Annotated in this window: 53 protein-coding genes and 8 tRNA genes (2 of these 61 running past the window's edge); 51 read left to right on the top strand and 10 right to left on the bottom strand. The window is 63.4% G+C overall.

Going from position 1 to position 55,618, the window contains the following annotated elements; genetic code table 11:
• The 18 genes from ECTHA_RS0104345 to ECTHA_RS0104260 all read left to right on the top strand — a co-directional run.
• Positions 1 to 248, top strand: partial view of an acetolactate synthase 3 large subunit gene (locus ECTHA_RS0104345; RefSeq protein WP_025280893.1) — the final stretch only. Its footprint begins 1,447 nt before the window's first position; only the last 248 of its 1,695 coding nucleotides appear in the window; its start codon lies beyond the left edge, outside the window; its stop codon occupies positions 246 to 248.
• A gap of 2 nt (positions 249 to 250) precedes the next feature.
• Positions 251 to 745: an acetolactate synthase small subunit gene (ilvN, locus tag ECTHA_RS0104340; protein WP_025280894.1), complete on the top strand. Its 495-nt coding sequence runs from the start codon at positions 251 to 253 to the stop codon at positions 743 to 745.
• Between the two features lie 47 nt (positions 746 to 792).
• Positions 793 to 1,809: a ketol-acid reductoisomerase gene (ilvC, locus tag ECTHA_RS0104335; RefSeq protein ID WP_025280895.1), complete on the top strand. Its 1,017-nt coding sequence runs from the start codon at positions 793 to 795 to the stop codon at positions 1,807 to 1,809.
• Positions 1,810 to 1,857: 48 nt separating this feature from the next.
• Positions 1,858 to 2,487 (top strand): phosphatidylserine decarboxylase, encoded by a 630-nt coding sequence (locus ECTHA_RS0104330; protein ID WP_025280896.1) that lies wholly within the window; start codon positions 1,858 to 1,860, stop codon positions 2,485 to 2,487.
• Positions 2,484 to 3,239, top strand: coding sequence for a CDP-diacylglycerol--serine O-phosphatidyltransferase (pssA, locus tag ECTHA_RS0104325; protein ID WP_025280897.1), 756 nt, complete (start codon positions 2,484 to 2,486; stop codon positions 3,237 to 3,239). The genes ECTHA_RS0104330 and pssA overlap by 4 nt, the downstream gene beginning before the upstream one ends.
• 87 nt (positions 3,240 to 3,326) lie before the next feature.
• Positions 3,327 to 3,403, top strand: a tRNA-Pro gene (locus tag ECTHA_RS0104320).
• A gap of 27 nt (positions 3,404 to 3,430) precedes the next feature.
• Positions 3,431 to 3,507, top strand: a tRNA-Arg gene (locus ECTHA_RS0104315).
• A gap of 36 nt (positions 3,508 to 3,543) precedes the next feature.
• A tRNA-His gene (locus ECTHA_RS0104310) sits at positions 3,544 to 3,619 on the top strand.
• Positions 3,620 to 3,678: 59 nt separating this feature from the next.
• Positions 3,679 to 3,754 (top strand) — tRNA-Lys (locus ECTHA_RS0104305).
• A gap of 131 nt (positions 3,755 to 3,885) precedes the next feature.
• Positions 3,886 to 3,971: transfer RNA gene (locus tag ECTHA_RS0104300), tRNA-Leu, on the top strand.
• A 111-nt stretch (positions 3,972 to 4,082) separates the two neighbouring features.
• A complete protein-coding gene (gene tig, locus ECTHA_RS0104295; RefSeq protein WP_025280898.1) occupies positions 4,083 to 5,393 on the top strand; it encodes a trigger factor in 1,311 nt (436 codons plus the stop codon).
• The gene (gene clpP, locus ECTHA_RS0104290; protein WP_025280899.1) at positions 5,393 to 6,040 is read left to right on the top strand and encodes an ATP-dependent Clp endopeptidase proteolytic subunit ClpP; all 648 of its coding nucleotides are present in this window, start codon (positions 5,393 to 5,395) and stop codon (positions 6,038 to 6,040) included. Before tig ends, clpP begins: the two co-directional genes overlap by 1 nt.
• A 111-nt stretch (positions 6,041 to 6,151) precedes the next feature.
• Positions 6,152 to 7,426 (top strand): ATP-dependent Clp protease ATP-binding subunit ClpX, encoded by a 1,275-nt coding sequence (gene clpX / locus ECTHA_RS0104285; protein WP_025280900.1) that lies wholly within the window; start codon positions 6,152 to 6,154, stop codon positions 7,424 to 7,426.
• A 252-nt stretch (positions 7,427 to 7,678) separates the two neighbouring features.
• Entirely contained in the window at positions 7,679 to 10,117 is a 2,439-nt protein-coding gene (gene lon, locus ECTHA_RS0104280; protein ID WP_025280901.1) for an endopeptidase La, read from the top strand.
• 339 nt (positions 10,118 to 10,456) lie between these two features.
• Entirely contained in the window at positions 10,457 to 10,729 is a 273-nt protein-coding gene (locus ECTHA_RS0104275; protein ID WP_025280902.1) for an HU family DNA-binding protein, read from the top strand.
• A gap of 12 nt (positions 10,730 to 10,741) precedes the next feature.
• A tRNA-Val gene (locus ECTHA_RS0104270) sits at positions 10,742 to 10,817 on the top strand.
• A 45-nt stretch (positions 10,818 to 10,862) separates the two neighbouring features.
• Positions 10,863 to 10,939: transfer RNA gene (locus ECTHA_RS0104265), tRNA-Asp, on the top strand.
• Positions 10,940 to 11,078: 139 nt separating this feature from the next.
• Entirely contained in the window at positions 11,079 to 12,980 is a 1,902-nt protein-coding gene (locus ECTHA_RS0104260; RefSeq protein WP_025280903.1) for a SurA N-terminal domain-containing protein, read from the top strand.
• 99 nt (positions 12,981 to 13,079) lie between these two features.
• On the opposite strand, the gene fabI is transcribed toward ECTHA_RS0104260, so the two are convergent.
• A complete protein-coding gene (gene fabI / locus ECTHA_RS0104255) occupies positions 13,080 to 13,868 on the bottom strand; it encodes an enoyl-ACP reductase FabI (RefSeq protein ID WP_025280904.1) in 789 nt (262 codons plus the stop codon).
• 148 nt (positions 13,869 to 14,016) lie between these two features.
• On the opposite strand from fabI, the gene ECTHA_RS0104250 reads away from it, so the two are divergent.
• The 4 genes from ECTHA_RS0104250 to ECTHA_RS0104235 are packed head-to-tail and all read left to right on the top strand — an operon-like array spanning position 14,017 to position 20,122.
• A complete protein-coding gene (locus ECTHA_RS0104250) occupies positions 14,017 to 15,891 on the top strand; it encodes a peptide-binding protein (RefSeq protein WP_025280905.1) in 1,875 nt (624 codons plus the stop codon).
• A 4-nt stretch (positions 15,892 to 15,895) separates the two neighbouring features.
• Positions 15,896 to 17,278, top strand: coding sequence for an ABC transporter permease (locus ECTHA_RS0104245; protein ID WP_025280906.1), 1,383 nt, complete (start codon positions 15,896 to 15,898; stop codon positions 17,276 to 17,278).
• The gene (locus ECTHA_RS0104240) at positions 17,271 to 18,464 is read left to right on the top strand and encodes an ABC transporter permease (RefSeq protein ID WP_025280907.1); all 1,194 of its coding nucleotides are present in this window, start codon (positions 17,271 to 17,273) and stop codon (positions 18,462 to 18,464) included. The genes ECTHA_RS0104245 and ECTHA_RS0104240 overlap by 8 nt, the downstream gene beginning before the upstream one ends.
• 2 nt (positions 18,465 to 18,466) lie before the next feature.
• Entirely contained in the window at positions 18,467 to 20,122 is a 1,656-nt protein-coding gene (locus ECTHA_RS0104235; protein ID WP_025280908.1) for an ABC transporter ATP-binding protein, read from the top strand.
• On the opposite strand, the gene ECTHA_RS0104230 is transcribed toward ECTHA_RS0104235, so the two are convergent.
• The 4 genes from ECTHA_RS0104230 to ECTHA_RS17060 form a co-directional block, all read right to left on the bottom strand.
• Positions 20,112 to 20,825, bottom strand: a complete 714-nt coding sequence (locus ECTHA_RS0104230; RefSeq protein WP_025280909.1) for an FHA domain-containing protein — start codon at positions 20,823 to 20,825, stop codon at positions 20,112 to 20,114. The two genes, ECTHA_RS0104235 and ECTHA_RS0104230, sit on opposite strands and share 11 nt — an antisense overlap.
• A gap of 15 nt (positions 20,826 to 20,840) precedes the next feature.
• On the bottom strand, positions 20,841 to 21,563 hold the full coding sequence (locus ECTHA_RS0104225; RefSeq protein ID WP_029762272.1) for an FHA domain-containing protein: 723 nt from the start codon (positions 21,561 to 21,563) through the stop codon (positions 20,841 to 20,843).
• A 10-nt stretch (positions 21,564 to 21,573) separates the two neighbouring features.
• Positions 21,574 to 22,389 carry a Stp1/IreP family PP2C-type Ser/Thr phosphatase gene (locus tag ECTHA_RS17065; RefSeq protein WP_035369121.1) on the bottom strand — a complete coding sequence of 272 codons (816 nt, stop codon included), beginning with the start codon at positions 22,387 to 22,389 and terminating at the stop codon, positions 21,574 to 21,576.
• Between the two features lie 140 nt (positions 22,390 to 22,529).
• Positions 22,530 to 23,939: a LysM peptidoglycan-binding domain-containing protein gene (locus ECTHA_RS17060; protein WP_029762274.1), complete on the bottom strand. Its 1,410-nt coding sequence runs from the start codon at positions 23,937 to 23,939 to the stop codon at positions 22,530 to 22,532.
• Between the two features lie 81 nt (positions 23,940 to 24,020).
• Here ECTHA_RS17060 and ECTHA_RS17055 point away from each other — a divergent pair, with 81 nt between their 5' ends.
• From ECTHA_RS17055 to dnaQ, 3 genes are read left to right on the top strand one after another with little or no spacing between them, the layout of a single operon-like run.
• Complete coding sequence (locus tag ECTHA_RS17055) at positions 24,021 to 24,779, top strand: class I SAM-dependent methyltransferase (RefSeq protein WP_025280912.1); 759 nt, start codon at positions 24,021 to 24,023, stop codon at positions 24,777 to 24,779.
• On the top strand, positions 24,772 to 25,227 hold the full coding sequence (gene rnhA / locus ECTHA_RS0104205; RefSeq protein WP_025280913.1) for a ribonuclease HI: 456 nt from the start codon (positions 24,772 to 24,774) through the stop codon (positions 25,225 to 25,227). Before ECTHA_RS17055 ends, rnhA begins: the two co-directional genes overlap by 8 nt.
• 50 nt (positions 25,228 to 25,277) lie before the next feature.
• Positions 25,278 to 25,991 carry a DNA polymerase III subunit epsilon gene (gene dnaQ / locus ECTHA_RS0104200; RefSeq protein ID WP_025280914.1) on the top strand — a complete coding sequence of 238 codons (714 nt, stop codon included), beginning with the start codon at positions 25,278 to 25,280 and terminating at the stop codon, positions 25,989 to 25,991.
• 4 nt (positions 25,992 to 25,995) lie between these two features.
• On the opposite strand, the gene smpB is transcribed toward dnaQ, so the two are convergent.
• A complete protein-coding gene (gene smpB, locus ECTHA_RS0104195) occupies positions 25,996 to 26,472 on the bottom strand; it encodes an SsrA-binding protein SmpB (protein WP_025280915.1) in 477 nt (158 codons plus the stop codon).
• A gap of 96 nt (positions 26,473 to 26,568) precedes the next feature.
• Here smpB and ECTHA_RS0104190 point away from each other — a divergent pair, with 96 nt between their 5' ends.
• From ECTHA_RS0104190 to ECTHA_RS0104180, 3 genes are read left to right on the top strand one after another with little or no spacing between them, the layout of a single operon-like run.
• Entirely contained in the window at positions 26,569 to 27,960 is a 1,392-nt protein-coding gene (locus tag ECTHA_RS0104190; RefSeq protein WP_026623526.1) for a sodium-dependent transporter, read from the top strand.
• A 15-nt stretch (positions 27,961 to 27,975) separates the two neighbouring features.
• Positions 27,976 to 28,413 carry a type II toxin-antitoxin system RatA family toxin gene (locus ECTHA_RS0104185; RefSeq protein ID WP_025280917.1) on the top strand — a complete coding sequence of 146 codons (438 nt, stop codon included), beginning with the start codon at positions 27,976 to 27,978 and terminating at the stop codon, positions 28,411 to 28,413.
• The gene (locus tag ECTHA_RS0104180) at positions 28,400 to 28,693 is read left to right on the top strand and encodes an RnfH family protein (RefSeq protein ID WP_026623525.1); all 294 of its coding nucleotides are present in this window, start codon (positions 28,400 to 28,402) and stop codon (positions 28,691 to 28,693) included. Before ECTHA_RS0104185 ends, ECTHA_RS0104180 begins: the two co-directional genes overlap by 14 nt.
• Before the next feature lie 15 nt (positions 28,694 to 28,708).
• Here ECTHA_RS0104180 and ECTHA_RS0104175 read toward each other — a convergent pair whose 3' ends face one another.
• Positions 28,709 to 29,038 carry an outer membrane protein assembly factor BamE gene (locus ECTHA_RS0104175; RefSeq protein WP_026623524.1) on the bottom strand — a complete coding sequence of 110 codons (330 nt, stop codon included), beginning with the start codon at positions 29,036 to 29,038 and terminating at the stop codon, positions 28,709 to 28,711.
• Between the two features lie 109 nt (positions 29,039 to 29,147).
• On the opposite strand from ECTHA_RS0104175, the gene fur reads away from it, so the two are divergent.
• The gene (gene fur, locus ECTHA_RS0104170; RefSeq protein WP_025280918.1) at positions 29,148 to 29,588 is read left to right on the top strand and encodes a ferric iron uptake transcriptional regulator; all 441 of its coding nucleotides are present in this window, start codon (positions 29,148 to 29,150) and stop codon (positions 29,586 to 29,588) included.
• A gap of 42 nt (positions 29,589 to 29,630) precedes the next feature.
• Here fur and recN read toward each other — a convergent pair whose 3' ends face one another.
• Positions 29,631 to 31,304, bottom strand: a complete 1,674-nt coding sequence (gene recN / locus ECTHA_RS0104165; protein WP_025280919.1) for a DNA repair protein RecN — start codon at positions 31,302 to 31,304, stop codon at positions 29,631 to 29,633.
• 66 nt (positions 31,305 to 31,370) lie between these two features.
• Entirely contained in the window at positions 31,371 to 32,252 is an 882-nt protein-coding gene (locus tag ECTHA_RS0104160) for an NAD(+) kinase (protein WP_025280920.1), read from the bottom strand.
• A 148-nt stretch (positions 32,253 to 32,400) separates the two neighbouring features.
• Here ECTHA_RS0104160 and hrcA point away from each other — a divergent pair, with 148 nt between their 5' ends.
• From hrcA to greA, 8 genes are all read left to right on the top strand, one after another.
• Positions 32,401 to 33,459 carry a heat-inducible transcriptional repressor HrcA gene (gene hrcA / locus ECTHA_RS0104155; RefSeq protein ID WP_025280921.1) on the top strand — a complete coding sequence of 353 codons (1,059 nt, stop codon included), beginning with the start codon at positions 32,401 to 32,403 and terminating at the stop codon, positions 33,457 to 33,459.
• A gap of 145 nt (positions 33,460 to 33,604) precedes the next feature.
• Positions 33,605 to 34,195 carry a nucleotide exchange factor GrpE gene (gene grpE / locus ECTHA_RS0104150; protein WP_025280922.1) on the top strand — a complete coding sequence of 197 codons (591 nt, stop codon included), beginning with the start codon at positions 33,605 to 33,607 and terminating at the stop codon, positions 34,193 to 34,195.
• Between the two features lie 112 nt (positions 34,196 to 34,307).
• Positions 34,308 to 36,254 carry a molecular chaperone DnaK gene (gene dnaK, locus ECTHA_RS0104145; protein ID WP_025280923.1) on the top strand — a complete coding sequence of 649 codons (1,947 nt, stop codon included), beginning with the start codon at positions 34,308 to 34,310 and terminating at the stop codon, positions 36,252 to 36,254.
• 127 nt (positions 36,255 to 36,381) lie between these two features.
• Entirely contained in the window at positions 36,382 to 37,533 is a 1,152-nt protein-coding gene (dnaJ, locus tag ECTHA_RS0104140) for a molecular chaperone DnaJ (protein ID WP_025280924.1), read from the top strand.
• The gene (dapB, locus tag ECTHA_RS0104135; protein ID WP_025280925.1) at positions 37,530 to 38,339 is read left to right on the top strand and encodes a 4-hydroxy-tetrahydrodipicolinate reductase; all 810 of its coding nucleotides are present in this window, start codon (positions 37,530 to 37,532) and stop codon (positions 38,337 to 38,339) included. The genes dnaJ and dapB overlap by 4 nt, the downstream gene beginning before the upstream one ends.
• 148 nt (positions 38,340 to 38,487) lie before the next feature.
• Complete coding sequence (carA, locus tag ECTHA_RS0104130; RefSeq protein WP_029762276.1) at positions 38,488 to 39,624, top strand: glutamine-hydrolyzing carbamoyl-phosphate synthase small subunit; 1,137 nt, start codon at positions 38,488 to 38,490, stop codon at positions 39,622 to 39,624.
• Between the two features lie 85 nt (positions 39,625 to 39,709).
• Positions 39,710 to 42,934, top strand: coding sequence for a carbamoyl-phosphate synthase large subunit (carB, locus tag ECTHA_RS0104125; RefSeq protein ID WP_025280927.1), 3,225 nt, complete (start codon positions 39,710 to 39,712; stop codon positions 42,932 to 42,934).
• Positions 42,931 to 43,407, top strand: a complete 477-nt coding sequence (gene greA / locus ECTHA_RS0104120) for a transcription elongation factor GreA (RefSeq protein WP_025280928.1) — start codon at positions 42,931 to 42,933, stop codon at positions 43,405 to 43,407. Before carB ends, greA begins: the two co-directional genes overlap by 4 nt.
• 73 nt (positions 43,408 to 43,480) lie before the next feature.
• Here greA and yhbY read toward each other — a convergent pair whose 3' ends face one another.
• On the bottom strand, positions 43,481 to 43,771 hold the full coding sequence (gene yhbY, locus ECTHA_RS0104115; protein ID WP_025280929.1) for a ribosome assembly RNA-binding protein YhbY: 291 nt from the start codon (positions 43,769 to 43,771) through the stop codon (positions 43,481 to 43,483).
• Between the two features lie 140 nt (positions 43,772 to 43,911).
• On the opposite strand from yhbY, the gene rlmE reads away from it, so the two are divergent.
• The 14 genes from rlmE to nuoG form a co-directional block, all read left to right on the top strand.
• Positions 43,912 to 44,547, top strand: coding sequence for a 23S rRNA (uridine(2552)-2'-O)-methyltransferase RlmE (rlmE, locus tag ECTHA_RS0104110; protein ID WP_025280930.1), 636 nt, complete (start codon positions 43,912 to 43,914; stop codon positions 44,545 to 44,547).
• Between the two features lie 46 nt (positions 44,548 to 44,593).
• The gene (ftsH, locus tag ECTHA_RS0104105) at positions 44,594 to 46,522 is read left to right on the top strand and encodes an ATP-dependent zinc metalloprotease FtsH (RefSeq protein ID WP_025280931.1); all 1,929 of its coding nucleotides are present in this window, start codon (positions 44,594 to 44,596) and stop codon (positions 46,520 to 46,522) included.
• A gap of 147 nt (positions 46,523 to 46,669) precedes the next feature.
• Positions 46,670 to 47,539: a dihydropteroate synthase gene (folP, locus tag ECTHA_RS0104100; protein WP_238625023.1), complete on the top strand. Its 870-nt coding sequence runs from the start codon at positions 46,670 to 46,672 to the stop codon at positions 47,537 to 47,539.
• A 64-nt stretch (positions 47,540 to 47,603) separates the two neighbouring features.
• A complete protein-coding gene (gene glmM, locus ECTHA_RS0104095) occupies positions 47,604 to 48,965 on the top strand; it encodes a phosphoglucosamine mutase (protein WP_025280933.1) in 1,362 nt (453 codons plus the stop codon).
• A 137-nt stretch (positions 48,966 to 49,102) separates the two neighbouring features.
• Positions 49,103 to 49,861 carry a triose-phosphate isomerase gene (gene tpiA, locus ECTHA_RS0104090; RefSeq protein ID WP_025280934.1) on the top strand — a complete coding sequence of 253 codons (759 nt, stop codon included), beginning with the start codon at positions 49,103 to 49,105 and terminating at the stop codon, positions 49,859 to 49,861.
• Positions 49,862 to 49,864: 3 nt separating this feature from the next.
• Positions 49,865 to 50,224, top strand: a complete 360-nt coding sequence (gene secG / locus ECTHA_RS0104085; RefSeq protein WP_025280935.1) for a preprotein translocase subunit SecG — start codon at positions 49,865 to 49,867, stop codon at positions 50,222 to 50,224.
• Between the two features lie 133 nt (positions 50,225 to 50,357).
• Positions 50,358 to 50,442, top strand: a tRNA-Leu gene (locus tag ECTHA_RS0104080).
• 262 nt (positions 50,443 to 50,704) lie between these two features.
• Positions 50,705 to 51,061, top strand: coding sequence for an NADH-quinone oxidoreductase subunit A (locus ECTHA_RS0104075; RefSeq protein WP_025280936.1), 357 nt, complete (start codon positions 50,705 to 50,707; stop codon positions 51,059 to 51,061).
• Positions 51,052 to 51,528 (top strand): NuoB/complex I 20 kDa subunit family protein, encoded by a 477-nt coding sequence (locus ECTHA_RS0104070; RefSeq protein ID WP_025280937.1) that lies wholly within the window; start codon positions 51,052 to 51,054, stop codon positions 51,526 to 51,528. Before ECTHA_RS0104075 ends, ECTHA_RS0104070 begins: the two co-directional genes overlap by 10 nt.
• 27 nt (positions 51,529 to 51,555) lie before the next feature.
• Positions 51,556 to 52,281 carry an NADH-quinone oxidoreductase subunit C gene (locus ECTHA_RS0104065; RefSeq protein ID WP_025280938.1) on the top strand — a complete coding sequence of 242 codons (726 nt, stop codon included), beginning with the start codon at positions 51,556 to 51,558 and terminating at the stop codon, positions 52,279 to 52,281.
• The gene (locus ECTHA_RS0104060) at positions 52,274 to 53,527 is read left to right on the top strand and encodes an NADH-quinone oxidoreductase subunit D (protein ID WP_025280939.1); all 1,254 of its coding nucleotides are present in this window, start codon (positions 52,274 to 52,276) and stop codon (positions 53,525 to 53,527) included. Before ECTHA_RS0104065 ends, ECTHA_RS0104060 begins: the two co-directional genes overlap by 8 nt.
• Positions 53,527 to 54,033: an NADH-quinone oxidoreductase subunit NuoE family protein gene (locus ECTHA_RS0104055; protein WP_025280940.1), complete on the top strand. Its 507-nt coding sequence runs from the start codon at positions 53,527 to 53,529 to the stop codon at positions 54,031 to 54,033. Before ECTHA_RS0104060 ends, ECTHA_RS0104055 begins: the two co-directional genes overlap by 1 nt.
• A gap of 7 nt (positions 54,034 to 54,040) precedes the next feature.
• Entirely contained in the window at positions 54,041 to 55,321 is a 1,281-nt protein-coding gene (nuoF, locus tag ECTHA_RS0104050) for an NADH-quinone oxidoreductase subunit NuoF (protein WP_025280941.1), read from the top strand.
• 32 nt (positions 55,322 to 55,353) lie between these two features.
• Positions 55,354 to 55,618, top strand: the start of a protein-coding gene (gene nuoG / locus ECTHA_RS0104045; RefSeq protein WP_025280942.1) for an NADH-quinone oxidoreductase subunit NuoG. Its footprint extends 2,120 nt past the window's final position; the window shows 265 of its 2,385 coding nt (coding positions 1-265); it begins with the start codon at positions 55,354 to 55,356; the stop codon falls past the right edge of the window.

Here is a 55,618-nt window from a genome sequence, read left to right as displayed (position 1 = left end):
AGTTCTTCTATCAGGGGCGTTATGCCATGTCCTACATGGATGCCCTGCCGGACTTCGTGCAGCTTGCCGAGGCCTACGGGCACGTGGGCATGCGCATTGAGTCGCCGGGCGACGTGGAAGGGGCGCTCAAGGAGGCCCTGGACATGAAGGATCGTCTGGTCTTCATGGACTTCATCACTGACCAGAGTGAGAACGTCTATCCCATGATCCCGGCCGGTGCGGGCCAGAACGAAATGATCCTCCTGTAATCATGCGACACATTATCTCGATACTGATGGAAAACGAGTCCGGTGCCCTCTCCCGGGTGGCCGGCCTGTTCTCGGCTCGTGGCTATAATATTGAATCGCTGACCGTGGCGCCCACCGAGGATCCCACCCTGTCCCGACTGACTCTGGTCACCCGGGGGTCGGACCAGGTGATCGAGCAGATCACCAAGCAGCTCAACAAGCTGGTGGATGTGGTCAAGCTGCTGGATTTGACCGAGCATCGCCACATCGAGCGCGAGATGATGCTCATCAAGCTCAAGGTGCAGGATGCCGACCAGCGCGCCGAGGTGATGCGCATGGCCGAGATCTTCCGCGGTCACATCATCGATGTGAGTGCCGCCACCTACGTGGTGGAGCTCACCGGCGACAGCGACAAACTGGACGCCTTTGTGGAATCCATGAGCCACTTCGAGGTGATCGAGGTGGTGCGCTCCGGCGTCATGGGGATTGCCCGTGGCGACGTGGCCCTGAAACTCTGATTGCTCTTTCCCTTCAACCCAACGTTCATTTTCCGGGGATTTACCAAATGCAGGTCTATTACGACAAAGACGCCGATCTTTCCATCATCCAGGGGATGAAGGTGGCCATCATCGGTTATGGCTCCCAGGGTCATGCCCATGCCAACAACCTGAAGGATTCCGGCGTCGACGTGACCGTGGGCTTGCGCCCGGGTTCGTCCTCCGCCAAGAAGGCCGAGGACGCTGGCCTGAATGTGAAGAACATCGAAGTGGCCGTGAAGGGTGCCGACCTGGTGATGGTGCTGGCCCCGGATGAGCATCAGGCCGACCTGTATGCTCAGCAGATCGAGCCCAACCTGAAGGAGGGCGGTGCCCTGGCCTTCGCCCATGGCTTCAATGTGCATTTCGAGCAGATCCAGCCCCGTGCTGATCTGGACGTGCTGATGATCGCCCCCAAGGGCCCCGGTCACCTGGTGCGTTCCACCTACACCCAGGGTGGCGGTGTGCCCAGCCTGATCGCCGTCTATCAGGACGCCACGGGCCGTGGCCGGGAGATCGCGCTGTCCTATGCCTCCGCCAATGGCGGTGGTCGTGCCGGCATCATCGAGACCACCTTCAAGGACGAGACCGAAACCGACCTGTTCGGCGAGCAGGCCGTGCTCTGCGGCGGTGCCTCTGCCCTGGTGCAGGCCGGTTTTGAAACCCTGGTCGAGGCGGGTTACCCGCCGGAGATGGCCTACTTCGAGTGCCTGCACGAGCTCAAGCTGATCGTCGACCTGATGTACGAAGGTGGCGTGGCCGACATGCGTTACTCCATTTCCAACACCGCTGAATACGGTGATATCACCCGGGGCCCGCGCGTGGTCAACGAGCAGACCAAGGAAGAGATGCGCAAGATCCTGAGCGAGATCCAGACCGGTGAGTTTGCCCGTGAATTCATCCTGGAAAACAAGGCCGGTGCGCCGCGCCTCAAGGCCAGCCGTCGCCTGGCCCGCGAGCACGATCTGGAAGTGGTGGGCAGCCGCCTGCGGGACATGATGCCCTGGATCAAGGACAACAAGATCGTCGACAAGTCCAAGAACTAAAGCCTCAACGCCCCGGGTGCGCGCCGCGTGCCCGGGGCCGGGATGATCATGTTACCCATTGCTCCGGAAGGACGTGCCTATCTTGCGCTGCTGGCCGTGTTGGTGGCCGTGGCGCATTTGTTTTTGGGCGTGTGGGCCGCCCCCACGTGGCTGTTGCTGCTGGGCGGCTTTTTTGTGTTTCGTAACCGGGGGCGGGATACACCCTCCCGCCCGCTGGCCGTTTTCAGTCCGTTGGATGCGCGGGTGACGGCCGTGGACGAGTGCCACGACCCGTTCCTGGAGCGTCCGGCGTTGCGCATCACCCTGCGCCAGAACTGGCGTGGGGAGTTCAATATGTACAGCCCGCTGGAATGCCGGGTGCAGCAATTCTTCCGTCGCAAGACCGATAATGCCGTGGATGCCAGCGGGCATCTGGCCGTCTGGTTGAAGACCGACGAGGGGGATGATGTGGTTGTGGCCATGCAAAGTCGCTCCTGGCCGCATGTATTCAATTGCGTGGCCGGTAGCGGCGATCGTCTGGGCCAGAGCCGTCGTTGCGGCTTTCTGGGGTTTGGCCGGTGGGTTCAGGTTTACCTGCCGCCCACGTCGCGTGCCGAGGTGCAGCCGGGCCAGCGTGTGGCTGCGGCGACGGATGTGATGGCCACCCTGGTCCATAAAAAGCAGGAAGCCGAGTCGTGAACGACGAAGGTGAGGCAACGCCCCCACGGGGGCGGCGCGGTATCTACCTGCTGCCCAACCTGTTCACCACGGGGGCGCTGTTTGCCGGTTTCTACGGCATTATCGCCGCCTTTGAGGGGCAGTTCACCGCGGCGGCAGTGGCGATCTTCGTGGCCATGATCCTGGATGGCGTGGATGGGCGCGTGGCCCGCATGACCCAGACCCAGACCGCCTTCGGGGCCGAGTATGACTCCCTGGCGGACATGGTCTCCTTTGGCGTGGCGCCCGCCATCATCATCTATTTGTGGGCCCTGTCGGGGTTGGGGCAGCTGGGCTGGGTGGTGGCCTTTTTCTATGCCGCCGCCACCGCCCTGCGTCTGGCCCGGTTCAATGTGAAGGCGGGTAGTTCCGACAAGCGTTTTTTCCAGGGGCTGCCGAGTCCATCGGCGGCTGCCGTGCTGATGGGGATGGTGTGGGTATGGAATGAGTTGGGCTTTGCGGGTCAGGATCTGTTCCTGCTCGCGTTGCTGCTCACGGTGCTCAGCGGTGCGGCCATGGTGAGCAATCTCACCTACTTCAGTTTCAAGGATATGGATTTTCGTCACCGCGTGCCGTTCTTTGTCGTGCTGGGGGTGCTTTTCGCGGTGATGCTGACAGCCCTGGATCCGGCCAAGGTGCTGTGGACGGGGTTCTTGCTGTATGCCCTGTCCGGCCCGGGCCTGGCGCTGCTGCGCTGGCGGCGCAAGCGCATGCTGCGTGCCGGAGGGGATTGACCCTGTTCGCGCATTGACGCGGTGGAAATATGGGTTTAATATCCACGGCTTCCGCGTCGCCTCGGCTGTTTGTGAGGTTGGGAAATCCGGGGTATAGCGCAGTCTGGTAGCGCGCCTGCTTTGGGAGCAGGATGTCGGGGGTTCGAATCCCTCTACCCCGACCATAAAGACCCGGAGGATGCGTGGACTCCGCGCCCGTAGCTCAACTGGATAGAGCATCGGCCTTCTAAGCCGAGGGTTGCAGGTTCGAGTCCTGCCGGGCGCGCCATTTGCCGGGTGACCGGTGGCAGTGTTGAAAATGATGGTGGCCGTAGCTCAGATGGTAGAGTCCCGGATTGTGATTCCGGTTGTCGCGGGTTCGAGCCCCGTCGGCCACCCCATCTTCTGGCAGGGTATCTGGCGACCCTGGCAGTAACCCGAAAGCGGGTACCAGTCAGACGGGCCGTTAGCTCAATTGGTAGAGCAGTGGACTCTTAATCCATTGGTTGAAGGTTCAAGTCCTTCACGGCCCACCATTTTGTGTGTTTCGAAAAGGCCCGGCGCATGCCGGGCCTTTTCGTATCTGCGGCACGGGCGGCGCAATGGGTTATAGTGCGTGTGGCGTGCTTGTATAATCCCGGGTTTGCACGGTTGGTAATGGATGCATGCGAAAGTGGCGGAACTGGTAGACGCGCTGGATTTAGGTTCCAGTGGGGAAAACCCGTGAGAGTTCGAGTCTCTCCTTTCGCACCAATTTACGCGTTTGGCAAGTCGAGCCCGCAGTGGCTGCAAGGCGCCCCAAGGGACGCCGGGTTTGCCACGACTCAAGATTCGAAAATTTAGAGGCGAAGAGGTTTTCATTCCATGCAAGTATCAGTGGAGTCCCTGAGCAACCTGGAGCGGCGGATGACGGTGCAGGTGCCTGCCGAGCGCATTCAGGAAGAGGTGGATCGTCGCCTCAAGTCGCTGGTCAAGCGCGTGCGCATCGATGGTTTCCGTCCCGGCAAGGTGCCCCTCAAGGTGGTGCAGAAGCGCTACGGCGAAGGTGTGTATCAGGAAGTTCTGGGCGAGATCCTGCAGTCCTCCTACCAGGAGGCCCTGGCTCAGGAACGCATCATCCCCGCCGGCACCCCGGACATCGAGCCCCAGTCCATGGAGGCGGGTCAGCCGCTGGAATATGTGGCCACCTTCGAGGTGTTCCCCGAGGTGCAGCCTGCCGACATGTCCGGCGCCCAGATCAAGCGTCCTCAGGTGGAGATCACCGAGGCGGACGTGGACAAGGTGATCGAGTCCCTGCGCAAGCAGCGCCGTGAGTGGGTGGATGTGGAGCGCCCGGCCGCTGAAGGAGACCAGGTGGTGGTGGACTTCAAGGGCACCCTGGATGGCGAGGCCTTCGAGGGTGGCGAGGCCGAGGACGTGCCGATTGAACTGGGCCAGGGTCGCATGATCAAAGACTTTGAAGACCAGCTGCCTGGCGTGAACCCCGGTGAGGAAAAGACCATCGAGGTGAACTTCCCCGAGGATTACCCGGCCGAACACCTGGCAGGCCGCACGGCCGAGTTTGCGCTCACCGTGAAGAAGGTCCAGGAGCCTTCCCTGCCGGAGCTGAACGACGAGTTCGCCAAGGCCTTCGGAGTGGAAGAGGGCGGCATGGAGAAGCTGCGCGAGGAAGTGAAGAACAACATGTCCCGCGAGATGGGGCAGGCGGTCAAGGCGCGGGTCAAGGACCAGGTCATGGACGCCCTGCTGGAGCGTAACTCCGTCGATCTGCCGTCAGCCATCGTGCAGGAAGAGATCAACCGCCTGCGCGAGCAGACTCAGTCCCGCTACGGCATGAACCAGGAAGGGGCGCCGCAGCTGCCCGACGAGCAGTTCAAGGCAGACGCCGAGCGACGCGTTGGCCTGGGGCTGGTGATCCGCGAGATCGTTCGCCAGCACGATATCAAGGTGGACCAGGACAAGGTCACCGCCGAGCTGGAGGCCATGGCCGCCGGTTATGAAGATCCGCAGCAAGTGATCAGCTATTATCGTGGTAACAAGCAGGCCATGAGCGGATTGGAAGCCATGGTGCTTGAGCAGCAGGTGGTCGAATGGGTGCTGGCCCAGTGCGAGGTCAGCGACGAACCCATGAGTTTCGACGCCCTCATGAATCCTTCCCAGGAGAATCAGGCCTGATGCAAGATGATGGTTTGACAAGTGGTGGGGCCCAGGATACCCGGGCCCTGAACCTGGTGCCCATGGTGGTCGAACAGACCGCCCGTGGCGAACGCGCCTATGATATTTACTCACGCCTGCTCAAGGAGCGGGTGATCTTTGCCGTGGGTCCGGTGGAAGACTACATGGCCAACGTGATCGTGGCCCAGATGCTGTTCCTGGAGTCGGAGAACCCCGACAAGGACATCAGCCTCTACATCAATTCGCCGGGCGGTGTGGTCACCGCCGGCCTGGCCATCTACGACACCATGCAGTTCATCAAGCCGGACGTGAGCACCCTGTGCATCGGTCAGGCTGCCAGCATGGGTGCCGTTCTGTTGGCCGGTGGCGCCAAGGGCAAGCGTTACTGCCTGCCCCATTCGCGGGTGATGATCCACCAGCCTCTGGGTGGTTTCCAGGGTCAGGCCACGGACATCGATATCCACGCCCGGGAAATCCTGAAGGTTCGGGATCAACTCAATGGCATCCTGGCCCGCCACACGGGGCAGTCCATTGAGCGTATCGCCGAGGATACCGAGCGGGATCGTTTCCTGAGTGGCCCGGAGAGCCAGGAATACGGCATTGTGGACAAGGTGCTCGACGTCCGCACGCCGCCGGCGAAGCCCTGATAGTCGGGTGCCGGGCGCGCTCCGGCACCCAATAACCCTGCCCGCGGGCGGCTTGCATCCTGCTGATAAAAGGGGCAAGGTGTAACCGAACGGTACGAATTGAGGTCGGCGATGAGCGACAACAAAGGCAAGGATTCGGACAGCGGGAAACTGCTTTATTGCTCCTTTTGCGGCAAGAGCCAGCATGAGGTGCGGAAGCTGATCGCGGGTCCGTCCGTGTTCATCTGCGACGAGTGCGTGGAGCTGTGCAACGACATCATCCGTGAGGAGATGCAGGAGCAGGCGGCCGCCTCGGGCAGCAAGTTGCCCACGCCCCACGAAATCAACCAGATTCTCGACGAATACGTGATTGGTCAGGAGCGGGCCAAGAAGATCCTCTCCGTGGCCGTGTACAACCATTACAAGCGTCTGGAAGCCAAGAGCGGCAAGGACGACGTGGAGCTGGCCAAGAGCAACATCCTGCTCGTTGGCCCCACCGGCTCGGGCAAGACCCTGCTGGCCGAGACCCTCGCCCGCCTGCTGAATGTTCCCTTCACCATCGCCGATGCAACCACCCTCACCGAGGCGGGGTACGTGGGCGAGGATGTGGAGAACATCATCCAGAAGCTGCTGCAAAAATGCGACTACGATGTGGAAAAGGCCCAGACGGGTATCGTCTACATCGATGAGATCGACAAGATCTCCCGCAAGTCCGACAACCCCTCCATCACCCGTGATGTATCCGGCGAGGGTGTGCAGCAGGCACTCCTGAAGCTGATCGAGGGCACCGTGGCGTCGGTGCCGCCCCAGGGTGGCCGCAAGCACCCTCAGCAGGAATTCCTGCAGGTGGATACGCGCAACATCCTGTTCATCGTGGGCGGGGCGTTCTCCGGCCTGGAAAAGGTCATTCGGGACCGCACCGAGAAGGGCGGTATCGGCTTCTCTGCCGAGGTGAAGGCCAAGGATGAATCCCGTTCCAGTTCCCAGGTGCTGTTTGGCGTGGAGCCGGAGGACCTGGTCAAGTTCGGTCTGATCCCCGAGTTCGTGGGTCGGCTGCCTCTGGTGGCCACGCTGGAGGAGCTGGATTCAGATGCCCTGATCCGCATCCTCACCGAGCCCAAGAACGCCCTGACCAAGCAGTATCGCAAGCTGTTCGAGATGGAAGGGGTGGAGATCGAGTTCCGCGAGGATGCCCTGCGGGCCGTGGCCAGGAAGGCCATGGAGCGCAAGACGGGTGCCCGTGGTCTGCGCACCATTCTGGAGCAGGTGCTCCTGGACAGCATGTACGAGATCCCCTCCACGGAGAATGTCTCCAAGGTGGTCATTGATGATGCAGTGATCATGGGGGACGCCAAGCCCTATCTGATCTACGAGAACTCCGACTACCAGAAGGCCGCGTCGGACTGATCGGTATCCCCGGCGCCATGCTGGCCAAAGGGGGGGCAGATTCAGATCTGCCCCCCTGTTCTGGTTTTTCTCACCATTCACCCCCCTTTTCTCTCGTTTTGACCCTCCCAGGCTGGAATTTCCGGCTTTTTTTCCTTTGGTCCTTGAATTCGCCGTTAACATACCCATCAAATAAGGTATTGGCGCGTGCCACCCCCCGCGCGCCGTGGATCGGCGGGGGCCCATACCGAATCCAGACGAGACCCAAGCACCATGGATAACGAACAGAAGACCCAAGCAGCCACCAACGAGCCCATCCAGACGGTGCCCGTCCTGCCGCTGCGGGACGTGGTGGTCTATCCCCATATGGTGATCCCGCTCTTCGTAGGTCGCGAGAAGTCCATTCGGGCGCTGGACACCGCCATGGAAAACAACAAGCAGATCCTTCTGGTGGCCCAGAAGAGCGCCGAGGTGGACGAGCCATCGGCGAAAGAGATCCACCGGGTGGGCACCCTGTCCACCATCCTGCAACTGCTCAAGCTGCCCGATGGGACCATCAAGGTCCTGGTGGAAGGCTCGGAGCGGGCGCGGGTGATGGAACTCACCGATGGCGAGGAGCATTTCTCGGCACAGATTTCCATGATCCCTCAGGAGACCAGCGTCGACGAGCGGGAGATGGAAGTGCTCACACGTTCGGTGCTCAATCTCTTTGACCAGTATGTGAAGCTCAACAAGAAAATCCCGCCCGAGATCCTCACTTCCCTGGCGGGCATCGAGGACGCTGCGCGCCTGGCAGATACCATCGCCGCGCACATGTCCCTGAAGATCGAGGAGAAGCAGAAGATCCTCGAGGTGGATGACGTGCGCACTCGCCTGGAGCACCTGATGTCCCTGATCGAAGGGGAGATCGACATCCTGCAGATCGAGAAGCGCATTCGCGGCCGCGTGAAGCAGCAGATGGAGAAGAGCCAGCGCGAGTACTACCTCAATGAGCAGATGAAGGCCATCCAGAAGGAGCTGGGCGACCTGGAAGATGCCCCCAACGAGTTCGAGGAGCTGCAGCGCCGGGTGGAAAAGGCCGGCATGCCCAAGGAGGCCAAGCAGAAGGCCCAGAACGAGCTCAACAAGCTCAAGATGATGTCACCCATGTCGGCCGAGGCCACGGTGGTGCGCAACTACGTGGAATGGCTCACCAGCGTGCCCTGGAAGAAGCGCTCCAAGGTGCGCAACGACATCGAGGAGGCCCAGCGGGTTCTGGACGAGGATCACTACGGTCTTGAAAAGGTGAAGGAGCGCATCCTCGAGTACCTGGCCGTGCAGCAGCGTGTGCGCAAGCTCAAGGGCCCCATCCTGTGCCTGGTGGGCCCGCCGGGGGTGGGCAAGACGTCCCTGGGGCGTTCCATCGCCCGGGCCACCAATCGCAAGTTCACCCGCATGTCCCTGGGTGGGGTGCGCGACGAGGCCGAGATCCGTGGTCACCGGCGTACCTACATTGGCGCCCTGCCGGGCAAGATCGTTCAGAACCTGTCCAAGGCGGGTACGCGTAATCCGCTGTTCCTGCTGGATGAGATCGACAAGATGGCCATGGACTTCCGGGGCGACCCGGCTTCGGCCCTGCTGGAAGTGCTGGACCCTGAGCAGAACAGCACCTTCGCGGATCACTATCTGGAGGTGGATTTTGACCTGTCGGACACCATGTTCGTGGCCACGGCCAACAGCATGAACATTCCCGGTCCGTTGCTGGACCGCATGGAGGTGATCCGTCTGCCCGGCTACACGGAGGATGAGAAGACCAGCATCGCCCAGAATTACCTGGTGCCCAAGCAGATGAAGAACAACGGCCTGAAGGAGGATGAGCTGAACATCAGTGAGGCGGCCATCCGCGATGTCGTGCGTTACTACACCCGCGAGTCGGGGGTGCGTAACCTGGAACGTGAGATCTCCAAGATCTGCCGCAAGGTGGTGAAGACCCATCTGATCAAGGCCTCGGACCGCAAGACCGTGGTCTCGCCCAAGAACCTGGACAAGTACCTGGGTGTGCGGCGTTTCCGCTACGGTGTGGCCGAGGAGCACGATCAGGTGGGGCAGGTGACCGGTCTGGCCTGGACCGAGGTGGGTGGCGAGTTGCTCACCATCGAGGCGGCTGTGGTACCCGGCAAGGGCAAGTGCATCCACACCGGCAAGCTCGGGGACGTGATGCAGGAGTCCATTCAGGCAGCCATGACCGTGGTGCGCAGTCGTTGCCAGACCCTGGGCATTGCCGAGGACTTCCACGAGAAGAAGGACATCCACATCCACGTGCCCGAGGGGGCCACGCCCAAGGATGGTCCCAGCGCCGGTATTGGCATGTGTACGGCCATTGTCTCGTCGCTCACGGGGATCCCGGTGCGCTCCGATGTGGCCATGACCGGGGAGATCACCCTGCGGGGCGAGGTGCTGCCCATCGGCGGCCTCAAGGAGAAGTTGCTGGCGGCCCACCGGGGCGGTATCGAGACCGTGCTGATTCCTCATGAGAACGAGAAGGATCTGGCGGATATCCCCAAGAACATCAAGAGCCGTCTGGATATCCGCCCGGTGCGCTGGATTGACGAGGTGCTGGCCATTGCGCTCAAGGAGCGTCCGGCCGGTGCCGAGGAAGAGGCCCCGGAGAAACCGGAGGTGGCAGCCAAGCCCGCCGGCAAGGGATCCACAGGCCGCGTGCCGCACCACTAGCGCCTGACCCCGGCGTTTTGTCGGGAGTTGCCTGCGCGCACAGCCTCGGACGCGTCCGCAAGGACAGCCCGAGGGTGTGCGCGCAGGTTCTTGATAATGGCCACAAACGGCGCTGCGCGGGGCTTTGCGGCCCGGGCGCGTTGTTGACAGCTTCGAAATGCGCTTGGTATAAAGTCCGCGTTCTTGTCCAAGCGCCCATAACAATAAATCCCTGTAACCTCTGACGAACCGAGTCCGTGCCGCCCGTTTTTTTCAGGCGCTCAGGCTGGCTATTTCCCTTGACTCGGCGAGACGCCACGCGCTTCGTCCACGCTATTGCCTAACTGAAGGTACAACTGAATGAATAAATCCGAACTCATTGACGCCGTCGCCAGCTCCGCCGACCTCCCCAAGGCTGCAGCCGCGCGTGCGGTGGATTCCATTGTTGATGTGATTTCTGATACACTCCGCCAAGGTGATCAGGTGACAATCGTCGGTTTCGGAACCTTCCTGGTTCGTGAGCGCGATGCCCGCAGCGGCCGCAACCCGCGCACCGGCGACACCATCCAGATCCCGGCTTCGAAAGTCCCGAGCTTTAAGGCTGGTAAAGCACTGAAAGATGCTGTAAACTAGCGCGCTTTCATCGGGTGCTTAGCTCAGCTGGTAGAGCGTCGCCCTTACAAGGCGAATGTCGGGGGTTCGATCCCCTCAGCACCCACCAAGGTGTTCATTCCAGAAGAATTCTGGTAGCATTAGATTACAATTTGGAGCGGTAGTTCAGTTGGTTAGAATACCGGCCTGTCACGCCGGGGGTCGCGGGTTCGAGTCCCGTCCGCTCCGCCATATTCAAACAAAAAGGGTGCCTCAGGGCACCCTTTTTGCTTTCTGGCTCCCCTTTGGATCTGCTCACCTCCCCCGCGAAACCCGATGCGCTTTTGGGTATCATGGACCTCACTTTCCGTTGTTGGATAGCTAATACCCCATGCTTCTGAAAATTCGCGACAAGGCGTCGGGCTGGTTCGCCTACGCCATCATCATCATGATCACCATCCCGTTTGCTCTTTGGGGGGTTCACGAGTATTTCGGTGGCGGCGCCCGCCTGGTGGCGGCCGAGGTCAACGGCACCGAGATCACCACCCGGGAGTTGCAGCGGGAGGTGCAGCGTCAGCGCGACCAGATGGCGCAGTTTTTTGGTGGACGTCTGCCCGACGGTGTCCTGGATGAACAGGCCCTGCGGGAGCACGCTCTGCAATCCGTGATCCGGCGTGAGTTGGTCAGGCAGATCGTGAGCGAGCGTGGTTTCACCATCAGCCAGCAAGCGGTCGCCAGGGAGTTGTCCGGCATTGAAGTGTTCCATCAGAACGGTGTTTTCGACCCCGAGCGCTATCAAAGGCTGCTGGAGGCTCAGCGTATCAGCCGCGGCGCTTTCGAGGCCGATGTGGCACAGGGTCTGCGTCTGGAGCAGTTCGAGGCGGGAGTTCGCAACTCGGCCCTGGTCACCGACGCCGAGGTGCGAGAGTACCTGCGCCTGAGCAACCAGGAGCGCACCCTGAGTTATTTCATCATCCCTGCCGAGGACTATGCCCGGGAGGTGAATATCGATGATGACCAGGTACAGGCCTACTATGCCCAGAATGAAGAGCGCTTCCGCACGCCGGAGCGGGTGCGCCTGAGTTATGTGGAACTGGATCTGGGGCGCCTGGAATCGGAGTTGAGTGTGTCCGAATCGGAACTGCGGCGTCATTATCGTCAGGAACTGGATCGTTTCACCTCGCCGGAGGAGCGCCGCGCGGCGCACATCCTGGTGCGCGTGCCCCGGGATGCGGATGATGCCCAGGTGGAGGCGTTGCGCAGCAAGGCCCGGGAGTTGCGCGCCCGTATCGATGAAGGTGAAGACTTCGAGTCGGTGGCTCGGGAGGCCTCCGAGGATGACTTCAGCGCCGGTGATGGTGGCGACCTGGGGTATCTGCAACGGGGGGACCTGGGATCGGCCCTGGATGGTGTGCTGTTCACCATGGATGAGGGGGAGATCAGCCAGCCGGTGCGGACCAATGAAGGTTTTCATATCCTGCGCCTGACGGAGATCCAGCCTGCTGAATCGGAGCCCTTCGAGGCCGTGCGTGACGAGGTGGAACAGGAGGTCCGCGCCCGTCAGGTGGAATCCCGGCAGATCGAACTCATCGAGCAGATGATCACCCAGGCCTATGAAAATCCCCGCAGTCTGGCCGCCGTGGCGGATGCCACGGGTCTGGAAGTCCGTGAAACCGACTGGCTGACCCGCGATGAAGGCGAGGGCATCGGCGAGCAGGACGCAGTGCGCCGGGCGGCCTTCAGCACGCCGGTGCTTCAGGAGGAGCGCAACAGCGATCTACTGGAGTTGGCCGATGGCCGGGCCCTGGTGATTCGAGTCAAGGAGCACGAGCCGTCCACGCCCCGTCCTCTGGAAGAGGTGGAGGATCAAATCCGCGAGCTGATTCGTGCCGAGGAATCCGCGCGATTGGCACGAGAAGCCGGGGAGGTGCTGCTGCAGGCCCTCAGGGAAGGCGAGAGCCTGTCACAGGTGACTCAGGGCCTGCCGGGTGAACTGGATGAGAACCGCACGGTGACCCGCGAGGATGCCCGCGTGCCCAACGAAATCCTGCGCACGGCCTTTGGTCTGTCGGCGCCCCGGGAAGGGCGGCACACGGCGGGCGGCGTGAGCCTGGAAGACGGGGACTACGCGCTGCTGACCCTGCAGGAGGTACGGAACGTGGAACCGGATCAGCGTGCACTGAGCGGTGCTCGCGGTCATCTGCGTGGCCTGTATGGTGCGCTGGACTTCGAGGCGGTGCTGGAGTCCCTGCAGGCGCAGGCGGATATCAAGATCCACCGGGACAACCTCTGATCCCACGCCCCTCATCCCCAACCCTTCTCCCCCAAGGGGGAGAAGGGCGTCCATCAGTAGTTCATTGTTGCCCTGGGGAGAAGAGCACAGTAGAACCCCTCACACCTCCGCCGGCCCCAGCCCCAGGGTGCTGTAGCCGGAGTCCACGTAAGTGATCTCCCCGGTGATGCCCGAGGCCAGGTCCGAGCACAGGAACGCGGCGGCGTTGCCCACCTGCTCGATGGTCACGTTGCGACGCAGCGGGGCATTGTTCTCCACATGGTCCAGGATCTTGCGGAAGTCGCCGATGCCGGCGGCGGCCAGGGTGCGGATGGGGCCGGCGGAGATGCCGTTCACGCGCACGCCCTCCGGGCCCAGGGTGTAGGCCAGAAAACGCACGTTGGCCTCCAGGCTGGCCTTGGCGAGGCCCATGAGGTTGTAGTTGGGCATGGAACGCACGGCGCCCAGGTAGGACAGGGTGAGGATGGACGCATCCCGGCCCTTCATCATAGGCCGGGCCGCCTTGGCCAGGGCCGCCAGGCTGTAGCTGCTGATGTCATGGGCGGTGTTGAAGGCCTCCCGGGACATGCCATCCAGGAAATCACCCTCCAGGGCCTCCTTGGGGGCGAAGGCGATGGCATGTACCAGGCCCTCCAGTCCATCCCAGTGCTGACCCAGTTGCTCGAAAACCGCATTGATCTGTTCGTCGCTGGATACATCGCAGGGCAACACGATGCTGGAGCCGCATTCCCCGGCGAGCTTGGCCACCCGATCCTTCAGGCGATCGCCCTGGTAGGTGAAGGCCAGTTCCGCGCCCTCACGCGCCATGGCCTTGGCAATGCCATAGGCGATGGAGCGGTTGCTGGCCACGCCCGTGATGAGCACCCGCTTGCCGGTCATGAAACCCATGCTGTGATCTCCTGTCTGTCTGTTTCAGTGGTATCAAGATGATTCGGCGGACATGATACTACTAACGGTGCGGGACGCGCGCCCCACCCCTTGTCACACCCTCGCCGAACCCGGAGACTTGGCCCTCAAGCCGTCATGGACCCGTCCGATGGAAAAACGCTACACCTCGAAAGACTTCGTGATGCTGGGCCTGTTGCTGGGTCTGGGGTTGCTGTTGATCCTGCTCATGTACCAGGTGGATCGGCAGTGGTCCCGCATGGCGGAGATGCAGCGTACCCTGCAGGAGCAGGGAGACGATCTGCGTCGCATCCGCGGGGCGGTGCAGGGGCTGGATGCGCGGCTGCGGGCCGGGGTGGTGGCGCCCGGTGCAGGGGAGGGGCCGGCGGATGCCGATGCCGTGCCCGAGGCCTTTGCCCGGGCCTTCGAGGCCAGCCAGCAACCGGACTTTGCCACCGGAGACTGGCTGGTGCGGGCCTTTCCCACCGGCTTGTCCACACTGACGCCGCTGGTGTCCAGCGATGCCTACGCCAGCGAGGTGCAGAGTTATGTGCTCGAGTCCCTGCTGGTGCGCGACCCGGACACCCTGGAATGGCAGGGCCTGCTGGCCCGGGACTGGGCATTCAGCGACGATGGGCTCACCATCACCTTCCAGTTGCGGCAGGGCCTGGAATTCTCCGACGGCGAGCCCCTCACCGCGGATGACGTGGTGTTCACCTACGAGTTCATCATGAACGATGACATCGCTGCCCCCCGGGCCCGGGCCTTCCTGGAAAAACTGGAAAAGGTGGAGGCCCTGGGCGAGCACGAGGTGGCCTTCACCTTCTCCGAGCCCTATTTCAACAGTCTTTCCCTGGCCGGCGGCATGCAGGTGATGCCCCGCCACTTCTACGAGCCTTACCTGGATGAGCCCCGCCGCTTCAATGAATCCCGCGGCCTGCTGCTGGGCTCTGGCCCCTATCGCCTGAGCGATCCCAAGGGCTGGACACCGGACGCCGGCATGGTGGAACTGCAGCGCAATCCCCGTTACTGGGGGCCGGTGGACCCGCCCTTCAACCGCCTGCTATGGCGGGTGATCGAGAACGACAGTGCCCGGCTGACCACCTTCCGCAATCAGGACATCGATCTCTACACGGCCCGGCCCCGGGAATACCGACAGTTGCTGGAGGATGAGCGCCTGCGGGCCCGCACCCAGCACTTCGAATTCATGAGCCCCACCGGGGGGTACACCTACATCGGCTGGAATCAGCGGCGCAACGATGAGCCCACGCGATTCGCCGACCGGCGCGTGCGCCTGGCCATGACCCATCTCACCGACATGGAGCGGGTGATCGACGAGATCATGCTCGGCTACGCGGAGGTGGCCATCAGCCCCTTCAACCCGCGCAGTCCCCAGCATGACAGCAGCCTGGAACCCCATGAGTTCAGTGTGGACAAGGCCCGCGCGCTGCTGGAAGAGGCAGGCTTCGAGGACCGCAATGGCGACGGCATCCTCCAGGGCCCCGATGGCAAGCGCTTCGAGTTCGATATGGTGTTCTTCCAGGATAACGAGGACACCCGGCGCATGGTGCTGTTCCTGCGGGATCTGTATGCCCGCGCCGGCATCCTCATGCGCCCCCGGCCCACCGAGTGGTCGGTGATGCTGGACCTGCTCAACCGCAAGGATTTCGATGCCATCACCCTGGGCTGGACCAGCGGCGTGGAGATCGATGTTTACCAGATGTTCCATTCCAGCCAGACCGTGTCGGGCGGGGACAACTTCATCAGTTACGAAAACCCGGAGCTGGATGCCCTGATCGAAAAGGCCCGGGCCACGGTGGATGAGGAGGAGCGCATGGCCATCTGGCACCAGGTTCAGCGGGTGTTGCACGAGGACCAGCCCTACACCTTCCTGATGCGCCGCCAGACCCTGGCCTTCGTGGATGACCGGCTGGCCAATCTCAAGCGCACCCGCCTGGGGCTGAATTTGGGCACGGTGCCGCTGGAGATCTACGTGCCCATCGAACAACAACGTCACGCGCGCTGACCCCGTGTTCACCTACATCCTTCGGCGTCTGCTGTTGATGATCCCGACCCTGATCGGGATCACCATCGTGGTGTTCGTTGTCATGGCGGCGGCCCCCGGGGGCATCAGTGCCCAGTCCCTGGTGGACGGCATGAACCTGGAGCCCCAGGCCAAGCAGGCCATGGAGGACTACTACAACCGCATGTACGGGCTGGATCAGCCGCCGCCGGTGCAGTATCTGCGCTGGGTGAACAACATCTCGCCGGCCGGTTTCACCTTCGACCGGGATGGGGCCATCGAGGGTTTTTCATTCTGGAAGGGCTCTGAACTGGGCACCAGTTTCCGCTATGGGAGGCCGGTGGGGGACCTGATCGCCGAGCGATTGCCCATCACGCTGCTGCTGAACGTGTTGTCCATTCCCATCATCTACATCATCGCCATCGCCGTGGGAGTGCAGGCCGCCACCCGGCGCGGCGGCAGCTTCGATACCGGCTCCGGCGTGGTGCTGCTGGGCCTGTGGTCGGTGCCCACCATGCTGGCCGGGGTGCTGCTCATCGGTTTCTTCGCCTCGGAACAATTCTGGCGCTGGTTCCCCACCGGGGGCATCAATCGTCGCGAGGCCCTGGACATGACCTTCCTGCCCCACTGGGGCACGGCCACCGACCTGCTGATGTTGTTCCTGCTGGCGGGCCTGGGAGCCGCCCTGATGGTCTGGCTGGCCCTGCGCGCGGCGCAGCGCTGGCGGCTGCTGGTGGGCAGTGCCACCGGCGCAATCCTGGGTTTCATGATGGCGGCCCAGGTGTCGGATCAGGCCTTCGGGTTGCTGCACCTGCTGCTCATGGCCGGCGTCGGTGGCAGCCTGGCCCTGGCGGCGGGGAACAGTTTCGTGGCCCTGCGCGTGGGCCTGCTGGGGCTGGTGGGCATGGCCATCGGCATCGGCCTGGCGGCGGGGCTGGCCCAGGGGGAGTTCGTGCGCGGCTTCCTGCTGGACCGGCTCTGGCATCTGGTGCTGCCGGTGCTGTGCCTGGCCTACGGGGGCTTTGCCTTTCTCGCCAAGCTCACCCGCTCGGCGGTGCTGGAGAACCTGCTCTCGGACTATGCGCGCACCGCCCGGGCCAAGGGGGTGAGCGAGCGGGACGTGCTCTGGCGGCATGTGTTCCGCAATTCATTGTTGCCGCTGATCACCGTGTCGGCCACCCTGCTGCCCAGCCTGCTGGCCGGATCGGTGATCGTGGAGACCATCTTCTCCATCGATGGCATGGGCAAGCTGGCCGTGGAGGCGGTGCAGACCCGTGACCGGGAACTGGTGCTGTCGGTCACCCTGATCAGTGGTGTGCTCACCCTGGCCGGCTACCTGATTGCTGATCTGTGTTATGCCATTGCCGATCCCCGGGTGAGTTATGACTGAATCGACCCAGGAAGCGCTTGCTCCGCCGCGCCAGCGCCGCAGCTATGCCGCCCAGGTGGTCCGCGAGGTGCTGCTGCGCTGGGGCGCGCGCATCGGCCTGACCTGGATCCTGCTGCTGGTGATGGTGGCGGTGTTCGCCCCCTTCCTGGCCACCAGTCATCCGCTGCTGGCCATGGGCGAGGGGGGGCTGATGGCGCCGGTGCTGACCCATCTCACGGCGGCGGACGTGACCCTGCTGGCGGTGTTCTTCACGGCGGTGGCGGTGTGGTTCCTGCGCCGGCCCTTCTGGCACAAGCTGCTGGCGGTGCTGGCCGTGCTGGTGATCAGCGGCAGCCTCAGCCACTTCACCGTCACGCCGCCGGAACTGGTGATCTACGAGCAGCATCGCGAGGCCGAGGCGGCGGGGCAGTATGACTGGGTGCTGTGGGCCCCGGTGCCTTACTCCCCCAAGGACTATCTGCGTGATTTCGGTGACACCGGGCTGGAGTCGCCCCTGGCCGACGAGATCCGCCGCCACTGGCTGGGCACCGAGGAGAACGGCGCCGATGTGCTCTCGCGCATGATCCATGCCTCGCGCATTGCCCTGGGGATCGGCTTCATCGCCACCGGCATCGCCCTGGGCATCGGCATCATCGTGGGCGGGCTGATGGGGTATTTCTCGGGGATCGTCGACATCATCGGGATGCGCATCGTGGAGATCTTCGAGGCCATTCCCACCCTGTTCCTGCTGCTCACCTTCGTGGCCTTCTTCGGACGCAGCCTGTACATGATGATGATCATCATCGGCATCACCTCCTGGTCCGGTTACGCCCGCTACGTGCGCGCGGAGTTTCTCAAACTGCGTGAGCAGGACTACGTACAGGCAGCGGTGGCCTGCGGCCTGCCGCTGCGTTCGGTGCTGTTCCGGCACATGCTGCCCAATGGGGTGGCCCCCATCCTGGTGGCCGCCAGCTTCGGGGTGGCCTCGGCCATCCTGGCGGAGGCCACCCTGAGCTTTCTGGGGCTGGGGCTGGTGGACGACCCCTCCTGGGGGCAGATGCTCAACCAGGCGGTGCAGTCCTCCTCCTTCAACTGGTGGATGGCGGCCTTCCCCGGCGGCGCCATCTTCCTCACGGTGTTCGCCTACAACCTGGTGGGCGAGTCCCTGCGTGACGCCCTTGACCCCTACCTGAAGAAGAAGGCCTGACCGTGCTGCTGGAAGTGAAGGATCTGCACACCCATCTGGAGGCCGGCGGCGAGACGGTGCGCGCCGTGGACGGGGTGAGTTTTGGCATTCAGCCGGGCGAGACCTTCTGTCTGGTGGGGGAGTCGGGCAGCGGCAAGTCGGTGACGGCGCTGTCGGTGATCCAGCTCCTGCCCCGGGACATCAGCCGGCATCCGGGCGGCCAGATCCTGTTCCGGGCCCGGGACGTGCAGGGTCGCAGCGAAGTGGTGGACATGCTGCAACTGGATGAGGCCCGGCGGCGGCAGATCCGCGGCATGCGCATGAGCATGATCTTCCAGGAGCCCATGACCTCCCTGAACCCGGTGTTCCCGGTGGGCGATCAGATCGTCGAGGTGCTCAAGCTGCACCAGCCCCAGCTCAGTGACGCCGAGGCCCGGGAGCGGGCCGTGGAGGCCCTGGCCCAGGTGCAGATCCCCAACCCCGCCGAGCGGGCCGACGAGTTCCCCCATCGCCTCTCGGGCGGCCAGCGCCAGCGGGTGATGATCGCCATGGCCATGGCCTGCGAGCCGGATCTGTTGATCGCCGATGAGCCCACCACGGCCCTGGATGTGACCGTGCAGGCGGAGATCCTGCGCCTGATGCGGGAACTGCAGGAGCGCAATGGCATGTCCATCCTGTTCATCACCCACGATTTCGGGGTGGTGGCGCAGATGGGCCATCGACTGGGCGTGATGCGCCTGGGCAAGCTGGTGGAGGAGGGCACGGTGCGCCAGGTGCTGGATCACCCGGAGCACCCCTATACCCGCCAACTCATCGATGCCCTGCCGGAGAATCTCACCCGGCGTCGGGAGGCGGCGGGGGAGGGCGGGACACCAACACCCACTGGCGATCCCCTGGTGCGGCTGGATGACCTGCAGATCCATTTCCCGGTGCGCAAGGGGCTGATGCGCCGGGTGGTGGACCACGTGCGAGCCGTGGACGGGGTGAGCCTGGAGATTCCCCGGGGCCAGGTGCTGGCCCTGGTGGGGGAATCCGGCTGTGGCAAGACCACCCTGGGTCGGGCCATTCTCCGTCTGGTGGAGCCCACCGGCGGCTTCATCCACTTTGGTGGCGACGACATCACCCGTTTGCCCCGAAGCCGCATGCAGCCTTACCGGCGGCGCATGCAGATCATCTTCCAGGACCCCATGTCGTCGCTGAATCCGCGCCTCACGGTGGCGGCCACGCTGACCGAGCCCATGGCGGTGCACGGGATCGGCATCGACAAGGAGGATCGTCTGGAGCGGGCGGCCAGGGTGCTGGAGCAGGTGCAACTGCCCACCGATACCCTGTGGCGCTATCCCCATGAATTCTCCGGAGGGCAGCGTCAGCGCATCGGCATTGCCCGGGCCCTGGTGCTGGATCCGGCCTTCATCGTCTGCGACGAGGTGACCAGTGCCCTGGATGTGTCGGTGCAGGCGCAGATCCTGGAGATCCTCATGAGCCTGACCCGGGAGCGGGGGCTGACCCTGCTGTTCATCACCCACAACATCGGCGTGGTGGAGTACCTGGCCGATACCATGGCGGTGATGTATCAGGGGCGGGTGGTGGAATACGGGCCGGCGCGCCGGGTCTGTCGCCAGCCGGAGCACGAGTACACCCGCAAGCTGCTGGCCGCCGTGCCCCGGGTCAGTCCATGACCAGGACCATGCGCACCCCGGCCACCTCCAGCACATCGCAATCTTGCAGGCTGCGGCTGTCCCCCTCGGCCAGGGGCTCTTCGTTCACCTGGGGTGGATCCAGTTCCGAAAACAGGTTCGTCAGCGTGGTGGCCTGGCCCGGTTCTCCCAGGGCAATGACCACCACCTGACGGCCCGGCTCGCCCAGGACGTTCAGGGGTGAGAGCAGATCCAGGTTGCGACCCTGATTGCGGCCGCTGCCGATGTGCAGGCGGGCGTGGGGTCGCGGGGCGTGTGGATCTTGTGTGGGGCGTGCGTCCACTTGTGTTTGCATGTCCTGGATGCGGCGGGCCACCTCGTCGCAGACCGGGCCCGGTGGCATGCCGGGCGTGGCCAGGCGCAGCATATCCATGGGTGGGGGCGCAGCGGCCGAAGGCGATTCCAGTTGCAGCCGCAGGCGCCAATTGCCGATGAGGATGAAATCCCCATCCTTGAGGGCCTTCTCCTGGATGCGCTCGCGATTGACGTAGGTGCCGTTGGTGCTATCCAGGTCCTGCAGGATCACCTCTTCCCGGTACAGCCGCAGGCGCGCGTGGTGGCCGCTCACGGTGCGGTCCTGCAGACAGATGAGGTTGTCGGGCTTGCGACCGATGGTGGTCGTCCCCTCCGAGAGGGGGAACTCCCCTTGGGGTTGGCGGTTCTTGTAGGCCAGGAGTCGTGCCATGGAGAGCGGTTCCGGTCAGTGATGCTGGCTCAGCGTGGAACGGTCGATGAATTCCATGCTCACGCCGGCGATTTCGATTACGTCCTGGTGTTGTAGTGCCCGGGGCTGGGTGCCCAGATCCTCACCGTTCAGGCGAGGGGCGTGGGGGTGGCTGCCACCCTCCACGCGGCTGATGTGAAAGGTATCACCCCGACGGCTGATGGCTGCCACCTGTACTCCAGGGCTGCCGATGGTGGTCAGCGCCTTGGTCAGCGGCCATTCCCGCCCGGCCTGTGCGCCGGTGAGCACCTGCAGACAGGCGCCATGGGTGAGGGGCGTGTGTCCCGGTGCCCGCGTTGCGCCGGCACTCGCCCCGTCTGAGGGGTTCTTGCCGGTGCGGGTAGTGACGATCAGCGTTTCCTCGGGTGGATCAGGGTCCTGATCCTCGGTCATGTCCTCCGGCGGGACGCGGGTGAACAGCAGTTCGTGACTGCCGATGGCGATTCTGTCACCTTCGAGCAGGACCCGCTTGCGTACGGACTGATCGTTCACCAGGGTGCCGTTGGTGCTGTTCAGATCTTCCAGGATGATGTCATTGAGCAGGGGGATCAGCTGGGCGTGATAGCCGCTGACCGCCAGGTTGTCCAGGCGGATGTCGTTGTCAGGGCGGCGACCGATGGTGATGGGCTTGTTGCCCAGGGCCACGGTGCCTCTGAGGGTTTCACCGGTGTTGATGATCAGTCGGGGAAGTGACTTCATGGCCATGAGCTTACCGTCGCAGACCCAGGAGTCGATGATACCAGCGACCCCGCGTTCGCGAGGCCAACGAGGTGCGCCCGATCAGCACCGAGACGTTGTCCCGGCCACCCGACTCGTTCGCGTGTCGTACCAGTTCCCGGGAGGCCTCGTGCGGGTCGGCCTGATGGCGGCCGAGAACGTCCTCGATCATGGCATCCTCCAGCATGTCATTGAGGCCATCGGAGCATAGCAGGTAGATGTCGCCGGGCATGACCAGTTCCTCGCGGATGTCCACCGCCACGCTGGAGTCGATCCCCAGGGCGCGGGTGACCAGGTTGCGGTTCAATGATGTCCGTGCCTGGTCGGCGCTGCACAGGCCCCGGTCCACCAGTTCCTGGATGAGGGTGTGATCCACGGTGAGCTGTTCCAGCTCGCCGTTGCGAAAGCGATAGATCCGGGAGTCCCCCACGTGGGCGAGAATGATGCGCCCGGGACGCAACAGGGCCACGGCCAGGGTGGTTCCCATGCCGGCGTTGCCCACGTTATCCGCGGCGGCCTCATGAATCGCCCGGTTGGCCTGGATGACGGCCTCGCGCACCTGCAGGCTGATCTCATCGTTGCTTTCCCCCTGGCCGCCCCCGGCGCGGGCCAGGCTCTGGCGTAATTCGGCAATGATGGTGTCCACGGCGATGCGGCTGGCCACATCCCCCCCGGAATGCCCCCCCATGCCATCGGCCAGCACCATGAGGCCCAGTTCCGCGTCCTCGCCGATGGCATCTTCATTTCTTGCCCGTGTGCGTCCCGGGTCGGTACATCCGGCAATCTGCAGCGTCTCTTTCAGGGTCATCCGGGCTGTCGCCGTCTGCGTGCGGTGAGGTGGTCAAGGAACTCTCAGGATAGCCTCGCCCGTTTGCCGATGCCATCACAGAATAGCGCGAAAGGTGGCAATCGGTGGGGTGACCGGCCACCCGGGGCCAATGTTCGGCTTCAGGCAGAGACTGCCTCACCGCTGGTGCGGATGATCAGGGTCTGGCCCGGGCGCAGGATGTCGGAGGTGGACAGTTCGTTCCAGCGGGCCAGGTCCCGGACAGTCACGCCATGATGGCGGGCCACATGCCAGAGGGTGTCGCCGGGTTTGACCGTGTATTCCACCTGGCGGGTGGGTTCGTTGCCTTGAGTCGGGCCCGCGGCGACCTGCCGGCTGACGCCCGGGGACGGGATCAGCAGATGATCGCCGGCACGGATGATGGTGCCTTTGAGGTTATTGACCTCCTTGAGCGTGCCCACGGTCACGTCATAACGAGCGGCGATGCGGCCCAGGTTTTCACCTGACCGGATGCGATGACGCTGCCAGGTCACGCGCTCGCCATCGTCCAGCTGGCTGAGGCCATCGTGAAAGTCGCTCACGCGGTCTGCTGGCAACAGCAGATGATGCGGGCCGTTGGGTGCCGTCGCCCAGCGGTTGAATCCGGGGTTGAGCGTTCTCAGGGTTTCCTTGTCCACTCCGGCCAGTCTGGCGGCCACTGCCAGTTCAATCTGCCCCTTGGTATCCACTACCTGGATGCGAGGTTCATCGGGCACCGGTGTCAGGCCGACCTGATAACGCTGCGGGTCGCGCACGATGGCCTGCAGGGCCAGCAGGCGAGGGACGTAGTGCTGTGTCTCCCGGGGGAGGTCCAGATGCCAGTAGTCGGTGGGTTTGCCCCGACGCTCATTGCGTTGAATGGCGCGGCTCACCGTGCCCTGGCCAGCGTTGTAGGCGGCCAGGGCCAGCGGCCAGTCGCCTTCAAAGCGTTCATTGAGTTGGGTGAGGTAGTCCAGGGCCGCTTGGGTGGAGGCGTGGATGTCCCGACGACCGTCGTACCACCAGTTGCTCTCCAGGCCGAAGTGGCGGCCAGTGGAGGGGATGAACTGCCAGATGCCCGCCGCCTGACTGGGGGACTGGGCCATGGGGAGATAGGCGCTTTCGACGATGGGCAGCAGCAGCAACTCCGTGGGCAGCCCCCGGGCCTCGATCTCTTCCAGGATGTAGTGAAGGAAGGGGGCGGCACGGGCGGTGACCTGCTCCAGATATTGGGAATATTCCTGGTGCCACTCGATATACCGTAACACGCGGTCCTCGTCACGGGCGTCGGGCATCCCCATGCCCCGGCGAACCCGGGCCCACAGGTCATCGTCGACCCCCAGCTCGGCGACCGAATGCTCGCTGATGGCCCGTGCCACCTCGCTTCTCAGATGCTCGGCCTCTGCCTCGCTGGGAGGGCTCGGCAGCATGGGCTGGACCGCCTCCTCGGCGCCCTCCAGGGGCTCCCGATCGGGCAGGCTGGCACACCCTGCAAACAGGATGCAGATGCCAGTGGCGGCCCCCCAGTGTCCAAGCGTTTTCTTCTTTATCATAGGCGCGCTAGGATAGCGGGGGCGGTTCCCCCCCTCAACCCTGACTGGCCACTCTTCGCGAAAGTCTCTATCCTCCGCCCTATGTCGCCCTCCCATGCTCCCATCGTCGATCGCCAGGACGCCTTGCGCCGCTGGTATTCGACGCCCCCCGGGCGAGCGCTCCTGGCGGCGGTGCAGGTCCACCTGGATCGTTTCCTGCCGGAGTTGTTCGGTTTTCATGTCCTGCAACTGGGGCAGGTGGCCCTGGGTGAGGATCTGCTGGCCAGCAGTCGCATCAATCATCGCTTTTGTATGGAATACCGACCGGTTGAGGGCCATGTGGCGGCGCTTCCGGAGGCGTGGCCGGTGCTGGCCGACTCCCTGGATCTGGTGCTGCTGATGCACACCCTGGAACTGAGCGATGATCCGCACCAGGTGATGCGGGAAGTGGAGCGCACCCTGCTGCCGGAGGGCAATGTGATCATCGTCGGCTTCAACCCCCTGAGTGCGATGGGGTTATGGGAGATGTTGCCCGGGCGTCGTGGGAGCACACCCTGGGCCCAGCCCTGTTACAGCACCGGCCGCACACGGGAATGGCTGTCCCTGCTAGGCTTTGAGGTGCTCGCCCGGGCCTACGCGGGTTTTACGCCACCCGCTGGCGGAAAGGGGCTGCGGGAGCGGCTGGGTATCGTTCATGGGCTGGGGGGACGCAATCTGCCTTACCTGGGAGGGGCCTATGTGATTCTGGCCCGCAAGCGGGTGTCCACCATGACCCCGATGCGTCCCCGCTGGCGCGCCATGCGGGGAATGGTCCCCGGTGGCATGGCAAAACCCTTGTGCAGGAGACGTGATCGTGAGTGAAGTGGTGGAAATCTATACCGATGGCGCCTGTCGCGGTAACCCGGGTCCCGGCGGCTGGGGCGCGGTGCTGCGCTTCAAGGGGAATGAAAAGCACCTCAAGGGGTCGGAGGCGCTGACCACCAACAACCGTATGGAGCTGATGGCCGCCATCCAGGCCCTGGAGACCCTCAAGCGCCCCTGCCAGGTGGCGCTGACCACCGATTCACAATATGTGAAGAACGGTGTCAATCAGTGGATGCCCAACTGGAAAAAGCGCCAGTGGCGCACGGCCGCCGGCCAGCCCGTGAAGAACCAGGATCTGTGGCAGCGTCTGGACGCCGCCGCGGCGCTCCATCAGGTGAGCTGGCATTGGGTGCGCGGTCATACCGGTCACCCTGAAAACGAGTTGGCCGATACCCTGGCCAACCAGGCCATCGACGAGATGAAGGCGGGTGCCCTGGCCGGATGAGCCCGGCCTGCAAGCACGCGGCATCGCCTTAAAGCCCCACCGAGAGAACCATGCAGACCGATACCCCCGCACGTCAGATCATCCTCGACACCGAAACCACCGGCCTGGAGCCGGCGCAGGGGCATCGCATCATCGAGATCGGTTGCGTGGAGATGGTCAAGCGCCGGCTGACCCGCCGACACTATCACCAGTATCTGCAGCCTGACCGGGAGGTGGATGCCGGTGCCGAGGAGGTCCACGGCATCAGCAATGCCTTTCTGGCAGACAAACCCCGCTTTGCGGACGTGGTGGAAGACTTCCTCGAATTCATCCGTGGCGCCGAGTTGATCATCCACAATGCCCCCTTCGATGTGGGATTCATCAATCACGAGCTCAAGCTGCTGGGGGCAGACCGGGGGTGCGTGGAAGACCACTGCACGATCACCGACTCTCTGGTGATGGCCAGGAAGATGCACCCGGGCCAGCGCAACAGCCTGGATGCCCTGTGCAAGCGGTACCAGATCGACAACTCCGGTCGCGAACTCCACGGGGCCTTGCTGGATGCCCGTATCCTGGCAGATGTCTACCTGGCCATGACCGGCGGGCAGAAGACCCTGTCCCTGGGGGGCGACGCGGAAGGGGAGGGGGCAACCGGGCCTGCCGAGGTGGCCATCCGCCGCCTGTCCGCCGATCGACCCCGGCTCGCGGTGCCCCGGGCCAGCGAGCAGGAACTCGAGGCCCACCACCGCGTGCTGGAAAAGCTGGGGGTGGAGGAGCGCTGGTGAGCGCTCAACCGCTCTTGAGTACCCGCGCCTTCTCCCGCTGCCAGTCCCGTTCCTTCTCCACGGCCCGCTTGTCATGGGCCTTCTTGCCCTTGGCCAGGCCGATCTCCAGCTTGGCCCGACCCCGTTTCCAGTACAGGGCCAGCGGCACCACGGTGTAGCCGCGCCGCTCCACCAGGCCGATGAGCTTGCTCAGTTCGGTGCCGTGCAATAGCAGCTTGCGGGTGCGCGAAGGGTCCGGGTTGATATGGGTGGAGGCCGTGGACAGCGGGCTGATGTGGGCCCCGAACAGCCAGGCCTCACCCCGCTTGATGAGCACATAGCTCTCGCTCAACTGCGCCCGTCCGGCGCGCATGCTCTTCACCTCCCAGCCCTCAAGCACCAGGCCCGCCTCCAGGCGATCCTCGATGAAATAGTCGTGTCTGGCCTTCTTGTTCAGGGCGATGGTACTGCCGCCCCCCTGGTTTTTTTGTTTCTTGCTCATGGCGGCGATTATAAACGAGGGGCGGCTCGTCGGGGTGAGACGTTGAGGCCTGAGCGGAATTTCATCAAAATGACCGGCAAATCCGGAGGATCCACAATGAGAAGAGAAACCTCGATACACGGGCAGTGGTCGTCCAAGCTGATTTTCGTGCTGGCGGCCACCGGCTCGGCGGTAGGGCTGGGGAACATCTGGCGATTTCCTTACATCGCCGGTGAGAACGGGGGAGGTGCCTTCGTGCTCATTTATCTGGCCTGCATCCTGGCCATCGGTCTGCCCATCATGATGGCCGAGATCAGCCTGGGGCGGCGGGGGCGCCAAAGCCCCATCAACACCATGGCCACCCTGTCCAGGGAGGAAGGCCTGAGTCGCATCTGGGGCATGGTGGGCTGGATTGGCGTGGCAGCCGGCTTCATGATCCTGTCCTTTTACAGCGTGGTCGCCGGGTGGTCGCTCTCCTATGTGTTTCGCGCTGCGGGCGGGGCCTTCTCCGGTCTGGACGCTCAGGGTGTCGAGGCCCTGTTCAACGGCCTGGTTTCCGATCCGGAGCGTTTGCTGGCCTGGCATACGCTGTTCATGATCATGAACGTGCTGGTGGTCGCGCGGGGGGTGCGCTCCGGCCTTGAACAGGCGGTGAAATTCCTCATGCCGGCCCTGTTCGTCCTGCTGCTGGTGATGGTGGGCTATGCCTACAGCCTGGGGCATTTCGGGGAAGGGTTGCGATTCCTGTTCAAGCCCGACTTCAGTCAGGTGACCGGCGATACCATCCTGCTCGCCATGGGGCAGTCCTTCTTCACCCTCAGCCTGGGCATGGGGGCCATCATGATCTATGGGTCCTACCTGAGCTCCCGGGCCTCCATCGCCCGGACCTCGGCTGCCGTGGTGTCGGCGGATACCGCAGTGGCCCTGCTGGCCGGTATGGCGATCTTCCCCATCGTCTTCGCCAGTGGCCTGGCCGCCGACGCGGGTCCCGGGCTGATCTTCATGACCCTGCCCCTGGCCTTTGCGGAGATGCCCTTCGGCCTGTTCTTCGGCACCCTGTTCTTCGTGCTGCTGGTGATGGCCGCCTGGACCTCGTCCATCTCCCTGATGGAGCCGGCGGTGGCGTGGCTGTCGGAAAACCGGGATATCGAGCGCCCGATGGCGGCGGTGATCGTCGGCGCCATCGCCTGGCTGCTGGGGATCGGTACGGTGCTGTCCTTCAACCTGTGGTCCGCTGGCTTTGGCTTCCACGTGTCCTGGGGCGGGGAGGTGATCTACGTTGGCGGCACGATATTCGACATCCTGGAATACCTGACCATGAATATCCTGCTGCCCCTGGGGGGGCTGCTGATCGCCCTGTTCGTGGGCTGGCGCATGACCCGTCGTTCGGTGGAGGATGAGCTGGGTATCGGCTCCCGGCTGATTTTTGGAGCGTGGTACTATGTGCTGCGCTTCGCAGCGCCCATCGGCATCCTGCTGGTGTTCCTCAAAGCGATCAATATCATCTAGTGCCAGAGGAGTCTCATGCCTTCCATCAGTCGTCAGGCCATCGTGCCGTACACGCCCCAGGAGATGTTCGATCTGGTGAACGACGTCAAGGCGTATCCGGGCTTCCTGCCCGGATGCCGTTCCTCGGCCGTGCTATCGGCCGATGAGGACGAGATCAAGGCCTCCATTGAACTGGCCAAAGGGGCAGTGCGCAAATCGTTCACCACGCGCAATCGTCTGCAGCGCAACAAGATGATTGAAATGCGCCTGGTGGATGGCCCTTTCCGCCACCTGGAGGGCTTCTGGCGGTTTGATGCCCTGAACGAGAATGTCACCCGGGTGTCCCTGGACCTGGAGTTCGAATTCTCCAACCGCATCATGAGCGCGGTGATCGGGCCTGTGTTCCACCAAGTGGCCAACAGCCTGGTGGATTCCTTCGTGAAACGCGCCAGGGTGGTCTATGGTGCCCGCTGACAAGCCATCGGGGTTGCGCGTGGAGGTGGCCTACGCCCGGCCCGAGAAGCAGGTGGTGCTGGAGGTGTCCCTGCCGGAGGGGGCCACCGTCGAGCAGGCGATTCAGGAGTCGGGAATCCTGGATCAGTGCCCCGAGGTCGACCTGGCCAGCAACAAGGTGGGTGTGTATGGCAAGCTGGCCAAGCTCAACGCCCCCTTGCGGGATCGGGACCGGGTGGAAATCTACCGGCCGTTGATCGCCGATCCCAAGGCGGTGCGCAAGCAGCGGGCTGCCCAGTAGCAGCCCGCTGCCGGATTACTGGTGCCCCCCGGTATCGCTGATCCGGCTCACCTGCCCCTGTTCGAAGAAAACGGTCAGGCGTCGGCGCTCCGCGGGGCCATCGCCGGGTTTGAGGTAGTAGACGTAATCCCAGCGCCGGTCCCCCTGGAAGGGGTCCCTGAGCACGGGTTCGCCCAGCAGGAAACGCACCTGGCGCGGTGTCATGCCCTGCTGGAGCTGTTCCACCTGATCTTCATTGAGGGCGTTGCCCTGTTGCACGTCCGGTTTGAACACCGAAAACAGCCCGCCGCTGCAACCCTGCAACAGGCCGGCGATAAGGATAGAATAGAGAATCAGTCTTGCCATGATTGCTTCCAGTAAGCCGTGAATTGCAAGATGGGTCCTGTCCCGAACACCACATAGCGCGGAATTCTACACCAAGCCAGGGTGTAGCCCCGCATGGAGAACCCCTCCGATGGAAACTCAAGACCTCAAAAAGGCCGGACTCAAGGTGACGTTGCCCAGGGTCAAGATTCTGCAGATCCTGGAAAAGGAAGAGGATCACCACATGAGCGCGGAGGCCATCTACCGGGAGTTGCTGGGGGCCGGCGAGGAGATCGGCCTGGCCACCGTCTACCGGGTGTTGACCCAGTTCGAGGCCGCCGGCCTGGTGAGTCGCCACCACTTTGAAGGCAACCAGGCGGTATTCGAGCTTGAGCGCGGGCGCCATCACGACCACATCGTGTGCGTGAAATGCGGGCGTGTGGATGAGTTCGTGGATCCCTTGATTGAGGAGCGACAGCAGGCCATTGCCAACCGCCTGGGCTACACCATCAAGGATCACGCGTTGATCATTTACGGCCAATGCAGCCAGAGTTCCTGCCCCTGCGCGAAGGATGAGGACGAGGAAGACTGAGTTCCGGGCTGCCGGGCGCTCAAGCAGGGGGCGCCGTGAAGGCTAGGGCGATGCGCCTGCCCGGTTGACCATTTCGGCTGCGTGGGCAAGGGTCTGTTCCGTGATCTCCACCCCGCCCAGCATGCGCGCCAGTTCCTGTACCCGGTGGTCGTCCACCAGGGGCTGGATGCGGGTGGCGGTGTGATCCCGTCCCTTGTGCTTGCTCACCTGCAGGTGATGATGGGCCTGGGCGGCCACCTGGGGAAGATGGGTGACGCACAGCACCTGGCGATGCTCGCCCAGGGAGCGCAACTGCCGGCCCACCACCTCGGCCACCGCGCCACCGATGCCCGTGTCCACTTCGTCGAAGATGAGCGTGGCCGTGGGCAGGGCGCGGGCGGCGATCATCTGGATGGCCAGGCTGATGCGTGACAGTTCGCCGCCGGAGGCCACCCGGGCCAGTGGCTGCACCGGCTGGCCCGGGTTGGCGCTGACCTGGAAACTGATCTGGTCGGTGCCATGGGGCGTGGGCTGTCCCTCGGGCTGGGAGGACACCTGGCACTGAAAACGCCCCCCTTCCATGCCCAGGCCCTGCATGGCCTCGGTGACCGCCCGTGACAGCCGATCGGCGGCCTTGTGGCGCGATTGGTGCAGGGCCTGGGCTGCCTTGCGGCAGTCCGCCAAGGCCGTGTTCACCGCCTGGTGCAGTTCGTCCAGATTGCCCATGCCCTCCTCCAGATCGGCCAGCTCATCCTGCATCTGCTCCAGAACCTGCGGGAGTGCCTGCGGTTCCACCCGGTGCTTGCGGGCGAGGTCCTGAATGGCGGCCATGCGTGACTCCACGAATTCCAGGCGCGCCGGGTCCATCTCCAGGCCATCGGCATAGCGTCTCAGCCAGTCTGCCGCCTCGCGGATCTGGATGTGGGCGGTGGCCAGCAGTTCCCGGGGTTCGCTCAGGCGCGCATCCAGCGACTCCCCTTGCTCCAGTTCCCCGGCAAAGTGCCCGATGAGCGACTCGGCGCTGTCGTCGCGCTCATACAGGGCCTGGTAGGCGGACTCCGCCATTTCCATGAGTCTTCCGGCATGGGCCAGTCGGCCGTGCTCCTCCTCCAATTGGCTCCATTCCTCCGGCGCCAGTTCCAGGGCCTGGAGTTCTTCCACCTGAAAACGCAGCAGGTCCCGACGGTCATCCCGTGCCTGGCTGTCCTCGCTCAGGTCGGCCAGGCGGCGTGCCAGCTTCTGCCACTGGGCATGGCTCTGGCGCATGGTCGCCAGCCGTTTGGGATGGTCCGCGTATTCATCCAGAATGCGCCGCTGCACCTCCTTGCGCAGCAGTGACTGGTGAGCGTGCTGGCCGTGTATGTCCACCAGCATCTCGCCCAGGGTCTTGAGGGATTGCAGGGTGGCGGGACTGCCGTTGATCCAGGCCCGGCTTTTGCCGTCCCGGTTGACCACCCGACGCAGCAGGCATTCGCCGCTGTCCAGACCCTGTTCCTCCAGCCACGCAGAGGCCGCTGCCTCGTCGCCGATCTCGATCTGCACGCTCACCTCGGCACGCTGTGCCCCGTGGCGCACCGCGCTGCTGTCGGCCCGATCTCCCAGGACAAGGCCCAGTGCATCCACCAGGATGGATTTGCCGGCACCGGTCTCCCCGGTGAGGGCGGTCATGCCATCCGTCAGATCCAGCGAGAGTTCATCGACGATGGCGAAGTCACGGATATGGATATGAGTGAGCATGGCCTCGGGTGTCCGCTATCAGGTTTCCTCTATTGTAATCACATACAGTATCCCGGCGCACCCGGCTCAGGGTTGCTCACCCCAACCCAGCTTCACCCGGAGGATCTGCAGATAGTCGTAACCGGTGGGGTGGATCAGGTGAAGTTTGCGGGGTTTGCTCTCGATGATGATGCGGTCCAGCGGTTCCATGTCGATGGTGTCCTGCCCATCCAGGGCGGCCTGGGCCCGGGTACGGCTGTGTTCGTTGACGGCGATCTCGATGCGGGCACCGGCCGGCACCACCAGGGGGCGGTTGCTCAGGCCGTGGGGGCAGATGGGGACCAGGACCACGGCCTCCAGGCAGGGGGAGAGGATGGGGCCACCCCCTGACAGGGCATAGGCGGTGGAGCCGGTGGGGCTGGCCACCACCATGCCATCGGCCCGCTGGGTGTTGACGAAACGGCCGTTGATCCAGGTATCGAACTCGATCATGCGCACCACATCACGGATGTGCATCACCACGTCATTGAGGGCATCGCCTTCCGCTACCACCTGATCACCGCGCATGACACGGGCGGTGAGCATCTGCCGGTCATCCTCCACGTACAGTCCCGACAGGATCTCGTCCAGCCGGCCCAGCATCTCATGGGGAGACACATCCACCAGAAAGCCCAGGCGCCCGGCGTTGATGCCCAGCAGCGGCACGCCGGCGTCCACCAGGGTGCGGGCGGCGGCCAGGAAGGTGCCGTCGCCTCCGGCAATGATGGCCAGATCGGCACGGGCGGCGATCTCTTCCCGGGAGACGGTCTCGCAGCCGCCGATGTCGCTCAGCCAGGGCACGGCGCTGCTGTCGAGCAGGACGTGGCGCTGATGATGCAGAAGGTGCGACACCAGCGCATCCAGGATGTGTGCGAGGGGCTGGTCGCCGGTTTTGGCAATGATGCCGATGGTCTGAAAATGCTGGTTCATGGGCGGATTATGGTGGAAATCCCGTCAGGAGGGTATGGGCTGGATCATGGCCTGATGGATGGGCGGGGGCGGGGGTTTCTTGACAGCCGGGGGCGCAGGAGTAACATGCGGTCCTGGCACTCTGCCCTGATGAGTGCCAAGGTGGCCCATGAAGACGACCCACACGAGCAACACGCAGCCTCTCAATGATCGCGCCCGCCGGCTCCTGCGGGCGCTGGTGGAGAGTTATGTCCGCGAGGGTCAGCCGGTAGGGTCGCGTACCCTGGCGCGCACCGCAGGCCTGGATCTGAGTCCCGCCTCGATCCGCAACGTCATGTCGGATCTGGAGGAGATGGGGCTGGTCAGTTCGCCTCATACCTCGGCCGGTCGGGTGCCCACGGCCCAGGGATATCGCCTGTTCGTGGACTCGCTGCTGGAGATCAAGCCCCTGGACAGCCAGGAAGTACGCACCCTCAAGGAGCGCCTGAACCCGGAGCTGGATACCAAGTCGCTGGTGGAGTCGGCGTCCGATCTGCTTTCCGCAGTCACGCAGATGGCCGGCATGGTGCGGGTGCCGCGGCGAGATCATGCCGCCCTGGTACAGATCGAATTTCTCAAGTTATCAGGGCGCCAGGTGCTGGCGATCCTGGTGATGAACAAGAACGAAGTGCAAAACCGCATCCTGCAACTGGATCGGGAATATTCCCACAGCGAGTTGCAGCAGATGGCCAACTATCTCAATGAGCACCTGGCGGGGCTGGACCTGCGCCAGGCCCGTGAGCAGGTGCTGCGGGAGATGAAGGCGGTGCGCGAGCACATGAACACGATGATGCTGGCCGCCATTCAGCTGGGTGAGCAGGCCTTCAGTGACCAGGAGCAGGACGACCAGGTGGTGTTCACGGGGCAGATTCACCTGCTGGACTACGCGGAACTGTCCAGCGTGGAGAAGTTGCGCAGCCTGTTCGAGGCCTTCACCGAAAAACGGGATCTGCTAACGTTGCTGGATACCTGCATCAGTGCCCAGGGTGTGCAGATCTTCATTGGTCAGGAATCGGGCCACAAGGTGCTGGATGACTGCAGCGTCGTGACGGCGCCTTACAACGTGGGCGGCCAGGTGGTGGGCGTGCTGGGGGTGATCGGGCCCACCCGCATGGCCTATGAGCGCATCATCCCGGTGGTGGACATTACCGCCAAGCTGTTGGGCGCGGCCTTGAATTCCCGAAATTGAATCCCACATAGGTGGCAGGAGAGAGCCTCGGGGCTGGCGGCGGTGGCCGTCTGGCACTCCGTGGCTTTGTCATGTCGAGAACAAGGGCCCCGCGCCGGGAGCGGGGGGCCAGGAACCAGTCACGTAATAGCCGAGCGGAGTTTTCATGGCGAACGACGAACACAAAGATGATGCGCAGGCCGCAGAGGATACCGCGGCCCCGCAGGAGCAGCAGACCGAATTCAATCCAGCCACGCTGCTCAAGCAGCTGGAAGAGGCCCAGGCCGAGGCTCGGGAATACTGGGACAAGCTGGTGCGCAGTCAGGCGGAACTGGAAAACCTGCGCAAGCGCGCCAAGCGCGACGTGGAGCAGGCCCACAAGTACGCCCTGGAGAAATTCGCCGGCGAATTGCTGCCGGTGCGCGACAGCCTGGAGATGGGGCTGGACGCGGCCCAGGGTGAGGCGGATGTGAACAAGATCCGCGAAGGCACCGAGCTGACCCTGAAGATGCTGGTTCAGGCCATGTCGAAGCACGGTATCGAGGCAGTGGACCCCGAGGGGGAGCGCTTTGACCCGGAGCGGCATCAGGCCATGTCCATGCAGGAAAACGCCGAACTGGAGCCCAATACGGTGATGACGGTGATGCAGAAGGGCTATGTCCTCAATGATCGTCTGCTGCGCCCGGCCATGGTGATCGTCAGTCGGGCCCCGGCCTCCGAGCCACCTCCGTCGCAGGATCCGCCGGCCGGACAGTAAGGCATCGAACAATGTAAACGGTCAGGGGTTGAAAAGCCCGTGAGCGCCCCCACGTACCGGGTAGTCCTGACGAATATAGTCTTGAAAGTCATCTGAAATCTGGAGAATCACCATGGGTAGAACAATCGGTATCGACCTGGGAACCACCAATTCCTGCGTCGCCTTGATGGAAGGCGGCAAGGCCAAGGTCATTGAGAACTCGGAAGGTGGTCGCACCACGCCCTCCATCGTGGCCTTCGCCGAGGATGGCGAAGTGCTGGTGGGGCAGTCCGCCAAGCGCCAGGCGGTGACCAACCCGACCAACACCCTGTTTGCGGTCAAGCGTCTGATCGGGCGGCGTTTCGAGGAGCCCGAGGTGCAAAAGGACATCAACATGGTGCCCTACAAGATCATCAAGGCGGACAACAACGACGCCTGGGTGGAAGTCCGTGGCAAGAAGATGGCGCCGCCGGAGATCTCCGCCCGCGTGCTGCAGAAGATGAAGAAAACCGCCGAGGACTACCTGGGTGAATCGGTCACCGACGCTGTCATTACGGTGCCGGCCTACTTCAACGATTCCCAGCGCCAGGCCACCAAGGATGCAGGCAAGATTGCCGGCCTTGAGGTCAAGCGCATCATCAACGAGCCCACTGCGGCGGCCCTGGCCTATGGTCTGGACAAGAGCCGTGGCGACAGCAAGGTGGCCGTGTATGACCTGGGCGGCGGCACCTTCGACGTGTCCATCATCGAGATCGCCGAGGTGGACGGCGAGCATCAGTTCGAGGTGCTGGCCACCAACGGTGACACCTTCCTGGGTGGCGAGGACTTTGACACCCGCCTGATCGATTACCTGGCTTCCGAGTTCAAGAAGGAGCAGGGCATCGATCTCAAGGGCGATCCGCTGGCCATGCAGCGCCTCAAGGAAGCCGCCGAGAAGGCCAAGATCGAGCTGTCCTCCAGCCAGCAGACCGACGTGAACCTGCCCTACATCACGGCCGACAACACCGGGCCCAAGCACCTGAACATCAAGGTGTCCAGGGCGAAGCTGGAATCCCTGGTGGAAGAGCTCATCAAGCGCACCATCGAGCCCTGCAAGGTGGCCCTGAAGGATGCCGGCCTGTCCGTGTCCGACGTGGACGACGTGATCCTGGTGGGTGGTCAGACCCGCATGCCCAAGGTGCAGGAGGCGGTGAAGGACTTCTTTGGCAAGGATCCGCGCCGCGACGTGAATCCGGACGAGGCCGTGGCCGTGGGCGCCGCCATCCAGGGCGGTGTGCTGGGCGGCGACGTGAAGGACGTGCTGCTGCTGGACGTGACCCCGCTGTCCCTGGGCATCGAGACCCTGGGTGGCGTGATGACCAAGCTCATCGAAAAGAACACCACCATTCCCACCAAGGCGAATCAGGTGTTCTCCACCGCCGAGGACAATCAGACGGCGGTCACCGTGCATGTGCTGCAGGGTGAGCGGGAGCAGGCCGCGGCCAACAAGTCCCTGGGCCGCTTTGACCTGACGGACATCCCGCCGGCGCCGCGTGGTGTGCCGCAGGTGGAGGTGACCTTCGACATCGACGCCAACGGCATCCTGAACGTGTCCGCCAAGGACAAGGCCACCGGTCGCGAGCAATCCATCGTCATCAAGGCCTCCTCGGGTCTGAGCGAGGACGAGATCGACAAGATGGTCAAGGACGCCGAGGCCCACGCCGAGGAAGACAAGCGCTTCCATGAACTGGTGGGTGTGCGCAACCAGGCCGACAACCTGATTCACTCGGTGGAGAAGACCCTCAAGGACATGGGCGACCAGGTGGAGGCCGACGAGAAGTCCAGCATCGAGTCCGCCCTTAACGACCTGCGTGAGGCCATGAAGGGTGATAGCAAGGAGGATATCGAGGCCAAGACGCAGAAGTTGACCGAGGTCTCCGGTAAACTGGCCGAGCGCATGTATGCTCAGCAGGCTGACCAGGGAGGCGCCGAGGGCGCGACCGCGGGTGCCGGTGAGCAGTCCGGCGGCCAGGGCCAGCAGTCCACACAGGATGATGTGGTGGATGCCGAGTTCGAGGAAGTGGACGACAAGAAGAAGTAAACCCGCACGCGGGGCCGCTACATGGGGTCCCGTGTCAGGCAATCAGGGTCCGCTGGCTGTCTTTATCCCCTTCGGGGGAGGAAGGCGGCCTGCGGGCTTTACCGTTTCTGAGTGACCCACGGTAATCATGGCAAAACGCGACTATTACGAAGTCCTGGGGGTGGCGAAGAACGCCAGCGAGGACGCGCTCAAGAAGGCCTTCCGTCGGATGGCCATGAAATATCACCCGGACCGCAATCCAGGCGACAAGCAGGCGGAGGACCGCTTCAAGGAGGCTCGGGAGGCCTATGAAGTGCTCTCCGACGCCCGCAAGCGGGCCGCCTACGATCAGTTCGGTCACGCCGGCGTGGACGGCGTCCGCGGTGGTGGCGGCGGCCCTGGGGCTGGCGGGGGCAGCTTCAGCGATATCTTCGAGGACATCTTCGGCGATATCTTCGGGACCAGCGCCCGGGGCGGTGGCGGCAGTGGCGCCTTCCGCGGGTCCGATCTCCAGTACAACCTGGAGATGACCCTGGAGGAGGCGGTGTTCGGCACGGACGTGAAGATCCGCGTGCCCACCCTGTCCACCTGCAAGGCCTGTAACGGCAGTGGTGCCGCACCCGGTACCACGCCCGAGACCTGCGACACCTGTGGCGGCATGGGGCGTGTGCGCATGCAGCAGGGCTTCTTCTCGGTGCAGCAGACCTGTCCCCGTTGCCGTGGCACCGGCAAGATCATTCCCAAACCCTGCGGCACCTGCCGTGGCCAGGGTCGCGTGGAGGAGCGTCGCACGCTGACGGTGACCGTGCCGCCCGGCGTGGACAGCGGCGACCGCATCCGCCTCTCGGGCGAAGGCGAGGCCGGCATCAATGGCGGCCCGTCCGGGGACCTGTACGTGCAGGTGCACGTGAAGCCCCACCAGATCTTTACCCGCAAGGGCAGCGACCTGTACTGCGAAGTGCCCATCAGCTTCGCCACAGCCACCCTGGGTGGCGAGCTGGAGATCCCCACCCTCAAGGGCCGTGTGGCCCTGAAGGTTCCGGCGGAAACCCAGACCGGACGGCTGTTCCGTCTGCGTGGCAAGGGGGTGCGTTCGGTGCATGGCGGCGCCGAGGGCGACATGATCTGCAGCGTCAAGCTGGAAACCCCCATCAACCTCACCAAGGAGCAGAAGGAACTGCTGCAGCAGTTCGAGGCCAGCATGAAGGCCGGCGGGGAGCGTCACAGCCCCCAGCATGAGGGTTGGCTCGATGGTGTGAAGGGCTTTTTTGAAGACCTGAAATTCTGGAGAAAATCATGACGCCAGCGCGTATCGCCATTGTTGGTGCCGGCGGTCGCATGGGGCGCACCCTGATCGAAGCCGTTGGCCAGGCTCCGGGCCTGGAATTGACCGTGGCCACGGAACAGCCCGGCAGCAGCCTCCTGGGCAGCGACGCCGGTGAGTTGGCAGGGCAGGGGCGCCTGGGCGTGGCCCTGGAGTCGGATCTGGCCGCACTGACCGACCGTTTCGACCTGCTTATCGACTTCACGCGACCGGAGGGAACCCTGGACCACCTGGAGATCTGCCGCCAGGCGGGGCGGGGCATCATCATCGGTACCACAGGCTTCACGGATGAACAGAAGACGCGGATCAGCGAGGCGGCCCGGGAGATCCCGGTGGTCTTTGCACCCAACATGAGTGTGGGTGTCAACCTGTGCCTGCAGTTGCTGGACATGGCCGCCCGGGTGCTGGGCGACGAGGTGGACGTGGAAGTGGTCGAGGCCCATCATCGCCACAAGGTGGACGCCCCTTCCGGCACGGCCCTGCGCATGGGGGAGGTGGTGGCCTCGGCCCTGGGACGCGATCTCAAGGACTGCGCTGTCTACGGCCGTGAAGGTGTGACCGGGGAGCGGGATCGCAAGACCATCGGCTTTGAGACCATCCGCGCCGGGGATATCGTGGGTGAGCACACGGTGATGTTTGCCGGTCTGGGCGAGCGGGTGGAGATCACCCACAAGGCCTCCAGCCGCATGACCTTCGCCAAGGGGGCCGCCCGCGCCGCCACCTGGCTGGCAGGGCGCCCAGCCGGGCTCTATGACATGCAGGACGTGCTGGGTCTGCGCTGATTTCAGGCGGTGTTGACGGGGGCTGCATTGGACACCCCCGGGCCTGATCCGCTACTATCTGACCCATCCTTACGTTGTTGTCTAATCCTATCCGGGCTGGTCGGGCTGGTCTCGTCCCGCCCCTTCTGTATGCGTGTCGGAGGTCAGCTTGAAAACCACACCCGCCTTGTTGGCATTGGAAGATGGCAGCCTCTTTCACGGTCATGCCGTGGGCGCCGAAGGTCTCACCGTGGGTGAGGTGGTGTTCAATACCGCCATGACCGGATACCAGGAAATCCTCACGGATCCCTCCTACTCCCGTCAGCTGGTCACGCTGACCTACCCCCATATCGGCAACACCGGGGTCAACCCCGAGGACGAGGAATCCGACCGCGCCCATGCGGCCGGCCTGATTGTGCGTCATGTGCCCTCGCGCATGTCCAACTGGCGCGCCACCGAGACGTTGCCCGATTATCTGGTACGCCACGGCGTGGTGGCCATCGGCGGTGTGGATACCCGCCGCCTCACCCGTCTGTTGCGCGAGAAGGGCGCCCAGAACGGCTGCATCATGGCCGGCGAGGTGGATGAACGAAAGGCCCTGGAAGCCGCCCGGGGCTTCCAGGGCCTCAAGGGCCTGGATCTGGCCAGCGAGGTCACCACCCCGGAGACCTACACCTGGAATGAAGGTACCTGGGTGCTGGGCGAGGGCTACCGCAAGGCACCGCAAGCACAGCCCCATCACGTGGTGGCTTACGACTTCGGCACCAAGCGCAATATCCTGCGCATGCTGGTGGACAGGGGTTGCCGCGTGACGGTGGTGCCGGCCCGGACTCCGGCGGCCGACGTGCTGGCCCTGAAACCCGACGGCGTGCTGCTCTCCAATGGGCCCGGCGACCCGGAGCCCTGCGACTACGCCATCACCGCCATCCGCGAGCTGCTGGAGCAGAAGAACCTGCCCATTCTCGGTATCTGCCTGGGGCATCAGTTGCTGGGCCTCGCTGTCGGGGCGCAGTCCATGAAGATGAAGTTCGGCCACCACGGTGCCAACCATCCGGTGCAGGATCTGGCCACCGGGCGGGTGATGATCTCCAGTCAGAACCATGGCTTTGCCCTGGATGATGCCCAACTGCCGGACAACGTACGGCCCACTCACCGCTCCCTGTTTGACGGTACCCTGCAGGGCGTCGAGCTCACCGACCGCCCGGTACAGACGTTTCAGGGTCACCCGGAGGCCTCCCCCGGTCCTGCCGACGTGGCCCCGGGTTTCGACCGGTTCATTGACATGATGCGAGCCCGCGCCTCCTGAAGACGGCGCAAGCCGCGGCATCGCCAGACCCCATTCGCCCACCGGCGCGCCCGAGCGCGCCGCGTTGCCCACGGTAAGACATTCCATGCCCAAGAGAACCGATCTTAAGAGCATCCTGATCCTCGGTGCCGGCCCCATCGTCATCGGCCAGGCCTGCGAGTTCGACTATTCCGGCGCCCAGGCCTGCAAGGCCCTGCGCGAGGAGGGCTACCGGGTGATCCTGGTGAACTCCAACCCGGCCACCATCATGACCGACCCGGAGATGGCCGATGCGGTATACATCGAGCCGGTGGAATGGAAGACCGTATCGCGCATCATCGCGCGCGAGAAGCCGGATGCGGTCCTGCCCACCATGGGCGGACAGACGGCGCTGAACTGTGCCCTGGACCTGGCCAAGCATGGCGTGCTGGACAAACATGGCGTCAAGCTCATCGGTGCCTCCGAGGATGCCATCGACATGGCCGAGGACCGGCACCGCTTCCGCGAGGCCATGAGCGAGATCGGCCTGGAGTCGCCAGTGGCCTACATGGTCAACAGCTGGGAAGAGGCCCAACGGGTGCAGCCGGACATCGGCTATCCCATCATCATCCGGCCATCCTTCACCATGGGCGGCAGCGGTGGCGGCATCGCCTACAACCGCGAGGAATACGAGGACATCGTCAAGCGCGGCCTGGATCTCTCCCCCATCAACGAGGTGCAGGTGGAGGAGTCCGTGCTGGGGTGGAAGGAATTCGAGATGGAGGTGATCCGCGACAAGGCGGATAACTGCATCATCATCTGCTCCATCGAGAACCTGGACGCCATGGGGGTGCACACCGGTGATTCCATCACCGTGGCCCCCGCCCAGACCCTCACCGACAAGGAATACCAGATCATGCGCGACGCCTCCGTGGCCGTGCTGCGCAAGATCGGCGTGGAGACCGGTGGGTCCAATGTGCAGTTTGCCGTGAATCCGGAGAACGGCCGCCTGGTGGTGATCGAGATGAACCCCCGGGTGTCCCGCTCCTCGGCCCTGGCCTCCAAGGCCACCGGCTTCCCCATCGCCAAGGTGGCGGCCAAGCTGGCCGTGGGCTTCACCCTGGACGAGCTGCGCAACGAGATCACCGGCGGCGTGACCCCGGCCTCCTTCGAGCCCTCCATCGACTACGTAGTCACCAAGATCCCCCGCTTCACCTTCGAGAAGTTCCCCAGTGCCGAGGCCAAGCTGACCACCCAGATGAAGTCGGTGGGCGAGGCCATGGCCATCGGTCGCACCTTCCAGGAATCCTTTCAGAAGGCCCTGCGGAGCCTGGAGACGGGCAATGACGGCCTCAACGGCAAGGTGGACCTGGGCAGCGAGGACGCCGACGCCGAGGTGCGTGCGCGCCTGGCTGATCCCGGTCCCGACCGGATCTGGTACGTGGGCGATGCCTTCCGCCTCGGGTACAGCGTCGAGCAACTGTTCGAGATGACCTGGATCGACCCCTGGTTCCTGGAACAGATCCAGGAGCTGGTGCTGATCGAGCAGTCCCTCAAGGATCGTTCGCTCAAGGAGATCGATGCCACCGAGATGTTCCGTCTCAAGCAGTACGGCTTCGCCGACCGCCGCCTGGCCACCCTGTTGCAGGAAACCGAGCGCACCGTGCGCGAATATCGCCACGGCCTCAAGGTGCATCCGGTGTACAAGCGGGTGGATACCTGCGCTGCCGAGTTCGCCTCCACCACCGCCTACATGTATTCCACCTACGAGGAGGAGTGCGAGGCCGAGCCCTCCAGTCGCGAGAAGATCATGGTGCTCGGTGGCGGCCCCAACCGCATCGGTCAGGGCATCGAGTTCGACTACTGCTGCGTGCACGCCGCGCTGGCCATGCGTGAGGACGGGTACGAGACCATCATGGTCAACTGCAACCCGGAAACCGTCTCCACCGACTACGATACCTCCGATCGCCTGTTCTTCGAGCCTTTGACGCTGGAAGACGTGCTGGAGGTCGTGCACCTGGAGCAGCCCAAGGGCATCATCATCCAGTTCGGTGGCCAGACACCGCTGAAACTGGCCCGCGACCTGGAGGCCGCCGGTGCGCCCGTGATCGGCACCACCCCGGACTCCATCGACCTGGCCGAGGACCGCGAGCGCTTCCAGAACCTGATCAACGAGCTGGACCTGATTCAGCCGCCCAACCGCACGGCCCGCAGCGTGGAAGAGGCCGTGCGCCACGCTGAGGCCATCGGCTTCCCCGTGGTGGTGCGCCCCTCGTATGTGCTGGGCGGCCGGGCCATGGAAATCGTCTATAACGAGACCGACCTGCGCCGTTACATGCGTGATGCCGTGCAGGTCTCCAACGATGCACCGGTGTTGCTGGATCGCTTCCTGGACGATGCCGTGGAGGTGGATGTGGATGCCATCAGCGATGGCAAGGAGGTGGTCATTGGCGGCATCATGCAGCATATCGAACAGGCGGGCGTGCATTCCGGTGACTCCGCCTGCTCGCTGCCCCCGTACAGCCTGAGCATGGAATTGCAGGACGAGATTGCCGAGCAGGTACGCAAGATGGCCGTGGGTCTGAACGTGGTGGGTCTGATGAACACCCAGTTCGCCGTCCAGGGCGGTAACAAGATCTTCGTGCTGGAAGTGAACCCGCGCGCCTCGCGCACCGTGCCCTTCGTCTCCAAGGCCATCGGCATGCCGCTGGCGAAGATCGCCGCCCGCTGCATGGCGGGTCGCAGCCTGGCCGAGCAGGGTGTGACCGACGTGATCCGGCCCAAGTACTTCTCCGTGAAGGAGGCCGTGTTCCCGTTCATCAAGTTCCCGGGGGTGGACCCCATTCTTGGCCCCGAGATGAAGTCCACCGGCGAGGTGATGGGCGTGGGTCGCAGCTTCCCGGAGGCCTTTGCCAAGAGCCAGTTGGGTGCGGGCGTGACCCTGCCCACCGCGGGCAAGGCCTTCATCAGTGTGCGTGACGCCGACAAGGGCGAGATCGCTGAGGTGGTGCGTCACCTGGCGGACAAGGGCTTTGAGTTGATCGCCACCAAAGGCACCGCTCAGGTGCTGGAAGACGCTGGCATTGCCTGCAAGCGCATCAACAAGGTCACCGAGGGTCGACCGCATATCGTCGACATGATCAAGAATGACGAGATCAGCCTGATCATCAACACCACCGAGGGTCGGCAGGCCATCGCCGACTCCTACACCATCCGCCGGGAGGCCCTGCAGCACAAGGTGAGCTACACCACCACCCTGGCAGGCGCGTTTGCCACCGTTGAAGCCCTGTCCTTCCTGGATAGCGAGAACGTGTACTGCCTGCAGGACATGCATAAGGAGAACCTGGCATGAGCAAGACGCCGCTGACGGTCCGTGGGGCCGAACTGCTCAAGGCAGAACTGCAGAAGCTCAAGAGCGAGGATCGCCCTCGGGTAATCGCCGCCATTGCCGAGGCGCGCGCCCACGGTGACCTGAAGGAAAATGCCGAGTATCACGCAGCTCGAGAGCAGCAGGGGTTCATCGAGGGGCGCATCAAGGAGTTGGAGGGCAAGCTCTCCAACGCGCAGATCATCGACGTGACCACACTGAATGCGGGTGGCAAGGTGGTGTTCGGCGCCACCGTGGATCTGCTGGATCTGGATTCGGATCAGGAAGTGAGCTACCAGATCGTCGGCGACGATGAGGCGGACATCAAGGCGGGTCGGATCTCCGTGAACTCCCCCATCGCTCGCGCGGTGATCGGCAAGGAAGAGGGTGATGAATTCACCTTCAACGCCCCGGCGGGCGAAAAGCACTACGAGGTCGTGGCCGTCCGGTATGTGTGAGGCCCCCTCACCCCAACCCCTCTCCCCCTAGGGGAGAGGGGCTTCGAAACGGGGCCAGGCCCTTCTTTGCTTACTAGGGCAGTTTCACCACCGGCTTTTCCGGATTGCGCCGAAACAGGGTGGCAATGTTGCCGATCCGCTGCACCAGAGTCGCGCCGCTTCGTTCGCACATCTGTGCCACCACCTGATCCCTCAGCTCACGATTGCCCACCCCCACCTTCACCTTGATGAGTTCATGATGATTCAGGGCAATGTCCAGTTCTTCCAGCACGGCATCGGTCAGGCCGTGTCGGCCGAGACTGACCACGGGTTTCTTGTCATGGGCCAGCGTGCGAAGGTGTTTGATCTGCTGAGGGGTGGGCATGGCGGTGAACAGGGTTCCGACTGAGATGGACAGGCCGCGCAGTTTGAGGGCTCGCTCGTCAACTCTCAAGTGCTGTCGCCCCAAGGCCCATCCGGTTGAGGTATCCTCACGCGCTCGTCCATTCACAGACCTCGCCCATCATGTCCCGCAGCAAAAGCAGCCAACGCTGGCTCAAGGAACATTTCAGCGACCCTTACGTGCAAAAGGCCCAGGAAGAGGGCTGGCGCTGCCGGGCCGTCTACAAGCTCCAGGAGATCCAGGAGCGGGATCGGCTGATCCGCCCTGGGATGCGGGTGCTGGATCTGGGGTCCGCCCCCGGGGGCTGGAGCCAGTATGCCGCAGGCCTGGTGGGCCGCAAGGGCTGTGTGATTGCCTCGGATATCCTGGAGATGGCTCCCCTGGAGGGTGTCACCTTCGTGCAGGGGGATTTTCGCGAGGACGACGTGCTGGATGCCATCCTCGCCGCCATGGGGGCCGAGATGGGGGATGAGCCCGCTGACCTTGTACTTTCCGATATGGCCCCCAATATCAGTGGAATGGATGCGGTGGACCAGCCGCGCGCCATGTACCTGGCAGAGCTTGCCCTGGACACAGCCGGTCGGGTGTTGAAACCTGGCGGGGATTTCCTGGTCAAAATTTTCCATGGCGAAGGGTTCGACGAGTACGTGAAGACCCTGCGCGGGCAATTCAACAAGGTGCAGATTCGTAAACCCCAGGCTTCCCGGGCCCGCTCCCGCGAGGTGTATGCGTTGGCCAGGGGCCGCAAACTGGTGTAAGGTCTGTGAAACCAACAGCACACCACGGAATAGTCGAGGTAGACCCTTGAACGAGCTGGTAAAAAACCTGATTATCTGGGCGGTTATTGCCATCGTGCTGATGTCGGTGTTCAACAACTTCACACCGCAGCAGCAGGAGGCTCAAGCCTGGTCCTATTCGGAATTCATTGGCGAGGTGAAGGCCGGACGCATTGACAGCGTCTTCATCGAGGACAAGACCATCGAGGGGCGCACCATCAACGGTGAGCAGTTCCGCACCCATGCCCCCGATGATCCGGGTCTGATCGGCGATCTGCTCAACAGCAACGTCGAGATCCGCGTCGATGAGCCCGCGCAGCGCTCCCTGTTCACGGACATCCTCATCAGCTGGTTCCCGTTCCTGCTGCTGATCGGCGTGTGGATCTACTTCATGCGTCAGATGCAGGGTGGGGCCGGTGGTCGTGGCGCCATGTCCTTTGGCAAGAGCAAGGCGCGCATGATGAGTGAGGACCAGGTGAAGATCACCTTCACCGATGTGGCCGGCTGCGACGAGGCCAAGGAAGAAGTCAGCGAACTGGTGGATTTCCTGCGCGATCCCAGCAAGTTCCAGAAGCTGGGCGGCAAGATTCCCCGCGGTGTGCTGATGGTGGGGTCTCCGGGTACCGGTAAGACGCTGCTGGCCAAGGCCATCGCCGGCGAGGCCAAGGTGCCGTTCTTCAGCATCTCCGGCTCCGACTTCGTCGAGATGTTCGTGGGTGTGGGCGCTTCCCGGGTGCGTGACATGTTCGAGCAGGCCAAGAAGCATGCGCCCTGCATCATCTTCATCGACGAGATCGATGCCGTCGGTCGCCAGCGTGGCGCCGGTATGGGTGGAGGTCATGATGAGCGCGAGCAGACGCTGAACCAGCTCCTGGTGGAGATGGACGGCTTTGAGGGAACGGAAGGCATCATCGTCATTGCTGCCACCAACCGTCCCGACGTGCTGGACCCGGCGTTGCTGCGCCCCGGTCGCTTCGACCGCCAGGTGGTGGTGCCGTTGCCGGATGTGCGTGGTCGCGAGCAGATCCTCAAGGTGCACATGCGCAAGGTGCCGGTGGATGACAACGTCAAGCCCGACCTGATTGCCCGCGGTACGCCCGGTTTCTCGGGGGCCGACCTGGCCAACCTGGTCAATGAGGCAGCGCTGTTTGCCGCCCGGGCCAACAAACGCCTGGTGGAGATGATCGACTTCGAGCGGGCCAAGGACAAGATCATGATGGGCGCCGAGCGCAAGTCCATGGTCATGAGCGAGGACGAGAAGAAGCTCACCGCCTATCACGAGGCTGGGCATGCCATTGTGGGGCGCCTGGTGCCGGAGCATGATCCGGTTTACAAGGTGAGCATCATCCCCCGTGGGCGGGCGCTGGGCGTCACCATGTTCCTGCCGGACGAGGATCGCTACAGTCACAGCAAGACGCGCCTGGAAAGTCAGATCTGCTCCCTGTTTGGCGGCCGTATCGCCGAGGAGATCATCTTCGGGCCGGACAAGGTCACCACGGGTGCGTCCAACGACATCGAGCGGGCCACCTCCATTGCCCGCAACATGGTCACCAAGTGGGGTCTTTCCGACCGCCTGGGTCCGCTGGCCTACGGTGAGGACGAAGGCGAGGTCTTCCTGGGTCGTCAGGTGACTCAGCACAAGCAGATGTCCGACGAGACGGCCCATGCCATCGACGAGGAAATCCGCCGGGTGATCGACTCCAGCTACGAGCGGGCAAAGACCATCCTTGAGGAGCACATGGAGAAACTGCACACCATGTCGAGGGCGCTCATGAAATATGAGACCATCGATGTGGAGCAGATCAACGACATCATGGAAGGGCGTGAACCCCGGGATCCGGACGGCTGGACCGGTGGTGATGAACCCGGTTCCGGCGACGGTGACGCCAGTGCCAAGGGTGATGGCAAGGACAAGGAAGGCAAGGGCATCATTGGTGGCCCTGCCAGTCAGACCTGAGCCCCGGATGCCGCCTCACGGCGGCATTTGAAGCCGGTAAGACAGAGAAGCCGCCCTCAGGGGCGGCTTCTCTGCGTCTGGCCCTGTCATGGTCCCGGAATGGTCCCGGAATGGCCCCGGAATGGCCATGAGTGCCCATGGCCGGTTATGATCCAGTTCTTTCACGGCCATGGTTTCGTCATGCAGTTTGGTCAGTACACCATTGATCTCACCCAGCCCCGCATCATGGGCATTCTCAACGTCACCCCGGACTCATTTTCCGACGGGGGTGCCTTCATTCATCCTGCCCAGGCCATTGAGCACGCGCTCACCATGGTGGAGGAGGGGGCCGATTTCATTGATGTGGGCGGTGAGTCCACACGCCCCGGCGCTGCATCCGTCCCTGTCGAGGAGGAACTGACCCGGGTCGTTCCCATCATCGAGGCCCTGGCGCCCCGGGTGCCGGTGCCGATTTCCGTGGATACCAGCAAGGCCGAAGTGATGCGGGCCGCCTGCGCCGCGGGTGCCACACTGATCAACGATGTGCGTGCCCTGCAGGACCCGGGGGCCCTGGAGATGGCAGCGCGGTGCGAGGTTCCCGTGTGCCTGATGCACATGCAGGGTCAGCCCCGCAGCATGCAGGTGGATCCCCGGTATGGGGACGTGGTGGCCGAAGTGCGCGATTTTCTGGCCGAGCGGGTGGTGGCTTGTCGGGCCGCAGGCATTTTGGCGGACCGCCTGTTGCTGGATCCGGGTTTCGGTTTCGGCAAGAACCTGGAGCACAATCTCACCCTGTTGCGCCGTCTCCCGGAGCTGGCCGTGGAGGGATTGCCGCTTTTGGTGGGGATGTCGCGCAAGACCATGATCGGCCGGATGCTGGGTGATGAGCGGCCAGCCTCGGAACGAATCCAGGGCAGCGTGGCGGCGGCCCTGCTGGCTGCCCAGCAGGGGGCCAGCATCCTGCGTGTGCACGACGTGGCGGCCACCCGGGATGCGCTGCGCGTGCTCCGGTCGGTGGGTGAGCCGTTCATTCACTGAAAACTCGGGCAAGCGCGCCGCTTCGCTGCGCCGAAACCCTCTTGATCAGGACAGGCTTGGATTGATGACTCAGGAAAGACAGTATTTTGGTACCGACGGCATTCGCGGACGGGTGGGGCGTTACCCCATGACGCCGGATTTCGCCTTGCGCCTGGGCTGGGCGGCAGGGCGGGTGCTGGCCCCCGATGGTGAGGGCCTGGTGCTGATCGGCAAGGACACCCGTGTGTCCGGTTACATGTTTGAGTCGGCCCTGGAGGCCGGCTTGTCGGCGGCCGGGGTGGATATCCGCTTGCTGGGCCCCATGCCGACGCCCGCGGTGGCCTACCTCACCCGTACCTTCCGGGCCTCGGCGGGGATCGTGATCAGCGCCTCCCATAACCCCTATTACGACAACGGCTTCAAGTTCTTCTGCACCAACGGCAACAAGTTGCCCGACCCGGTGGAGCTGGCCATTGAGGCAACCCTGGGTCAGCCCATGGAGACCGTGGATTCCGCGGATCTGGGCAAGGTGGAACGGGTGGTGGATGCAGCCGGTCGCTACATCGAATTCTGCAAGAGCACCATCCCGACCGGTACCCACCTGCACGGCCTGCGTATCGTCGTGGATTGTGCCAATGGCGCGACCTACGCGGTGGCACCCCATGTGTTCGAGGAACTCGGTGCCGAAGTGATCCCCGTGGGCGTCCGGCCCGATGGATTCAATATCAACGAGGGTTGCGGGGCCCTGCATCCTCGTGAGCTTCAGGCCGCTGTGCTGGCCCACAAGGCGGATCTGGGCATCGCCCTGGATGGGGACGGGGACCGTCTGATCCTGGTGGACGAGCGCGGCGATGTGGTGGACGGGGATCAGGCCCTGTGCATCATCGCCCTGGCGCGCCACCGGGACGGCATCCTGCAAGGAGGCGTCGTGGGTACCCTGATGAGCAACCTGGGTCTGGAACAGGCCATGGAGTCGGCAGGCATTCCCTTCAGGCGGGTGGCCGTGGGCGATCGTTATGTCATGGAGGCCCTGCATCACGAAGGCTGGTTGCTGGGTGGGGAGTCCTCCGGGCATCTGATTTGCCTGGATCGTACCTGTACCGGCGACGGGATCATTTCGGCGCTGCAGATCCTCGAGGTGATGGGCACCACCGGGCGGCCGCTTTCCGAATTGCAGCGGGGCATGGAAAAATACCCGCAGACCTTGTTGAACGTGCCCGTCAACCCAAGCGCTCGTCCCCACGGGTTGCTGGATACCCAGACCGTGCGCGAGGCGGTCAGGGATGCTGAATCCACCCTGTCTGGCCGTGGTCGCGTACTCCTCAGGCCCTCGGGCACAGAGCCGCTTGTGAGGGTGATGGTGGAGGGATCCGACATGGCCCTGGTGGGGCGCCTTGCCCAGGACCTGGCGGACTGCGTTCGCCACGCGGCCGAGCGTGCATCCTGAAATTGATTTATCGGCCGCGCGCAGGTAGGATTCCCCGCTTCATGATCCGGGGACGACAGGGGCCGGATTGCTCCCTCCGGGGAGGCAGAGGACCTCTGTGTTCAGCCGGGTGGGTGTCCATTTCACGGAGATGATCCATGCGTAGACCCCTGGTGGCTGGTAACTGGAAGATGAACGGTTCGCGCTCGGCGAACCAGGCCCTGATGCACGACGTGGCTGCTCAGGTGGCCGCTCTTGACTCGGTCGATGTGGCGGTCTGCCCGCCATTCGTCTACCTGGAGCAAGTGTCGTCGCTGGTGGGATCCGCGATTGCCCTGGGTGCCCAGGATCTTTCCGATCAGGACGAGGGCGCTCACACCGGCGAGGTGTCCGGAGCCATGCTCAAGGACCTGGGTTGCCAATACGTGATCGTTGGGCATTCCGAACGGCGCACCCTCTATGGTGAGGATGATGCCTTCACGGCCCGCAAGTTCGCCGCGGCGCGTCGCCATGGGCTCAAGCCCATCCTGTGCGTGGGCGAATTGCTGGAAGAGCGCGAGCAGGATATCACCGAAAAGGTGGTGGCCCGACAGTTGGACGCCGTGCTGGATCTCGAGGGTGTGGAGGCGTTTCGTGACGCCGTGGTTGCCTATGAGCCCGTCTGGGCCATTGGCACCGGTCGTACCGCCACGCCGGATCAGGCCCAGGCCGTGCATGCCTTCATTCGGGAGCGACTGGCGGGGCACGATGCCTCTGTGGCAGCGGGCGTGCAGATTTTGTATGGAGGCAGCGTTAAAGCCGACAACGCTGTCGAGTTGTTCAACCAAGCGGATATTGATGGCGGCCTGATCGGCGGCGCCTCACTCAAGGCGGCGGATTTCCTTGCGATCTGCAAGGCCGCCGGTCAAGCAGGATAAACCATGCTGTATAGCATTTTATTGGTAGTTCAGGTAGTCTTGTCCATCGGTTTGATCGTGCTGGTTTTATTGCAGCATGGCAAGGGTGCTGATGCAGGAGCGGCCTTTGGTAGTGGCGCCTCGGCTACCGTTTTCGGGGCTCGGGGGTCAGCCAATCTGCTCACGCGCGCCACGGCACTGACCGCCACGGGGTTCATCATCAATAGCCTGGTGCTCACCTACCTGGTGGCCAATAGGCCTGAGGCTCCGAGCGTCATTGACCTGATCGATACGACACCCCAGCGTGTTGAACAGCCGGCCAGCATGCCTCCGGAAGATGATGACTCCGGAGACGATGTCGGCCCGGTGGACGTCCCCAACTAAGAGGGATGCCACCCAGGCAGGTCACCCTCGGGGAGGCCTGTCCGAAGGAGTAGGGAGGAGGAGTTGCCTGTGGCGCCATGACGTTGCCACAGGTGAGTGGGGCGTCACAGGCCCCGTGTTCGTGATGCATCGTGCAGATGTGGTGGAATTGGTAGACACGCCGTCTTGAGGGGGCGGTGGCGAAAGCCGTGCCGGTTCGAGTCCGGCCATCTGCACCATTCTTCATTCAGGCGTCGCTGTCGTTCCGGCCATTTCTTGCGGCGCTGCACAAAAAAATCCAGCAGTATCAATGAATTAGTTTATTCTAATGCTTGACACCCTTATAACGGGTGCCATAGACTCCCCCGGGCTTTGAGAAATTCAGGGCACTTTCCAGCGGCCCCGATAACTAAAAACTAGGTGGCATGCGCGCTCTTGCATGCACACATAGCATCACCGAGGCCTGCCGCATGCATCGCCATGGGGTGGGAGGAGAGGAACATGCTCGAAAACTACCTGCCTGTATTGGTGTTCATCGGCATCGGCGTGCTCGTTGGGGTGATTCCTCTCGCTCTGGGCATGGCAGTGGGCCCCAGTCGCCCTGACGCCGCCAAGGGCTCCCCCTACGAATGCGGTTTCGAGGCCTTTGAGGACTCCCGCATCAAATTTGACGTCAGGTTCTACCTGGTCGCCATCCTCTTTATCATCTTCGATCTGGAAATCGCGTTTCTCTTTCCCTGGGCCGTCGCCCTGGATTCCATTGGATTGTTCGGGCTTCTGGCCATGGCCATGTTTCTGGGTATCCTGGTGATCGGGTTCATTTACGAGTGGAAGAAGGGGGCCCTGGAATGGGAATAGAAGGCGTCCTTGAAAAAGGCTTTGTCACCACCTCTGCCGACAAGCTGATCAACTGGGCTCGCACGGGTTCCCTGTGGCCCATGACCTTCGGGCTGGCGTGTTGCGCCATCGAGATGATGCACACCGGTGCAGCGCGATACGACATGGACCGCATGGGTGTGGTGTTCCGCCCCAGCCCCCGTCAATCGGATGTGATGATCGTCGCCGGCACGCTGGTCAACAAAATGGCCCCTGCGCTCCGCAAGGTGTACGACCAGATGCCTGAGCCGCGCTGGGTGATCTCCATGGGGTCGTGTGCCAACGGTGGTGGTTACTATCATTACTCCTATTCAGTCGTGCGGGGCTGTGATCGCATCGTCCCCGTGGACATCTATGTTCCCGGATGTCCTCCCACGGCCGAAGCGCTGCTATACGGAATCCTGCAACTGCAGAACAAGATCCGTCGCACTCACACCATCGCCCGCTGACGGGCGGCCTCCAGCCAGGATCTCATGATGAGCGAGAAACTCGACAGACTGGCCGCGTGCCTGGAGAAAAAGTTCAAGGGCCGGCTGCTGGGTCTGACCCAGGCGCGTGGCGAGATCACCATCCAGGTGGCGCCAGACGACTGGCTACCCTTGGCACGCATGCTGCGAGACGATCCCGAGCTGGGTTTTGAGATGCTCGTTGACGTCTGCGGCGTGGACTACATGGCCTATGGCGTGACCGAGTGGGCTACGGAGGCCTCCAGCAGCGAAGGCTTCAGTCGCGGTGTGGAAGCGGCGACCTTCGGGCGCTTCACTTTCGACGAGGCCCCAGCGGCTGGAGGACACGAGGGACCGCGCTTCGCTGCGGTCTATCATCTGCTTTCCATCTCCCATAATCACCGCTTGCGCGTGCGCTGCTTTTGTCCCGACGACGAATTCCCCGTGCTGCCATCGGCGGTGGAGGTGTGGTCCTGCGCCAACTGGTTCGAGCGTGAAGCCTTCGACCTTTTTGGAATCGTCTTCGAGGGGCATCCGGATCTGCGTCGGATCCTGACCGATTATGGTTTCGTGGGCCACCCCTTCCGCAAGGATTTCCCCCTGGTGGGGCATGTGGAGATGCGCTACGACCCGGAACAACAGCGGGTGATCTATCAGCCGGTGACCATCGAGCCCCGTGTGCTGGTGCCTCGGGTCATTCGCGACGATCACCGTTATCTGGATGACTCGGCCGAGGAGACATCCGCCGATGCCTGAGATTCGCAACTACACCCTGAACTTCGGTCCCCAGCATCCGGCGGCCCACGGCGTGTTGCGCCTGGTGCTGGAGATGGATGGCGAGGTGGTGCAACGAGCCGATCCACACATCGGCCTGCTGCATCGTGGAACGGAGAAGCTGGCCGAAAGCAAGCCCTACAACCAGAGTATCGGTTACATGGATCGGCTCGATTACATGTCCATGATGTGCAACGAGCACGGCTACTGCATGGCCATCGAGCGTCTGCTGGGCATCGAGCCTCCGCTGCGAGCCCAGTACATCCGGGTGATGTTTGATGAGATCACCCGCATCCTCAACCACCTCCTGTGGCTGGGCACCCATGCTCTGGATGTGGGGGCCATGACCATGTTCCTGTACTGCTTCCGCGAACGTGAGGATCTGGTGGATTGCTACGAGGCGGTGAGTGGTTCGCGCATGCATGCCACCTATTATCGCCCCGGCGGTGTGGCCCGGGATCTGCCCGACACCATGGCGCAGTATCAGCCGTCCCGCTGGAAGAGCAAGGCCGATGTGGCCGTTCTCAATAAGGAGCGCCAGGGTGGGTTGCTGGACTTCATCGAGGCCTTCACCGAACGCTTCCCCACCAAGGTGGATGAGTACGAGACCCTGCTTACCGAGAACCGCATCTGGCGCCAACGCACGGTCGGGATCGGAGTGGTCGATCCGGAACGCGCGCTGCAGCTGGGCTTTACCGGGCCCATGCTGCGTGGCTCGGGGGTGGAGTGGGATCTGCGCAAGAAACAGCCCTACGCCGCCTACGATCGCGTGGATTTTGACATCCCCGTGGGCGTTAACGGCGACTCCTACGATCGCTACCTGGTGCGCATGGAAGAAATGCGCCAGTCCAACCGGATCATCCGCCAGTGTGTGGAATGGCTGAAGAACAATCCCGGCCCGGTGCGTGTGGATGATCGCAAGATCATGGCGCCGGCACGGGAAGAGATGAAGGCAGATATGGAATCCCTGATTCATCACTTCAAGCTCTTCACCGAGGGCTACTGCGTGCCCCAGGGGGAGGCCTACGCCACTGTGGAGCATCCCAAGGGAGAGTTCGGCGTCTACATGATTTCCGATGGGGCCAACAAGCCTTATCGAGTGAAGGTGCGGCCGCCGGGTTACGTGCATCTTTCGGCCCTGGATGAAATGTCCCGAGGGCACATGCTGGCCGACGTGGTGACCCTGATCGGCAGCCTGGATATCGTTTTCGGGGAGATCGACCGCTGATGTCAGCCAATCCGACCCAACGCAAGTCCGACCTGCTCAGCGAGCACGTCCGCCATGAAATCGACGACTGGCTAGCCCGCTACCCGGAGGATCAGCGACAGTCCGCTGTGCTGGGTGCGCTGCGGGCAGTTCAGCATGAGCATGGCCACCTGTCCACCGAGATGATGGATGCAGTGGCCGACTATATCGGCATGCCCGAGATCGCCGTCTACGAGGCGGGCAGTTTCTACTCCATGTTCGAACTGCAGCCAGTGGGCAAGCACAGCATTTCGGTGTGCACCAACATCTCCTGCATGCTGCGGGGCGGCGACAAGATTCTGGAACACCTGGAGAACAAGCTGGGTGTCGGCCTGGGCGAATCGACCCCCGACGGCCGTTTCTTCCTCAAGCGCGAAGAGGAATGCCTGGCCGGGTGCTGTGGCGCTCCCATGATGCAGGTGAACCACGTCTATCACGAGCATCTCACCCCCGAGCGGGTCGATGAGATCCTCGACAAGCTGGACTGAGGCGGCCATGGCGAATCGTATCTGTTTCATCACCCGGGGTTTTGACGAACCCTGGACCTACGAGAACTACCTCAAGGTGGGTGGCTATCAGGCCCTGGGAAAGATCCTCAAGGGTGAGCTGTCACAAGAGGCGGTGATCGAAGAGGTCAAGGCTTCCAATCTGCGCGGACGGGGCGGGGCCGGCTTTCCCGCGGGCCTCAAGTGGAGTTTCATGCCCCGCACGGCGCCGGGCCAGAAATACGTGGTCTGTAACTCGGATGAGTCCGAACCGGGCACCTGCAAGGACCGCGATATCCTGCGCTACAACCCACACGCACTGGTGGAAGGCATGGCCATCGCCGGCTTCGCCATCGGCGCCACGGTGGGCTACAACTACATGCGAGGCGAGTTCCTGGACGAGCCCTACCAACGATTCTGCCAGGCCGTGAAGGAGGCCTACGAGCATGGCTGGCTGGGCAAGGATATCCAGGGATCGGGCATCGATTTCGACCTGTATCCCACACTGGGCGCCGGTGCCTATATCTGCGGCGAGGAAACCGCACTCCTGGACTCCCTGGAAGGCAAGAAGGGAATGCCGCGCTTCAAACCACCGTTCCCTGCCAACTTCGGGCTCTATGGTCGTCCCACCACCATCAACAATACCGAGACCCTGGCCTCGGTGCCCATCATCATCCGCGAGGGCGGGCAATGGTTTGCTGACATGGGGGTGGAGCGGTCCGGCGGCGAGAAGCTGTTTTCGGTGTCCGGTCACGTGGAAAAGCCCGGCAATTTCGAGGTGCCCCTGGGCACGCCCTTCAGCGAATTGCTGGAGATGGCGGGCGGTGTCTGGAAGGGGCGCAAGCTCAAGGCCGTGATTCCCGGTGGCTCGTCAGTGCCGGTGGTGCCCGGTGACATCATGCTCAAGACCAATATGGATTACGACGCCATCGTCAAGGCCGGCTCCATGCTCGGCTCCGGGGCCGTCATCGTGATGGATGAGACCACCGACATGGTCAAGGCCCTGCAGAGGATCTCGCGGTTCTACTTCGCTGAATCCTGTGGCCAGTGCACGCCCTGCCGGGAAGGCACCGGCTGGTTGTACCGGGTACTGACACGGATCGTGGAGGGGCAGGGTCGCATGGAAGACCTGGAGCGACTGGACGACGTGGCCGCCAAGATCGAAGGTCGCACCATCTGTGCCCTGGGGGACGCTGCCGCCATGCCGGTGCGCAGTTTCGTCAAGCACTTCAGGCATGAGTTCCAATACTACATCGAGCATGGCCGCAGCCTTGTGGCAGACGCGGCCTGACCCATGGCGTTCGGTGCAACGGGAAGCGAAGCATGAGTGAGGATCTGGTCAATTTCGAGGTCGACGGCATCCCCTTGAAGGCAGAAAAGGGGAGCATGCTGATCCGTGCGACGGACGCGGCGGGTATTCATATCCCCCGATTCTGTTATCACGACAAGCTGTCCGTGGCCGCCAACTGCCGCATGTGCCTGGTGGAGGTGGAGCGGGCGCCCAAGCCCATGCCCGCCTGCGCCACGCCCGTGGCCGAGGGCATGAAGGTCTATACCCGCTCGCCCAAGGCGCTGGCCGCACAGAAAT

Source organism: Ectothiorhodospira haloalkaliphila ATCC 51935 (genome assembly GCF_000633935.1).
GTDB lineage: Bacteria > Pseudomonadota > Gammaproteobacteria > Ectothiorhodospirales > Ectothiorhodospiraceae > Ectothiorhodospira > Ectothiorhodospira haloalkaliphila.
The sequence above is the reverse complement of the archived record's forward strand: the minus strand, read 5'-3'. Positions and strand labels throughout refer to the sequence as shown.

What these genes read in the sequence shown, in the direction of transcription:
- recN (WP_025280919.1), bottom strand. Translation starts at nt 31,304, where the DNA reads ATGCTCACTCATATCCATATCCGTGACTTCGCCATCGTCGATGAACTC.
- clpP (WP_025280899.1), top strand. Translation starts at nt 5,393, where the DNA reads ATGCAAGATGATGGTTTGACAAGTGGTGGGGCCCAGGATACCCGGGCC.
- secG (WP_025280935.1), top strand. Translation starts at nt 49,865, where the DNA reads ATGCTGTATAGCATTTTATTGGTAGTTCAGGTAGTCTTGTCCATCGGT.
- smpB (WP_025280915.1), bottom strand. Translation starts at nt 26,472, where the DNA reads ATGAGCAAGAAACAAAAAAACCAGGGGGGCGGCAGTACCATCGCCCTG.
- tpiA (WP_025280934.1), top strand. Translation starts at nt 49,103, where the DNA reads ATGCGTAGACCCCTGGTGGCTGGTAACTGGAAGATGAACGGTTCGCGC.
- fabI (WP_025280904.1), bottom strand. Translation starts at nt 13,868, where the DNA reads ATGGGTTTCATGACCGGCAAGCGGGTGCTCATCACGGGCGTGGCCAGC.
- tig (WP_025280898.1), top strand. Translation starts at nt 4,083, where the DNA reads ATGCAAGTATCAGTGGAGTCCCTGAGCAACCTGGAGCGGCGGATGACG.
- fur (WP_025280918.1), top strand. Translation starts at nt 29,148, where the DNA reads ATGGAAACTCAAGACCTCAAAAAGGCCGGACTCAAGGTGACGTTGCCC.
- ECTHA_RS0104160 (WP_025280920.1), bottom strand. Translation starts at nt 32,252, where the DNA reads ATGAACCAGCATTTTCAGACCATCGGCATCATTGCCAAAACCGGCGAC.
- ECTHA_RS0104190 (WP_026623526.1), top strand. Translation starts at nt 26,569, where the DNA reads ATGAGAAGAGAAACCTCGATACACGGGCAGTGGTCGTCCAAGCTGATT.
- ECTHA_RS0104330 (WP_025280896.1), top strand. Translation starts at nt 1,858, where the DNA reads ATGTTACCCATTGCTCCGGAAGGACGTGCCTATCTTGCGCTGCTGGCC.
- ECTHA_RS17065 (WP_035369121.1), bottom strand. Translation starts at nt 22,389, where the DNA reads ATGACCCTGAAAGAGACGCTGCAGATTGCCGGATGTACCGACCCGGGA.
- ECTHA_RS0104240 (WP_025280907.1), top strand. Translation starts at nt 17,271, where the DNA reads ATGACTGAATCGACCCAGGAAGCGCTTGCTCCGCCGCGCCAGCGCCGC.
- ECTHA_RS0104230 (WP_025280909.1), bottom strand. Translation starts at nt 20,825, where the DNA reads ATGGCACGACTCCTGGCCTACAAGAACCGCCAACCCCAAGGGGAGTTC.
- glmM (WP_025280933.1), top strand. Translation starts at nt 47,604, where the DNA reads ATGACTCAGGAAAGACAGTATTTTGGTACCGACGGCATTCGCGGACGG.
- folP (WP_238625023.1), top strand. Translation starts at nt 46,670, where the DNA reads ATGATCCAGTTCTTTCACGGCCATGGTTTCGTCATGCAGTTTGGTCAG.
- ECTHA_RS0104070 (WP_025280937.1), top strand. Translation starts at nt 51,052, where the DNA reads ATGGGAATAGAAGGCGTCCTTGAAAAAGGCTTTGTCACCACCTCTGCC.
- ECTHA_RS0104250 (WP_025280905.1), top strand. Translation starts at nt 14,017, where the DNA reads ATGGAAAAACGCTACACCTCGAAAGACTTCGTGATGCTGGGCCTGTTG.
- carB (WP_025280927.1), top strand. Translation starts at nt 39,710, where the DNA reads ATGCCCAAGAGAACCGATCTTAAGAGCATCCTGATCCTCGGTGCCGGC.
- rlmE (WP_025280930.1), top strand. Translation starts at nt 43,912, where the DNA reads ATGTCCCGCAGCAAAAGCAGCCAACGCTGGCTCAAGGAACATTTCAGC.
- dapB (WP_025280925.1), top strand. Translation starts at nt 37,530, where the DNA reads ATGACGCCAGCGCGTATCGCCATTGTTGGTGCCGGCGGTCGCATGGGG.
- ECTHA_RS0104185 (WP_025280917.1), top strand. Translation starts at nt 27,976, where the DNA reads ATGCCTTCCATCAGTCGTCAGGCCATCGTGCCGTACACGCCCCAGGAG.
- greA (WP_025280928.1), top strand. Translation starts at nt 42,931, where the DNA reads ATGAGCAAGACGCCGCTGACGGTCCGTGGGGCCGAACTGCTCAAGGCA.
- ECTHA_RS0104180 (WP_026623525.1), top strand. Translation starts at nt 28,400, where the DNA reads ATGGTGCCCGCTGACAAGCCATCGGGGTTGCGCGTGGAGGTGGCCTAC.
- dnaK (WP_025280923.1), top strand. Translation starts at nt 34,308, where the DNA reads ATGGGTAGAACAATCGGTATCGACCTGGGAACCACCAATTCCTGCGTC.
- ECTHA_RS0104060 (WP_025280939.1), top strand. Translation starts at nt 52,274, where the DNA reads ATGCCTGAGATTCGCAACTACACCCTGAACTTCGGTCCCCAGCATCCG.
- ilvN (WP_025280894.1), top strand. Translation starts at nt 251, where the DNA reads ATGCGACACATTATCTCGATACTGATGGAAAACGAGTCCGGTGCCCTC.
- ECTHA_RS0104275 (WP_025280902.1), top strand. Translation starts at nt 10,457, where the DNA reads ATGAATAAATCCGAACTCATTGACGCCGTCGCCAGCTCCGCCGACCTC.
- dnaQ (WP_025280914.1), top strand. Translation starts at nt 25,278, where the DNA reads ATGCAGACCGATACCCCCGCACGTCAGATCATCCTCGACACCGAAACC.
- hrcA (WP_025280921.1), top strand. Translation starts at nt 32,401, where the DNA reads ATGAAGACGACCCACACGAGCAACACGCAGCCTCTCAATGATCGCGCC.
- grpE (WP_025280922.1), top strand. Translation starts at nt 33,605, where the DNA reads ATGGCGAACGACGAACACAAAGATGATGCGCAGGCCGCAGAGGATACC.
- ECTHA_RS0104065 (WP_025280938.1), top strand. Translation starts at nt 51,556, where the DNA reads ATGAGCGAGAAACTCGACAGACTGGCCGCGTGCCTGGAGAAAAAGTTC.
- clpX (WP_025280900.1), top strand. Translation starts at nt 6,152, where the DNA reads ATGAGCGACAACAAAGGCAAGGATTCGGACAGCGGGAAACTGCTTTAT.
- ECTHA_RS0104075 (WP_025280936.1), top strand. Translation starts at nt 50,705, where the DNA reads ATGCTCGAAAACTACCTGCCTGTATTGGTGTTCATCGGCATCGGCGTG.
- dnaJ (WP_025280924.1), top strand. Translation starts at nt 36,382, where the DNA reads ATGGCAAAACGCGACTATTACGAAGTCCTGGGGGTGGCGAAGAACGCC.
- ECTHA_RS17060 (WP_029762274.1), bottom strand. Translation starts at nt 23,939, where the DNA reads ATGATAAAGAAGAAAACGCTTGGACACTGGGGGGCCGCCACTGGCATC.
- ECTHA_RS0104260 (WP_025280903.1), top strand. Translation starts at nt 11,079, where the DNA reads ATGCTTCTGAAAATTCGCGACAAGGCGTCGGGCTGGTTCGCCTACGCC.
- ECTHA_RS17055 (WP_025280912.1), top strand. Translation starts at nt 24,021, where the DNA reads ATGTCGCCCTCCCATGCTCCCATCGTCGATCGCCAGGACGCCTTGCGC.
- lon (WP_025280901.1), top strand. Translation starts at nt 7,679, where the DNA reads ATGGATAACGAACAGAAGACCCAAGCAGCCACCAACGAGCCCATCCAG.
- ilvC (WP_025280895.1), top strand. Translation starts at nt 793, where the DNA reads ATGCAGGTCTATTACGACAAAGACGCCGATCTTTCCATCATCCAGGGG.
- ECTHA_RS0104225 (WP_029762272.1), bottom strand. Translation starts at nt 21,563, where the DNA reads ATGAAGTCACTTCCCCGACTGATCATCAACACCGGTGAAACCCTCAGA.
- ECTHA_RS0104175 (WP_026623524.1), bottom strand. Translation starts at nt 29,038, where the DNA reads ATGGCAAGACTGATTCTCTATTCTATCCTTATCGCCGGCCTGTTGCAG.
- ECTHA_RS0104055 (WP_025280940.1), top strand. Translation starts at nt 53,527, where the DNA reads ATGTCAGCCAATCCGACCCAACGCAAGTCCGACCTGCTCAGCGAGCAC.
- yhbY (WP_025280929.1), bottom strand. Translation starts at nt 43,771, where the DNA reads ATGCCCACCCCTCAGCAGATCAAACACCTTCGCACGCTGGCCCATGAC.
- nuoF (WP_025280941.1), top strand. Translation starts at nt 54,041, where the DNA reads ATGGCGAATCGTATCTGTTTCATCACCCGGGGTTTTGACGAACCCTGG.